The 53,873-nt window shown below is 68.0% G+C and carries 60 protein-coding genes, 1 tRNA gene and 3 pseudogenes (1 of these 64 running past the window's edge); 27 read left to right on the plus strand and 37 right to left on the minus strand.

Translation table 11 applies throughout. The annotated features are described in order from the left end of the window. The 9 genes from N5K27_RS15120 to flgB all read right to left on the minus strand — a co-directional run. The coding region (locus N5K27_RS15120) for a rod-binding protein (RefSeq protein WP_279817367.1) at window positions 1-527 on the minus strand (527 nt) is incomplete at its 3' end. Further along, complete coding sequence (locus tag N5K27_RS15125; protein WP_087841471.1) at window positions 527-1,648, minus strand: flagellar basal body P-ring protein FlgI; 1,122 nt, start codon at window positions 1,646-1,648, stop codon at window positions 527-529. The genes N5K27_RS15120 and N5K27_RS15125, both read right to left, overlap by 1 nt. An 11-nt stretch (window positions 1,649-1,659) precedes the next feature. Then, window positions 1,660-2,367 (minus strand): flagellar basal body L-ring protein FlgH, encoded by a 708-nt coding sequence (locus N5K27_RS15130; RefSeq protein ID WP_087841472.1) that lies wholly within the window; start codon window positions 2,365-2,367, stop codon window positions 1,660-1,662. Between the two features lie 10 nt (window positions 2,368-2,377). Continuing rightward, window positions 2,378-3,160 (minus strand): flagellar basal-body rod protein FlgG, encoded by a 783-nt coding sequence (flgG, locus tag N5K27_RS15135; protein WP_087841473.1) that lies wholly within the window; start codon window positions 3,158-3,160, stop codon window positions 2,378-2,380. Between the two features lie 71 nt (window positions 3,161-3,231). Continuing rightward, window positions 3,232-3,975, minus strand: coding sequence for a flagellar basal-body rod protein FlgF (gene flgF / locus N5K27_RS15140; RefSeq protein WP_087841474.1), 744 nt, complete (start codon window positions 3,973-3,975; stop codon window positions 3,232-3,234). Continuing rightward, window positions 3,975-5,234, minus strand: coding sequence for a flagellar hook protein FlgE (gene flgE / locus N5K27_RS15145; RefSeq protein ID WP_279817372.1), 1,260 nt, complete (start codon window positions 5,232-5,234; stop codon window positions 3,975-3,977). Before flgE ends, flgF begins: the two co-directional genes overlap by 1 nt. 57 nt (window positions 5,235-5,291) lie before the next feature. After that, entirely contained in the window at window positions 5,292-5,951 is a 660-nt protein-coding gene (locus tag N5K27_RS15150; protein ID WP_087841476.1) for a flagellar hook assembly protein FlgD, read from the minus strand. A gap of 52 nt (window positions 5,952-6,003) precedes the next feature. Further along, window positions 6,004-6,414 (minus strand): flagellar basal body rod protein FlgC, encoded by a 411-nt coding sequence (gene flgC, locus N5K27_RS15155; protein ID WP_087841477.1) that lies wholly within the window; start codon window positions 6,412-6,414, stop codon window positions 6,004-6,006. 16 nt (window positions 6,415-6,430) lie between these two features. Beyond that, window positions 6,431-6,850: a flagellar basal body rod protein FlgB gene (flgB, locus tag N5K27_RS15160; protein ID WP_087841478.1), complete on the minus strand. Its 420-nt coding sequence runs from the start codon at window positions 6,848-6,850 to the stop codon at window positions 6,431-6,433. Window positions 6,851-7,026: 176 nt separating this feature from the next. Here flgB and flgA point away from each other — a divergent pair, with 176 nt between their 5' ends. The 3 genes from flgA (at window position 7,027) to N5K27_RS15175 (ending at window position 8,568) form a co-directional block, all read left to right on the plus strand. Beyond that, window positions 7,027-7,746 carry a flagellar basal body P-ring formation chaperone FlgA gene (gene flgA / locus N5K27_RS15165; protein WP_087841479.1) on the plus strand — a complete coding sequence of 240 codons (720 nt, stop codon included), beginning with the start codon at window positions 7,027-7,029 and terminating at the stop codon, window positions 7,744-7,746. A gap of 178 nt (window positions 7,747-7,924) precedes the next feature. Continuing rightward, window positions 7,925-8,215: a flagellar biosynthesis anti-sigma factor FlgM gene (gene flgM, locus N5K27_RS15170; RefSeq protein ID WP_279817374.1), complete on the plus strand. Its 291-nt coding sequence runs from the start codon at window positions 7,925-7,927 to the stop codon at window positions 8,213-8,215. Then, a complete protein-coding gene (locus N5K27_RS15175; protein ID WP_087841481.1) occupies window positions 8,212-8,568 on the plus strand; it encodes a hypothetical protein in 357 nt (118 codons plus the stop codon). Before flgM ends, N5K27_RS15175 begins: the two co-directional genes overlap by 4 nt. Window positions 8,569-8,577: 9 nt before the next feature. Here the strand turns inward: N5K27_RS15175 and N5K27_RS15180 are convergent, their stop codons facing one another. The 12 genes from N5K27_RS15180 to flhD all read right to left on the minus strand — a co-directional run bounded on the left by N5K27_RS15180 (window position 8,578) and on the right by flhD (window position 21,394). Further along, window positions 8,578-9,300, minus strand: coding sequence for an RNA polymerase sigma factor FliA (locus N5K27_RS15180; RefSeq protein ID WP_087841482.1), 723 nt, complete (start codon window positions 9,298-9,300; stop codon window positions 8,578-8,580). 42 nt (window positions 9,301-9,342) lie between these two features. Beyond that, window positions 9,343-10,977, minus strand: a complete 1,635-nt coding sequence (gene flhF, locus N5K27_RS15185; RefSeq protein WP_279817376.1) for a flagellar biosynthesis protein FlhF — start codon at window positions 10,975-10,977, stop codon at window positions 9,343-9,345. A gap of 37 nt (window positions 10,978-11,014) precedes the next feature. After that, a complete protein-coding gene (gene flhA / locus N5K27_RS15190) occupies window positions 11,015-13,102 on the minus strand; it encodes a flagellar biosynthesis protein FlhA (RefSeq protein ID WP_279817378.1) in 2,088 nt (695 codons plus the stop codon). After that, on the minus strand, window positions 13,099-14,268 hold the full coding sequence (gene flhB / locus N5K27_RS15195) for a flagellar biosynthesis protein FlhB (RefSeq protein WP_279817380.1): 1,170 nt from the start codon (window positions 14,266-14,268) through the stop codon (window positions 13,099-13,101). Before flhB ends, flhA begins: the two co-directional genes overlap by 4 nt. A 194-nt stretch (window positions 14,269-14,462) precedes the next feature. Next, window positions 14,463-16,289 (minus strand): chemotaxis protein CheA, encoded by a 1,827-nt coding sequence (locus tag N5K27_RS15200; RefSeq protein WP_087841486.1) that lies wholly within the window; start codon window positions 16,287-16,289, stop codon window positions 14,463-14,465. Window positions 16,290-16,301: 12 nt separating this feature from the next. Further along, complete coding sequence (locus N5K27_RS15205; RefSeq protein ID WP_087841487.1) at window positions 16,302-17,054, minus strand: protein phosphatase CheZ; 753 nt, start codon at window positions 17,052-17,054, stop codon at window positions 16,302-16,304. Next, complete coding sequence (cheY, locus tag N5K27_RS15210; protein WP_087841488.1) at window positions 17,054-17,449, minus strand: chemotaxis response regulator CheY; 396 nt, start codon at window positions 17,447-17,449, stop codon at window positions 17,054-17,056. The genes N5K27_RS15205 and cheY overlap by 1 nt, the downstream gene beginning before the upstream one ends. Continuing rightward, window positions 17,439-18,401, minus strand: a complete 963-nt coding sequence (locus N5K27_RS15215) for a chemotaxis protein (RefSeq protein WP_087841489.1) — start codon at window positions 18,399-18,401, stop codon at window positions 17,439-17,441. Before N5K27_RS15215 ends, cheY begins: the two co-directional genes overlap by 11 nt. Before the next feature lie 39 nt (window positions 18,402-18,440). Beyond that, entirely contained in the window at window positions 18,441-19,349 is a 909-nt protein-coding gene (motB, locus tag N5K27_RS15220) for a flagellar motor protein MotB (RefSeq protein ID WP_087841490.1), read from the minus strand. 23 nt (window positions 19,350-19,372) lie between these two features. Further along, on the minus strand, window positions 19,373-20,233 hold the full coding sequence (gene motA, locus N5K27_RS15225; protein ID WP_087841491.1) for a flagellar motor stator protein MotA: 861 nt from the start codon (window positions 20,231-20,233) through the stop codon (window positions 19,373-19,375). A gap of 252 nt (window positions 20,234-20,485) precedes the next feature. After that, window positions 20,486-21,043 (minus strand): flagellar transcriptional regulator FlhC, encoded by a 558-nt coding sequence (gene flhC, locus N5K27_RS15230; RefSeq protein WP_087841492.1) that lies wholly within the window; start codon window positions 21,041-21,043, stop codon window positions 20,486-20,488. 36 nt (window positions 21,044-21,079) lie between these two features. After that, on the minus strand, window positions 21,080-21,394 hold the full coding sequence (gene flhD, locus N5K27_RS15235) for a flagellar transcriptional regulator FlhD (RefSeq protein WP_087841533.1): 315 nt from the start codon (window positions 21,392-21,394) through the stop codon (window positions 21,080-21,082). A 323-nt stretch (window positions 21,395-21,717) separates the two neighbouring features. Here flhD and N5K27_RS15240 point away from each other — a divergent pair, with 323 nt between their 5' ends. The 8 genes from N5K27_RS15240 (at window position 21,718) to N5K27_RS15275 (ending at window position 29,234) form a co-directional block, all read left to right on the plus strand. Beyond that, window positions 21,718-22,839, plus strand: a complete 1,122-nt coding sequence (locus tag N5K27_RS15240) for an ATP-binding protein (RefSeq protein ID WP_165963216.1) — start codon at window positions 21,718-21,720, stop codon at window positions 22,837-22,839. Window positions 22,840-23,097: 258 nt separating this feature from the next. Continuing rightward, complete coding sequence (locus tag N5K27_RS15245; RefSeq protein WP_279817387.1) at window positions 23,098-24,525, plus strand: flagellin; 1,428 nt, start codon at window positions 23,098-23,100, stop codon at window positions 24,523-24,525. Between the two features lie 273 nt (window positions 24,526-24,798). Beyond that, the gene (locus tag N5K27_RS15250; RefSeq protein ID WP_279817388.1) at window positions 24,799-25,161 is read left to right on the plus strand and encodes a flagellar protein FlaG; all 363 of its coding nucleotides are present in this window, start codon (window positions 24,799-24,801) and stop codon (window positions 25,159-25,161) included. A gap of 32 nt (window positions 25,162-25,193) precedes the next feature. After that, on the plus strand, window positions 25,194-26,654 hold the full coding sequence (gene fliD / locus N5K27_RS15255) for a flagellar filament capping protein FliD (RefSeq protein ID WP_279817390.1): 1,461 nt from the start codon (window positions 25,194-25,196) through the stop codon (window positions 26,652-26,654). 136 nt (window positions 26,655-26,790) lie between these two features. Then, window positions 26,791-27,198: a flagellar export chaperone FliS gene (gene fliS, locus N5K27_RS15260; protein ID WP_243724574.1), complete on the plus strand. Its 408-nt coding sequence runs from the start codon at window positions 26,791-26,793 to the stop codon at window positions 27,196-27,198. Continuing rightward, window positions 27,198-27,542 carry a flagellar protein FliT gene (locus N5K27_RS15265; protein ID WP_279817392.1) on the plus strand — a complete coding sequence of 115 codons (345 nt, stop codon included), beginning with the start codon at window positions 27,198-27,200 and terminating at the stop codon, window positions 27,540-27,542. Before fliS ends, N5K27_RS15265 begins: the two co-directional genes overlap by 1 nt. A 97-nt stretch (window positions 27,543-27,639) precedes the next feature. Beyond that, window positions 27,640-28,917 (plus strand): flagellar hook-length control protein FliK, encoded by a 1,278-nt coding sequence (locus N5K27_RS15270; protein WP_279817395.1) that lies wholly within the window; start codon window positions 27,640-27,642, stop codon window positions 28,915-28,917. Next, window positions 28,914-29,234: an EscU/YscU/HrcU family type III secretion system export apparatus switch protein gene (locus tag N5K27_RS15275; protein WP_279817397.1), complete on the plus strand. Its 321-nt coding sequence runs from the start codon at window positions 28,914-28,916 to the stop codon at window positions 29,232-29,234. The genes N5K27_RS15270 and N5K27_RS15275 overlap by 4 nt, the downstream gene beginning before the upstream one ends. Before the next feature lie 29 nt (window positions 29,235-29,263). On the opposite strand, the gene fliE is transcribed toward N5K27_RS15275, so the two are convergent. Continuing rightward, window positions 29,264-29,617 (minus strand): flagellar hook-basal body complex protein FliE, encoded by a 354-nt coding sequence (gene fliE / locus N5K27_RS15280; RefSeq protein WP_087841501.1) that lies wholly within the window; start codon window positions 29,615-29,617, stop codon window positions 29,264-29,266. 202 nt (window positions 29,618-29,819) lie between these two features. On the opposite strand from fliE, the gene fliF reads away from it, so the two are divergent. The 13 genes from fliF to fliR all read left to right on the plus strand — a co-directional run bounded on the left by fliF (window position 29,820) and on the right by fliR (window position 40,797). Then, on the plus strand, window positions 29,820-31,475 hold the full coding sequence (fliF, locus tag N5K27_RS15285) for a flagellar basal-body MS-ring/collar protein FliF (RefSeq protein WP_279817399.1): 1,656 nt from the start codon (window positions 29,820-29,822) through the stop codon (window positions 31,473-31,475). Between the two features lie 156 nt (window positions 31,476-31,631). Next, a complete protein-coding gene (fliG, locus tag N5K27_RS15290; protein WP_279817466.1) occupies window positions 31,632-32,645 on the plus strand; it encodes a flagellar motor switch protein FliG in 1,014 nt (337 codons plus the stop codon). Then, entirely contained in the window at window positions 32,638-33,444 is an 807-nt protein-coding gene (locus tag N5K27_RS15295; RefSeq protein WP_132980048.1) for a flagellar assembly protein FliH, read from the plus strand. The genes fliG and N5K27_RS15295 overlap by 8 nt, the downstream gene beginning before the upstream one ends. Before the next feature lie 46 nt (window positions 33,445-33,490). Further along, a complete protein-coding gene (gene fliI / locus N5K27_RS15300) occupies window positions 33,491-34,858 on the plus strand; it encodes a flagellar protein export ATPase FliI (protein ID WP_279817468.1) in 1,368 nt (455 codons plus the stop codon). A gap of 20 nt (window positions 34,859-34,878) precedes the next feature. Continuing rightward, window positions 34,879-35,334, plus strand: coding sequence for a flagellar export protein FliJ (gene fliJ, locus N5K27_RS15305; RefSeq protein ID WP_087841505.1), 456 nt, complete (start codon window positions 34,879-34,881; stop codon window positions 35,332-35,334). After that, window positions 35,331-36,470, plus strand: a complete 1,140-nt coding sequence (locus N5K27_RS15310; protein ID WP_279817401.1) for a flagellar hook-length control protein FliK — start codon at window positions 35,331-35,333, stop codon at window positions 36,468-36,470. Before fliJ ends, N5K27_RS15310 begins: the two co-directional genes overlap by 4 nt. 135 nt (window positions 36,471-36,605) lie before the next feature. Further along, window positions 36,606-37,139, plus strand: coding sequence for a flagellar basal body-associated FliL family protein (locus tag N5K27_RS15315; RefSeq protein WP_165963072.1), 534 nt, complete (start codon window positions 36,606-36,608; stop codon window positions 37,137-37,139). Window positions 37,140-37,198: 59 nt separating this feature from the next. Continuing rightward, on the plus strand, window positions 37,199-38,212 hold the full coding sequence (gene fliM / locus N5K27_RS15320; RefSeq protein WP_087839557.1) for a flagellar motor switch protein FliM: 1,014 nt from the start codon (window positions 37,199-37,201) through the stop codon (window positions 38,210-38,212). Beyond that, window positions 38,196-38,618, plus strand: coding sequence for a flagellar motor switch protein FliN (gene fliN / locus N5K27_RS15325; RefSeq protein WP_207958601.1), 423 nt, complete (start codon window positions 38,196-38,198; stop codon window positions 38,616-38,618). Before fliM ends, fliN begins: the two co-directional genes overlap by 17 nt. A 6-nt stretch (window positions 38,619-38,624) precedes the next feature. Further along, entirely contained in the window at window positions 38,625-38,960 is a 336-nt protein-coding gene (gene fliO, locus N5K27_RS15330) for a flagellar biosynthetic protein FliO (protein ID WP_087839559.1), read from the plus strand. Beyond that, window positions 38,960-39,703 (plus strand): flagellar type III secretion system pore protein FliP, encoded by a 744-nt coding sequence (gene fliP / locus N5K27_RS15335; RefSeq protein ID WP_087839560.1) that lies wholly within the window; start codon window positions 38,960-38,962, stop codon window positions 39,701-39,703. The genes fliO and fliP overlap by 1 nt, the downstream gene beginning before the upstream one ends. Window positions 39,704-39,746: 43 nt before the next feature. Continuing rightward, entirely contained in the window at window positions 39,747-40,019 is a 273-nt protein-coding gene (gene fliQ / locus N5K27_RS15340; RefSeq protein ID WP_087839561.1) for a flagellar biosynthesis protein FliQ, read from the plus strand. A gap of 4 nt (window positions 40,020-40,023) precedes the next feature. Continuing rightward, window positions 40,024-40,797, plus strand: coding sequence for a flagellar biosynthetic protein FliR (gene fliR, locus N5K27_RS15345; protein WP_165963073.1), 774 nt, complete (start codon window positions 40,024-40,026; stop codon window positions 40,795-40,797). A 20-nt stretch (window positions 40,798-40,817) separates the two neighbouring features. Here the strand turns inward: fliR and N5K27_RS15350 are convergent. The 7 genes and pseudogenes from N5K27_RS15350 to N5K27_RS15380 form a co-directional block, all read right to left on the minus strand. Continuing rightward, window positions 40,818-41,774: pseudogene (locus N5K27_RS15350) on the minus strand (HAMP domain-containing sensor histidine kinase); the annotation flags it as partial. After that, a pseudogene (locus N5K27_RS15355) lies at window positions 41,775-42,332 on the minus strand (sensor histidine kinase N-terminal domain-containing protein); the annotation flags it as partial. Continuing rightward, window positions 42,316-42,993 (minus strand): response regulator transcription factor, encoded by a 678-nt coding sequence (locus N5K27_RS15360; protein ID WP_087839563.1) that lies wholly within the window; start codon window positions 42,991-42,993, stop codon window positions 42,316-42,318. The gene N5K27_RS15360 and the pseudogene N5K27_RS15355, both read right to left, overlap by 17 nt. 97 nt (window positions 42,994-43,090) lie before the next feature. After that, the gene (locus tag N5K27_RS15365; RefSeq protein WP_087839564.1) at window positions 43,091-43,525 is read right to left on the minus strand and encodes a biopolymer transporter ExbD; all 435 of its coding nucleotides are present in this window, start codon (window positions 43,523-43,525) and stop codon (window positions 43,091-43,093) included. A gap of 15 nt (window positions 43,526-43,540) precedes the next feature. Beyond that, window positions 43,541-44,263 (minus strand): annotated as a pseudogene (locus tag N5K27_RS15370) (MotA/TolQ/ExbB proton channel family protein); the annotation flags it as partial. 10 nt (window positions 44,264-44,273) lie between these two features. Then, entirely contained in the window at window positions 44,274-45,023 is a 750-nt protein-coding gene (locus N5K27_RS15375) for an energy transducer TonB (protein ID WP_087839566.1), read from the minus strand. 130 nt (window positions 45,024-45,153) lie between these two features. Then, window positions 45,154-46,002 carry a universal stress protein gene (locus N5K27_RS15380; RefSeq protein ID WP_132979309.1) on the minus strand — a complete coding sequence of 283 codons (849 nt, stop codon included), beginning with the start codon at window positions 46,000-46,002 and terminating at the stop codon, window positions 45,154-45,156. A 190-nt stretch (window positions 46,003-46,192) separates the two neighbouring features. Between N5K27_RS15380 and N5K27_RS15385 the strand changes: the two genes are divergently transcribed. Next, entirely contained in the window at window positions 46,193-46,438 is a 246-nt protein-coding gene (locus N5K27_RS15385; RefSeq protein ID WP_279817403.1) for a hypothetical protein, read from the plus strand. Continuing rightward, the gene (locus N5K27_RS15390) at window positions 46,435-46,692 is read left to right on the plus strand and encodes a hypothetical protein (RefSeq protein WP_279817405.1); all 258 of its coding nucleotides are present in this window, start codon (window positions 46,435-46,437) and stop codon (window positions 46,690-46,692) included. Before N5K27_RS15385 ends, N5K27_RS15390 begins: the two co-directional genes overlap by 4 nt. 57 nt (window positions 46,693-46,749) lie before the next feature. Here N5K27_RS15390 and N5K27_RS15395 read toward each other — a convergent pair. The 4 genes from N5K27_RS15395 to N5K27_RS15410 form a co-directional block, all read right to left on the minus strand. Then, window positions 46,750-46,825, minus strand: a tRNA-Thr gene (locus tag N5K27_RS15395). A 139-nt stretch (window positions 46,826-46,964) separates the two neighbouring features. Then, on the minus strand, window positions 46,965-47,609 hold the full coding sequence (gene maiA / locus N5K27_RS15400) for a maleylacetoacetate isomerase (RefSeq protein WP_087839569.1): 645 nt from the start codon (window positions 47,607-47,609) through the stop codon (window positions 46,965-46,967). A 15-nt stretch (window positions 47,610-47,624) separates the two neighbouring features. Further along, the gene (gene ispH / locus N5K27_RS15405; RefSeq protein WP_087839570.1) at window positions 47,625-48,575 is read right to left on the minus strand and encodes a 4-hydroxy-3-methylbut-2-enyl diphosphate reductase; all 951 of its coding nucleotides are present in this window, start codon (window positions 48,573-48,575) and stop codon (window positions 47,625-47,627) included. Beyond that, window positions 48,575-49,048 (minus strand): FKBP-type peptidyl-prolyl cis-trans isomerase, encoded by a 474-nt coding sequence (locus N5K27_RS15410; protein ID WP_279817408.1) that lies wholly within the window; start codon window positions 49,046-49,048, stop codon window positions 48,575-48,577. The genes ispH and N5K27_RS15410 overlap by 1 nt, the downstream gene beginning before the upstream one ends. 58 nt (window positions 49,049-49,106) lie before the next feature. On the opposite strand from N5K27_RS15410, the gene radC reads away from it, so the two are divergent. After that, window positions 49,107-49,799 carry a DNA repair protein RadC gene (gene radC, locus N5K27_RS15415; protein ID WP_279817409.1) on the plus strand — a complete coding sequence of 231 codons (693 nt, stop codon included), beginning with the start codon at window positions 49,107-49,109 and terminating at the stop codon, window positions 49,797-49,799. 3 nt (window positions 49,800-49,802) lie between these two features. On the opposite strand, the gene N5K27_RS15420 is transcribed toward radC, so the two are convergent. The 4 genes in view from N5K27_RS15420 to N5K27_RS15435 are tightly spaced (at most 15 nt apart) and all read right to left on the minus strand, a layout consistent with a single transcriptional unit that may run on beyond the window. Then, the gene (locus tag N5K27_RS15420; protein ID WP_279817410.1) at window positions 49,803-50,822 is read right to left on the minus strand and encodes an SMP-30/gluconolactonase/LRE family protein; all 1,020 of its coding nucleotides are present in this window, start codon (window positions 50,820-50,822) and stop codon (window positions 49,803-49,805) included. Between the two features lie 8 nt (window positions 50,823-50,830). Further along, window positions 50,831-51,793: a 3-keto-5-aminohexanoate cleavage protein gene (locus N5K27_RS15425; RefSeq protein ID WP_279817411.1), complete on the minus strand. Its 963-nt coding sequence runs from the start codon at window positions 51,791-51,793 to the stop codon at window positions 50,831-50,833. A gap of 13 nt (window positions 51,794-51,806) precedes the next feature. Beyond that, window positions 51,807-52,583 (minus strand): cyclase family protein, encoded by a 777-nt coding sequence (locus N5K27_RS15430; protein WP_087839575.1) that lies wholly within the window; start codon window positions 52,581-52,583, stop codon window positions 51,807-51,809. Window positions 52,584-52,598: 15 nt separating this feature from the next. Next, on the minus strand, window positions 52,599-53,873 hold the 3' portion of the coding sequence (locus tag N5K27_RS15435; protein ID WP_243724428.1) for a TRAP transporter large permease. The gene runs 39 nt beyond the window's last position; the window shows 1,275 of its 1,314 coding nt (coding positions 40-1,314); the start codon falls outside the window, past its right edge; the stop codon is at window positions 52,599-52,601.

A 53,873-nucleotide genomic window follows, 5' to 3' on the forward strand; every position in this document is an offset into this window, starting at 1 on the left:
TCTATGCGCCGCGGGGAGGCCGATCCCCCCGCCAGCGCCGCGGCTTCCATCCCGCCTATCATGCCGCTGGTCGCCGTGGCAGGGGTGCCCGTGGCGCGGCCCCGCGCCAGCTCCAGGGTGGACATCGACAGCGGCAGTCCGGTGCGGCGCAGGGACTCCGGCGACACGACAGGACGCGTCAGTTGTTTCTCCAGCATGTCGGCCAGCCCCAGGCCGCTGCGCGCCGGCGCGGGACCGCTGCCCGCCTCGGCCACGCCGGCCAGCTTCTGCGCCAGCTGCTGGTCCAGCATTCCCCGCCAGGTCTGCGAGGCGGGACTGTTCAGCGCCTGGGCCAGCGGACCATCGCCCGCCATCGACGACTGGCGCATCTGCGACAGCAGCATCTGGGCGAACTGGGCCTCGAACTGGCGGGCGGCCTGCCTGACGGTACCCGCCTGGTCGCGCCGCGCCTGCAGCTTCAGGTTTTCCAGCGAGCGGGCGTCGATCGCCATGCCGCCCCGCTGCATCGCGCTGTCCATCTTGGTCATCAGATGATCTCCAGTTCAGCGGTCAGCGCACCCGCGGTCTTGAGCGCCTGGAGGATGGAGATCAGGTCCTGCGGCGTGGCGCCCAGCAGGTTCAACGCCTTGACCACCTCCGCCAGCTGGGCGCCGCCATCCAGGTGCACGATGGCGCCGCCGCTCTGCTTGATCTCGATGTCGGCACGCTCGGTCACCACCGTCTGTCCGCCCGAGAAAGGCGCTGGCTGGCTGACCACCGGCGCCGCGCTGACCGTGACGCTCAGGTTGCCGTGCGCGACGGCCACCGGCGCCAGGCGCACGCTCTGGTTCATCACCACCGAACCGGTACGCGCATTGATGACGACGCGCGCCGGCGCGCGGCTGCCCGCCACTTCCAGGTCCTCGACCTGCGCCATGAAGGCGACCCGGGCGTCGGGAGACGAAGGCGCGCGCAACTCGATGACCCGGCCGTCGAGCGCGGTCGCGGTGCCCGGACCGATGCGGCGGTTGATGGTCTCCACCATCGCGCGTGCCGTCGAGAAATCGGCCGTGGTCAATTCCAGCCGCAGGGCGCCGTCGTCGGAGAACGGCGTCGGCACGTCGCGCTCCACCGTGGCGCCGGCCGGAATGCGGCCCGCGCTCAAATGATTGATCTGGGCGCGGCTGCCCGCCGCCGACGCGCCCGCTCCGCCCACCGACACGCTGCCCTGGGCCATGGCATAGACCTGTCCGTCCAGTCCCTTGAGCGGCGTCAGCAGCAGCGTGCCGCCGCGCAGGGACTTGGCGTTGCCCATGGAGCTGACCGTCACGTCGACCTGCTGGCCGGGCTGGGAAAACGGCGGCAGCATGGCGGTCACCATCACCGCCGCCACGTTCTTGAGCTGGAGCCGCGTGCCGGGAGGAACGTTGATGCCCAGGTTGGACAACATGGACATCAGGGACTGGGTGGTGAACGGCGTCTGCGTGGTCTGGTCGCCCGTGCCATCCAGGCCCACGACCAGGCCGTATCCCACCAGCTGGTTGTTGCGTACTCCCTGGACATTGGCCAGGTCCTTGACCCGCGCCGCCTGGGCCGCCGGCACGAGGAACGCGCACAGCAGCGCCACGGCCAGACGCAGGCAGGCGGCGGTGAACGGATGACGATTCATGATGCGCGCGCTCAGAACGGCAGGAACGAGTAGAAGAAACGCGACAGCCAGCCCACCGTCTGGGCCTCGTCGATCGCGCCCTGCCCTCGGTATTCGATGCGTGCGTCGGCGACCTGGGTCGAACTGACCGAATTGCCGCCCACGATGTGGGCCGGATTCACCACGCCGGAGAAGCGCACGCGTTCGGTCTCGCGATTGGTGCCGATCTGCTTTTCGCCCGAGACGCGCATGTTGCCGTTGGACAGCACCTCGACCACGGTCACGGTGATCGTGCCCGACAGGATGTTGGACGCGCCGGTCTCGCCCCGGGCGTTGAAGCGGTTCTCGCTCTCGCCTTCCACGCCCAGGCCGCGCAGGATGCCGGACCCTGGCAGTTTGTTGATGGAAGGGATTCCGGCCGATGCCGAAGCCGAGCGCTGCGCCGAGGTATTGTTGCGCTGGGACGAATTGATGTGCTCTTCCAGCCGCACGACCAGCGTATCGCCGATGTTGCGCGCCCGCACATCCTCGAACAGCGGGCGATAGCCGGGTGCGGAACCGAATATGCCGCCGGTGGGCCGGCGATTCGCGTTGTAGGCCACCGGGTCCAGCGGCCGGGCGGTGGTCGGCCCGTCGATGTCTACCTTGGGCGTGGCGCACGCGGCCAGCCCCGCCAGGATCGTCATCCCGGCAAGGGCCCTGGCGCCACGGACACGACGGGGCCTGAACGCTTGCTTCATCCCGCCTTCCTCAGAGCTGCGAGATGCGCTGGAGCATCTGGTCGGCGGTGGTGATGGCCCGCGAGTTGATCTCGTACGCGCGCTGGGTCTGGATCATGCCGACCAGTTCCTCGACCACGTTGACGTTGGACGCCTCGACATATCCCTGGTTGATCAGGCCCGCCCCGTTCAACCCCGGCACGTTGACCACCGGCACGCCCGAGGCCGCGGTCTCGCCGAAAAGATTCTGGCCCAGCGGCTGCAGGCCCGGCGGATTGATGAAGGTGGCCAGTTGCAGCTGGCCCAGCTGGACCGGCTGGGTCTGGCCCGCCACCGTCGCGGTCACCACCCCGTCCTGGCCGATGGCGACTTCCTTGACGCCCTCCGGCACCACGATGCCCGGATCGATGACCAGGCCGTTGTTGGTCACGAGCTGGCCCTGGCTGTCGATCTGGAAGCTGCCGTCGCGCGTGTAGGCCAGCGTGCCGTCGGGCAGTTGCACCTGGAAGAAGCCGGCGCCGTTGACCGACAGGTCGAAGCTGCTGCTGGTCTGCTGCAGGGCACCCTGCGCATAGTTGCGCACCGTGGCCACGGGCCGCGATCCGGTTCCCAGCGTCAGCCCCGCGGGCACCTGGTTCTGCTGCGTGGTCTGCGTGCCGGCCGGCCGCATGGTCTGGTAGAGCAGGTCCTCGAACACGGCGCGCGAACGCTTGTAGCCATTGGTGCTGACGTTGGCGAGGTTGTTCGAGATGACGTCCAGCTGGGTCTGCTGCGCATCCAGGCCGGTCTTGGCGATCCAGAGGGAACGCATCATGATGTTCGATCCTTATCGCGGCATGCGCCGCACTACGCAAAATTCCTTCACCGCCCGGGGAGGCCCCGCGGTCAGGTCATGCTCAATATCTGTGTGGCCGAGCGCTGGTTCTGGTCGGTGTTCTGCATGAGCTGTATCTGCACGTCGTAGTGACGCGCCGCCGCGATCATGCCCACCATGGTCTCCACCGCGTTGACGTTGCTGCCCTCGAGCATGCCGCCCGCCACGCGCACCCCGTCGGCCGCCGGCGCGATGCCGCCCTGGCGCAGGCGGAAAAGGCCGTCCGCGCCGCGCGCCAGCGTATTCCCCGGCGGGTTCACCAGCTTGAGGTTGGCGATCTGGGCGGCCTGCACCCGGTCGACCTCGGGGACGGAGGAGATCGAGCCGTCGGTATTGACCTGCACCTTGGTATCGGGCGGAATCAGGATGGGCTCGCCGTTCGGATCCAGCACCGGGCGCCCGGCCGCGTCGACCAGCATGCCGTCCGCGGTGGTCTGGAAGCCGCCCGCGCGGGTATAGGCCTCGCCGCCATCCGCCGTGCGCACGGCGAACCAGCCGTCGCCCTGGATCGCGACGTCCAGTTCGCGCCCGGTCGCCATCATCGCGCCGGCCGACAGGTCTGCGCCGGGTGTCGATTCCACCGCATAGGCCCGCGTCCGCAGGCCCGGGCCGCCGACCACCGGCGCCGTCCGCTGGGCCGCGATCTCGGCGCGGAACCCCGGCGTCAGCGCGTTCGACAGGTTGTTGGTCTGCACGTCCTGGCGCCGCATCAGTTCGCGGGCGCCGGTCGCGGCAATGTAGAGGGCCCTGTCCATCAGCGCATGTTGACCAGGGTCTGCATCAGCGAATCCTGGGTCTTGATCGTTTGCGCGTTGGCCTGGTAGACCCGCTGGGCGGTGATCATGTTCACCAGCTCGCCGGTCAGGTCGACGTTGGCATCCTCCAGCGCGCCGGAAGTCACGGTGCCGAAGTTGCTCGAACCCGGGACGCCGATGCGCGGGCCGCCGGACAGGATCGTTTCCAGGAAATTATTGCTGCCGGCCGAGACCAGGCCCTGGGGATTGACGAAGGACACCAGCGTGATCTGGCCCTGCGCCCGCGATTGCTGGTTGGAGTAGTTGGCCTTCAGGATGCCGTTTTCGTCGATCGTGAAGCTGGTCAGGCGGCCCGAGGTGTAGCCGTCCTGGCGCTGCAGCTCGTTGCTGAAGGCCTGGCCGGTCTGCGAAGTGGACGCCATGTTGTAGTTGATGCTCAGCCCGGTCGCGCCGGTGCCCAGCGTGGCGGCGTCGACGTTGACCTGGAACACGCCGTTGTTCGAGGCAGCCAGGTCGATCTTGCCCGATGCGTCGAACACCAGCGGCGCGCCGTTCGGCAATCCGTCGCCGTCCGTGTCGGTGTTGGTCACCTTGCCGTTCAACGCGGTATAGACCTCCCACTGGCCCGGTTCACGCTTCACGTAGAACGTGGACAGCGTGTGCGTATTGCCCAGCGAGTCATAGACCGCGATGGACGTGGCATGGGTGTAGGTGGTCGAGTCCTCGGGATTGAACGGCTTGACGGTGCGGTCGATCGCGTCGGCGCGGGAATCGAGCACCGAGCCTTGCGTGACCTCGGAGGTGCCGCGGGCCTCGATGGAGCTGACCGTCAGCCGCAACGGCTGGGGCTGGGCGGCATTGATGTTGCCGTTGGCATCGGCGACATAGCCCGTCAGGCGCAGGCCGTTGGCGTTGACGACATAGCCGTTGGCATCCAGGTGGAACTGGCCGTTGCGCGAATACACGATGGACCCGGCGTTGTCCATGCGGAAGAAGCCTTCGCCCGAGATGGCGACGTCGAACGGATTGGACGTGACCGAGATCGCCCCCTGGGTGAACATCTGGGTGACGGAGTTGAGCTTCGTACCGATACCGATGTTGTTCGAGTAGGTGCCGAGCACCGTCGACGCGTAGACGTCGGCGAACTCGGCGCGCGCGGCTTTGAAGCCCACGGTGTTGGCGTTGGCGACGTTGTTGCCGATCACGTCGAGGTTCTTGCCGGCGGCGTTCAGGCCGCTCAATGCCTGTTGGAAGCTCATCGCTGGATTCCTTGCACTATCTGATTTGTATCCGGAAGCGGGGCAGGACGCGCCGTACTACCAGACCTGGTAGACGTCGGACAGGTTGACGAGATTGCCCTTGGCATCGACCACCGTGGTCGAGCCCGAGGACGGACGCACCGAGGTGATCTGGGTCACGCTCAGCGGCGGCGCCGCCCCCACCTTGGTGCCTTCTCCGACCTGCACTTCGAACTTGTAGTCGCCGTCGGGCAGCGTGTCGCCCTTCGCATTCTTGCCGTCCCAGGTGAAGGCATGCACGCCGGCATCGACGTCGGCCAGCTTCTTGCGCGCGACCTCGATGCCGTCGGCGTTCTTCACGACCAGCTCGGCGCTCTCGACCGGGATGCTGAGCACATAGCCGCCTTCGGCCTTGCCGTCGGCCAGGGTCAGGCCGTCGCCGGCCAGCATGACCTTGCGGCCGATCAACGATGCCGCCTGGGTGGCCTGCAGGCTTCCCATGCTGTAGCCCAGCCACTGCATGGTCGTGTTGAGCTGGCTGATGCCGGTGACCGTGCTGATCTGGGCCAGCTGCGACGTCAGCTCGGCGTTGTCGAGCGGGTTGAGCGGGTCCTGGTTGCGCATCTGCGCGGTCAGCATGGTCAGGAAGCGGTTGGACAGCTCCTCCGCGGACGACGCGGCCAGGGAGTTGCCCGAGGCTCCGGCCCCGGTGTTGCTGTTGACGTTGGAAACGGCCATGCGGATTCCTTGCTAAAGGGCGCCCGTTCCGCGGGCGGCCCGGCGTCTGGGGCTAGGTGCCCAGCGTCAGTGTTTTCTGCATCAAGGTCTTGGCGGTGTTCATGACCTCGACGTTGGTCTGGTAGGCGCGCGAGGCGGCGATCATGTCGACCATTTCATCGACGACCTCGACGTTGGGCATGCTGATGTAGCCCTCGGCGTCGGCCATGGGATGCTTCGGATCGTAGATGCGCTTGGGCGGCGAGGGATCGGTCAGCACTTCTCTTACGCGCACGCCGTTGCCGCCGGCCACGGCGCCCGGGACGAGATAGGACTCGAACACCACCTTGCGGCCACGGTAGACCTGGCCGTCCGGCCCGCTCACGCTTTCGGCGTTGGCGAGATTGCTGGCCACCGCGTTCAGGCGCTGGCTGTTGGCGGTCAGTGCCGAACCGGCGATCTCGAATGCCTTGCTCATGGACATGGGGATAGTGCCTCGTTCAGTTGTTCTGGATCGCACGCTGGAGCGTCTGGACCTGCCCGTTCAACATGCGCAGCGCGGCGTCGTAGCGCAGCGCGTTGTCGGCGAAGCGCGTGCGCTCCAGGTCCGGATCGACGGTATTGCCGTCGATCGAGGCCTGCGTGGGCGTGCGGTACTTCAATGCCACCGGCAGGCCGTCCCCGGCGTCGCCCCGCAGGTGCCGGGCATCGGTGGCGGCCATCCGCAGCGGCGCCTGCGCGGCATCGGGCTCCGGCGTGCCCGTGGCGGCCCGCAGCGCGGCGCCGAAATCGAAGTCCCGCGACTTGTAGTTGGGCGTCTCGGCATTGGCCAGGTTGGCCGCCAGGACCTCCTGGCGGCGGGCACGCAGCTCCAGGGCTTGCGCGTTGAACATCAGTTCGTCGCCTATGCGGCTGATCACATGACCTCCTGTCCTTGCGTGCGGTACCGGGCCCTTTCGCAGGTATCGCCATTATTCGGATTCCCTGCCATGAACAAAGGCGGAGTAAGGCATCTTTTTCATCCTTGTTTTCACCTTCCGGCCGTCCGGGGCGCGATAGAGTGTCGCGTCCCTCGAAAATCCCGGAGAGCCGCTCCATGAAACGGTCCGGCCGCGCGACCGTCGCGGCGCTCCTGCTGGCCTGCCTGGCGCAGCTTCCCGCCTGGGCGGATACGCCCGGCACCTCGCCGTCCGCCGCCGACCTGCTCGAGCGCGGCCGCCAGTTGCTCGAAGCGCGCGCCGCCGCCGCGGCCGCCACGCTGGGCGGCCGCCTGGACATCCACATCCAGGAGCAGGCCGCTGAACGCATCGCCCAGGCCCCCTGCGCGCCCCAGGTGTTCCTGCCTGCCGGCGGCAGGCCCACCGGCAAGACCTCGATCGGCCTGCGCTGCGCGCACCAGCCCTGGCAGATCCGCATCCCGGCCGAGGTCGCGCTGCTCGTGCCCGTGCCCGTTCCCAGCCGCCCCCTGCCCGCCGGGACCGTGCTGCGCGAAAGCGACTGGTCGCTGGCCGAGGTGAACGTGGCGGCCTGGCCCCGCGGCGTCGCCACCGATCCACGCCAGCTCGAGGGCTCGACCGTCACGCGTCCGCTGAAGGCGGGCGAACCCATTCCGCCATCGGCCGTGCAGTCGCGTGCCCACCTCGGACCGGGAGACCCCGTGCAGGTGGTGCTGACTGGAGCGGGCTTCGTCATCAAGGCCACCGGCCGGATGCTGCACCCGGCCAGCCCGGGCCAGACGGCGCGCGTCCAGCTCGATTCGGGCCGCACCGTGGCGGGCATCCTGCGCGAGGACCGGGAAATCGAAGTCAATCTCTAGGGCATGTTCCCCGGGCGGCGCCGGCTCTTGAAGCCGCCCACGCAGTGCTTACATCCTGTAGCGCAATACGCCCGCGCCCGGCGCGCCGATGCTAAAGTTCGGGACGCAGGCGCCGATAATTGCCTCATCTGCCGGGGTTGGCGCGACCACTCCACAGCGGCAGCAAGATGGAGTCAACGTGAAGATCACCCCAAAGGGTCCCGATTCAATCAAGGTTTCCCGGTCCGCCCCAGGCACGGAAGCCCGTCCCGCGACGCCCGCCCCGGCGCCCGCCGGCGGATCGGGGCTCGACCAGGTCCAGCTGTCGGCGCTGGCCACCAACCAGGTGCCGGCGGGCGAAGCTCCCTTCAACGCCGAGAACGTCGAGCGCATCAAGCAGGCCATTCGCAACGGCGAATTCACCGTGAACGCCGAGGTCGTCGCCGACCGCCTGCTGGAAATCGAAAGCGGCCTGGCGCGCCAATCATGACCCCCGACGAATTCTCCCAGATCGTCGAACGCTGCTGCGCCGCCGGCAAGTCGCTGGCCCAGGCCGTCGCCGGCGCGGACACCCAGCGCATCGACGCCGCCACCCAGGACCTCAGCCTGCGCGTGCTGGAAGTGCAGCGCGCCATCCCGCGTGCCCTGCCCGGCCTGCAGGCCGCCGAGCCGCAAGTGCGGCAGGCCTGGCGCGAACGCCTGGCCGAAGCAGCGCTCCCGTTGAAAATAGGCGCCGAACTGTCCACGCTCAATACCGTGTCGGCCTCGGCCCGCTACGCTGCACTGGCGCGCATCAGCGGGGCCGAGCTGTCCTACTCCGCCTCCGGCCAGTTGTCGCGCTGAACACGAGCCTCAGCGCCCCCACTCCTTCAGGCGCGTGCGCAAACGCGAAACCGCCTGCGAATGCAACTGGCAGATCCGCGACTCGGTCACGCCCAGCACCGCGGCGATCTCCTTGAAGTTCATTTCCTGCTCGTAGTACATACCCATCACCAGCTTTTCGCGCTCGGGCAGGCGCTCAATGCCGTTCACCACCGCCTCGCGGAAACGGCGGTCCGACAGCCTCGATTGAGGATCGCCCGAACCGTCGGCGGACATATGCCGATCCAGGTAGTCGTCGGCATCCTCGCCGCTCTCCAGATCCTCGTAGTGGAACAACTGCACGCCGCGGGCATCGACCAGCATCTGCTGGTACTCGGCCAGCCCCACCTCCAGCTCGGCCGCCATCTCGGTGTCGGTGGGCGAGCGGCCGAGCTTCTGCTCGCTGCGATGCATGGCCGCCTCGATCTTGCGCTGGACCTGCCGGACGCTGCGCGGCAGCCAGTCGCCCCGGCGCAGCTCATCGAGCATGGCGCCGCGTATGCGCTGGGTCGCGTAGGTTTCGAACTGCGCGCCCAGCCCTTCCTCGAAGCGGCCCAGCGCATCCAGCAGGCCCAGCATGCCGGCCTGTATCAGGTCCTCGATCTGCACGCTGGCGGGCAACCGTGCCACCATGTGATGGGCCATCCGGCGCACCATGGGCACGTACTGTTCGACGTTGGTCTCGCGCGCCAGGGTTCCTTCACGCGTATACATTCATCTCTCGCGGGGAAAATTCGGAACGGGGGTGTCCCATGGTCAGGCCTGCGCCGGCTGCGACGATGCGGACTCCACCGGCGGCACCGCGGCCGCGCACGCCCAGTCGAGCTCCTCGGCCTCCAGCGCGAACACCGGCGCGTTGCGCACGCGCAGCGCCCGGTGCACCAACAGCCGCGCGTTGGCAACATGGATGTCCTCGGGCACGCGCTGGCCGTTGGTCATGTAGTGCAACGGCACGCGATGGCGGATGGCCGCGTCCAGCACGCCGCCCAGGCGCACGGCTTCGTCCAGCTTGGACACCACCATGCCCGCCAGCCCGCCGGCCGAATAGCCGTTCACGATGTCCTCCGCCTGCTCGGCATGCGAGCCACCGGGCATCACCAGCAGCCGCTTGACTCCTTCGCCGGAGATGGCCTGCAGGTGGCGCGCGATCTGCGTATCGCGCTGGCTCATGCCTGCCGTGTCGATCAGGACCAGCTTGCGGTCCGCCATGCTGGCCAGGAGGACGTCGAGATCGCTGGCGCCCTTGGCCGCATAGACCTCGACGCCGAGAATACGGCCGAAGGTGTGGAGCTGGTCCACCGCGCCGATCCGGTTCTGGTCGGTCGAGATCAATCCCAGCGCGCCAGCGCCGTACCTGACCACGCAGTGGGCCGCGATCTTGGCGGTGGTGGTGGTCTTGCCCACCCCCGTGGGGCCGACGATGGCGTAGCGCCCGCCCTGGGCGACGATGCTGGCTTCGGCGTCGACGCAGGCAAGATTGCGGACCAGCACTTCGGCCAGCCAGCGCTCGACGTCGTCCACGCCCTGGGAGGCCGGCAGGCGCGACGCGACGCTGCGTGCCAGCTCCGGCGTGAAACCGCAGTCGACCATGCGCCGCCACAGCTCGCGGCGCAGCGGGTGGCGCTGGGTGCTGTCGCGCCAGGCCATCGCGTCCATCTGGTGCGCCAGCCAGCCGCGCATCGAGCGCATCTCGCTGACGATGGGATCGGCTACCCGGCTCGCCAGTTCGGCGCGATCCTGTTCATCCAGCCTGGCGGTCACCGTCGCGGGAGCCGCCGGCTTGGCGGGCGCAGCCTGCCCCGTGGGCCGCGCCGGACGATCGGCAGTCCCGTTGGCGCGGGGCGCCGCGCGCCGGTCCGCGGCCGGACGGCTCACGCCCAGGCGCAGCACGGGCTTGTCCGCGCCGCCGTCGGCGGCGGCCACCGCCATGGCGTGCGCCGGATCGGCATAGTCGCCGCCCGCGCGTACCAGGTGCGGAATCTGGCCTTCCTGCAGGCGCGGCCATTCGACGCGCGGCGGCTCGGCCGCGGCGGCGTCCGGCTGCGCCTGGGTGGCCGGTGTCGCGCGCCCGGGCGTCTCGTCATGCTGCGCCAGCACCCGGGCCGCCGGCGACAGGCGCACCGATTCGTCCTCCATGTCGTCCCACAGGGCCGGCCGGGCAGCCTGTTCCTCTCGAGAAGGATCGACTGCCGACGCCGAGGCGACGGCCACGTGGGCCACCTCGCCCGCGACCTCGTCTGCCGTGGGCATGTCCTGCGCGCGGATGCCGACCACCTCGACCCCTGCCGTGGTACGCCGGGTCGACACGATCATGGCATCGGCGCCCAGGGCTTCGCGCATCATGCGCAGGCAATCCCGCGTGGAGGCAGCAATGAATTTGCGGAACTTCATGGAGCGGATACCTGGAAGCTAGAGAGGATGGACATGCTCAGCGCCCTCCCAGCGTCAATGCGACGCGGATCAGGCGGGATTCGGGAATCTCGGAATGCGCCAGCACCTTCAGGCGCGGCACGGAACGGCGGAAGAAACGAGCCAGGGCCAGGCGCAGGCGGTCGGGCACGAGCAGCGCGGCGGGTTTGCCCACGGCATCCATCTTCTCGACCGCGGCGGCGGCTTCGCTCAACAGGCGTTCGGCCAGGCCGGGCTCGATGGCGCCGATCTCGCCGGCCTTGGAACTGATGGTCTGGAGTATGCGCTCCAGCTCGGGGTCCAGCGCCAGCACGTCGACTTCGCCGTTGGCGCCGAAAATCCCCTGGGTGATGGCCCGCCCCAGCGCGACTCGCACCGCCCCGACCAGTTCGACCGGATCCTGGGTATGGACCGCGTGCTCGGACAGCGTCTCGACGATGGTGCCGAAGTCGCGGATGTGGACCCCCTCGTCCAGCAGCGATTGCAGGACCCGTTGCAGCGTAGCCATCGAGATCAGCTTGGGTACCAGGTCTTCCAGCAGCTTGGGCGTGCCGCGCGTGAAGTGGTCGCACAACGCCTGCAGTTCGGCGCGGCCCAGCAGGTCGGCGGCGTGGTTGTGCAGCAGATGGGACAGGTGGGTCGCGATGACGGTGCCGATGTCGACCACGGTATAGCCGGCGGCCTGCGCCGCCTCCCGCGCGGTGGCCTCGATCCACAGCGCCGGCAGCCCGAACGCCGGATCCCGCGTGGGAGAACCCGGGATCTCGCGGGTCACACGGCCCGGGTTGATGGCCAGGAAGCCGCCGGTCTGCACCTCGCCCTCGCCGATCGCCACGCCCTTGAGCGTGATGCGATAGCCGCCAGGGCGCAATTCGAGATTGTCGCGGATGTGCACGGCCGCTGGCAGGAAGCCGACGTCCTGGGCGAATTTCTTGCGCAGGGCCTTGATGCGTTTCAACAGGTCGCCGTCGCCGGTCTTGTCCACCAGCGGGATCAACCGGTAGCCGACCTCCAGCCCCACCGTATCGACCTGGGTGACGTCGTCCCAGCTGGCCTCCTGCGCCTCCGCCGGCTCGTCGACCACGGGCGGCGCGGCCGCCGTCTCGGCCTGGCGCCTGCGCAGCCGCGCCATGCGCCAGGACAGCCCGCCCAGGCCCGCCGCCAGCGTCAGGAATGCCAGGTTGGGCATGCCCGGCACCAGGCCCAGCATGCCGATGATCGCGGCCGACAGGGCGATCGCCTGCGGCGTGCCCAGCAACTGCTTGCCCACCTCGGTGCCGATGTCCTCGCCCTCGCCCACGCGGGACACGATCAGGCCGGCGGCAATGGACACCAGCAGCGCCGGCACCTGCGCGACCAGGCCGTCGCCGATGGACAGCAGCACGTAGGCACGTCCGGCCTCCGCGAAGCTCAGGCCGTGCTGGCCCACGCCGATCAGGAGGCCGCCGATGATGTTCACGAACAGGATCAGGATGCCGGCGATGGCGTCCCCGCGCACGAACTTGGACGCGCCGTCCATCGCGCCGTAGAAGTCGGCTTCCTGGGCCACGTCGCTACGGCGCTTGCGGGCGGTGGCTTCGTCGATCAGCCCGGCATTCAGGTCGGCGTCGATCGCCATCTGCTTGCCCGGCATGGCGTCCAGCGTGAACCGCGCCGACACCTCGGCGATCCGGCCCGCGCCCTTGGTGATCACGACGAAGTTGATGATGACCAGCACCAGGAACACGACCACGCCCACGGCGAAGTTGCCGCCTACCAGGAACTGTCCGAAGGCCTCGATCACCTTGCCCGCGGCATCGGGGCCGCTGTGGCCGTGCAGCAGCACCACGCGCGTGGACGCCACGTTCAGCGACAGGCGCAGCAGCGTGGTGACCAGGATCACGCTGGGGAATACCGCGAAATCCAGCGGCCGCTTCGTATAGGTGGCCACCATCAGCACCAGCAGCGAGATCGCGATGTTGAAGGTGAACAGCAGGTCCAGCATCAGCGGCGGCAGGGGCAGCAGCATCATCCCCAGCACCAGCAGGATGAAGGCCGGCATGCCCAGTTCGCGCAGCTGCGCCGAATTGAACTCCAACCCGCCCAGCTTGAGGCTGCGGCCGCTCATGCCCGCCCTCCGCGACGCAGCGGCGCGTCATCCAGCGGATCCCAACCCGCGGGGATCTCGACCGGCTGCAGCTCGGGCGGCGGTCCGGACACGTAGTCCCGCAATTGGTAGACGTGCGCCAGCACCTGCGCGACCGCTCGGTACAGCGCCACCGGGACTTCCTGGTCGATGTCGGCGTGGCGATACAGGGCGCGGGCCAGCCTGGGGCTCTCCAGCACCGCCACCTTGTGCTGCCCGGCCAGCTCGCGGATGCGCGCGGCGACGCCGTCCGTCCCCTTGGCCACCAAGCGCGGCGCCCCCATTCGCTTGTCGTCGTACTTGAGCGCGACCGCATAGTGGGTCGGATTGGTCACCACCACGTCGGCCGTGGGCACCGCTTGCATCATGCGCGAGCGCGCCCGATCGCGCTGCAACTGGCGGATGCGCCCCTTCACGTGAGGGTCGCCCTCGGTTTCCTTGTTCTCCTGCCTGGCTTCCTCGAAGGTCATGCGCAGGTTCTTGTGGTGGTTCCACCATTGCAGCGGCACGTCGGCCGCCGCGATGACGAACAGCGCGCCAGCCAGCACCAGCGCATGATTCGACAGCATCCCGCCCAGCTCGGCCAGGGCCCGCGGAGGCGACGGCAGGACCAGTGCCAGCCAGCCCTGGGAGCCATGCCAGACCAGCAGCCCGGCCACGCCGCCCAGCACCAGGACCTTCAGGATGGACTTGCCCAGTTCGCCCAGCCCGGCCAGGGAAAAGATACGGCCGAAGCCCTTGAGCGGCGACAGCCGGCTGAAATCGGGGCCCAGCGCCTTGCCGGACAGCACCAGCCCGCCCAACCCGATCGAACCCAGGATACCCGCCGCCATGCCGGCCGCCAGGATGGGGGCGATCGCCAGCAGTGCATCGGCCAGCACTTCGTTCAACGACTTCAGCAGCATCGCATCGTCGCGCGTGACGGCGGCCGTTCCCGCCGCCGTGGCGAAAGCAGTCTTCATCCAGGTCATGGCGCGATCGGCGATGCCCGCCCCCGCCAAGGCCAGCGCCGCCACGCAGGCGAAGGTCGCGACCGCGCCCGACAGGTCGCGCGAACGCGCGACGCGCCCTTCCTCGCGGGCCTGGTCCAGCCGCCGCTGGGACGGTGCCAGGGTTTTTTCCTGGCCGCTTTCCTGGTTATCTGCCACGGTATTCCGGATATCGACGAACGCCGGCGCGCTATCCGCGCCCCCGGCGGCCTCACGCCAGCCAGGCGAACGCGCGCCGCCCCAGCCATGTAGGCGTATGGATTATTCGCGATGGCCTGCGCGGACAAAGCCCGAAACAGACCCCGGAAAGCGCCGCTACTCGCGCCCGCGGCAGGCCTGCCGGCGCCCGGGGGTCAAAACACCCCTTCCAGCAGTTGCTTCATCTCCAGGACCAGCACCAGCGTGCCGTCGCCCGACAGGGTCGCGCCGGCCACGCCCTTGGGGTGGATGCCTTCCAGCGGCTTGATCATGACCTCGTCCTGGCCGATGAAGCCGTCCACGCCCAGGACCAGCTGGCGTTCGCCGTAGGCCAGCACGACCGCCAGCGACGGCGGCTCTTCGCGCTGGCGCCCGAGCAGGACGGCCAGGTCGATGACCGGCAGGATCTCGCCGCGTATGGTCAAGGCCTGGTTGCTGCCCACCGTGTGCATTTCCTCCTGGCGCAGCGGAATGATCTCGCGCACGACGGACAGCGGAATGGCGTAGGGCTGGTCCACCAGCTTGAGCATCAGCACGGGCAGGATGGCCAGCGTCAGCGGCAGCGAGATCACGATGTGCGACCCCATGCCCGGCGCGGACTGGATGTCGATCTGCCCCTTGAGCTTCTCGATGTTGGTCTTGACCACGTCCATGCCGACGCCGCGCCCCGACAGGTCGCTGACCTCGCTGCGGGTGGAGAACCCCGGCAGGAAGATCAGTTGCAGGCAATGGGCGTTGTCCAGCACGGCGGCGTCTTCCGCGCTGATGACGCCTTTCTCGATGGCCTTGCGGCGGATGACGTCGGGATCCATGCCGCGGCCGTCGTCCGATACCTCGATCACGATGGAATCGCCCGTCTGGCGGGCCGACAGGTGGACCGTGCCGCGCGCGGGCTTGCCGACCGAACGGCGCTCGACCATGGTCTCGATGCCATGATCGACGGCGTTGCGGATCAGGTGCACCAGCGGGTCGTTCAGCTCGTCCAGGATGGTCTTGTCGACCTCGGTCTCGCCGCCGGTGATGTTCAGCTCCACGTCCTTGCCCAGCTGGCGGGCCAGGTCGCGCGCCAGGCGCGAATACTTCTGGAACACCCGGCCGACCGGCTGCATGCGCGCCATCATGACGGCCGACTGCAGGTCGGAAACCAGCGTATCCAGCTGGCTGAAGACCGCATCCAGCGTCTCGGCCGCCGCGTCGTCCCGGCGGCTGGTGCCCAGGAGCGCGTCGCGCAGACACGACAGCCGGTTCTTGGTCAGGCCGATCTCGCCCGACAGGTTCAGGATCTGGTCGAAGCGCGCCGTATCCACGCGTATCGTCGCGTCCTTGGCCACGGCCTGCGCGCCGCCCGCGGGGGCCAGCATCTCGGGGCGATAGGGCCGCGACGATGCCGGCGCGCCTGCCTCGGCCGCCGCCGGGGCCTCGACCTGCATCCCCGGGGGGTCGCCGAATGCGGCGCGGTAGTAGCCCAGCCAGTCCGGCTCGCTGTCCGCCCGCGGGGCCGGCGCGGCGGCGTGGGCCAGCACGCGCGAGGCCTCGGCCGCGGCCGCGGCCGGCAGGGAATCCGTCCGCAGCGTGCTGGTGTCGACCGTCTCGCCCATGGCGGCGGCCTCGAGCGCGAGCAGCAACCCGGCGGGCGCCGGCTCGGGCATCGCCCCGCGCTCCATTTCCGAGAACATGCGCCGCACTTCTCCCGTCGCGGCCAGGATCACGTCCATGATTTCCGGCGTGATGCGCAGCGAGCCGCCGCGCAGCAGGTCCAGCAGGTTCTCGCCCCGGTGGCACAACTCCACCAGCGGCGTCGCCTCGAGGAACCCGGCCCCGCCCTTGACCGTGTGGAAACCCCGGAACACCTGGTTGAGCAGGCCGGCGTCGTCGGGACGCTGCTCCAGCTCGACCAGGCCGATGTCGACGTCGTCGAGCAGGTCCGAAGCCTCGGTCAGAAAATCGGCAAGCAGGTCCTGCATGTCGGAGAAGGCTGACACTCGTTTACTCGCTCAAAATCCCAGGCTTTCCAGCAGGTCGTCGACCTGCGCCTGGTTGGTCACCACGTCGTCGCGGCTGGAGGCGTCGATGACGGGGCCGTTCATCCATTCGCTGTGCGCGGCATTGCGCTTCTCGGGAGGCGTGCTCTCGATCAGCAGCTTGACCAGCTCGTCCTCGAAGTCCTGGGCGAGCTTGAGCACCTTCTGGATGACCTGGCCCGTCAGGTCATGGAAATCCTGCGCCATCATGATGTCGGTCAGCAGCGCCTGGGTGGCTCGGGCATCCTCCTGGGTACGGTCCAGGAAGGCACTGGTGTCGGCCGCCACCTGCTTGAAGTCGTCGACGCCCAGCCGGCGCTCGTACAGCTCGCGCCACCGCCCGCTCAGGCGAGCGCCTTCCCGCTCCACGCCCTCCTGGATCTCCTGGCCTTTCTCGACGTTGGACAGGGCGCGTTCGGCGGCCTGTCCCGTCAGCCGCGCGATGTAGTCCAGGCGCTGGCGCGTGTCGGGCAGCGAGTGGACGGCCTGCTCCACCTTCTGGTGGTAGCCCAGCTCGCGCAACGCGTCGTGCAACTGCCGGGTCAGCATGCCGACCCGCTGGTAGAACTCCGGCGACTGCTCGGCCGCCGCCTCGCCCGCGCTCGCGGCGGGATCCGCGGCCGGGGCCGCGTCGGCCGCCGGTTCGGCGTCGAGCCGAGCCAGGGTCTCGGACGAAATCTGGTCGAACAACGCTTCGAGGTCTTCGGTATCGCCGGTATGGGCCATTACGTGCTCCCGCTCATTTTCTGCACGATCTTGGTCAGCTTCTCTTCCAGCGTCGCCTTGGTGAAGGGCTTGACGATGTAGCCGTTCGCCCCGATCTGGGCGGCCAGCACGATGTCTTCCTTCTTGGCCTCGGCGGTCACCAGCAGCACGGGCAGCTTCTTGAGCTGGTCGTCGGCGCGGATCTCGCGCAGCAGCTCGAAGCCGTTCATGTTCGGCATGTTGATGTCGCTGACCACGAAATTGAACAGGCCGCTGCGCAGCTTGCTCAATGCGATCTGGCCGTCCTCGGCCTCGTCGGCGTTGTTGTAGCCGAGTTCCTTCAAGAGATTGCGGACGATGCGCCGCATCGTCGAAAAATCGTCGACGATAAGGAACTTCAAATCGTCAGGCTTCATTTGCTCCCTTTCTGGCCTTGATGTGTGTGAGTTGAGCGGCGATCATACTAGCCAGTTCCGAGGGGTGGAATTTCGCGACATAGGCATCGACGCCCACCTGCTGCCCGAGCTTCTTGTTGGCGACCGACGACAGCGACGAATGCATCACGACGGGAATCTTCGCGAAGCGGGGATCGGACTTGATGTGGCGGGTCAGCACGTAGCCGTCCATCTCGGGCATCTCGGCATCGACCAGGATCAGCCCCAGCATCAGGTCGAGCGGCAGCTTCTCGGCCTCGGCCCGGGCCGCGATGCCCTTGAGCTTGTCCCAGGCGTCCGCGCCGTTGGTGGCATGCTGGTGCGGCAACCCCATCCGGTCCAGCACTTCCGTGATCTTCTTGCGCGCCAGCGAGGAATCGTCGGCGAAGAACACGTTCGCCTTGATGTCGGCATCGACCTGCTGGATCTCGGACGGGATCTTGTCCTCGCCGATGACCGAGGCCAGGATCTGCTCGACGTCCAGGATGGACACCAGCTTGCCATCGGCCAGCTCGGTCAGCGCCGTCATGAACGACGTGTTGTTCGATGGCATGGACTGCGGCGACTTGACCTTGTCCCAGTCGATGCGCACGATGCGGTCCACGTCCGCCACGAGAAAGGCCTGCGTATGGCTGGAGAACTCGGTGATCAGCAGCTTGGTGCGCGGCGCGTCGACCTTCATGTTGATCGTGGTGGCCAGGTCGATGACCGGCAGGATCGCGCCGCGCAGCGAAATGATGCCCTCCACCCCGCGCGGCACGTTCGGCGTGCGGGTGATCGGAATCGTCTCGCACACTTCGCGCACCTTGAACACGTTGATGCCGAAGACCTCGCTGCCCCCCAGCGAGAACAGCAGCAGCTCCATCTTGTTGGAACCGGCCAGCCGGGCCTTCTCGTCCACCATTTCCATCAACCGATTGTCACCGGCACCCATAGCATCCTCCATACCGGCCGGCCCAAGCCGGCCCAGTGATCATTGCGATTCCAGAGCGGACACCCGCAACGGCGTCCCGTCGTTCAACCTGCCGGGAATGGCGGGTACATCGACATAAACGCCGCCTTTCTTGAGAAATTCCTCGCTGCGCTTGTTCAGCACCACGATGCTGATGCGCCGGTTCTCGGCCGCCTTCATGTCGGCACGGTTGAAGGGCACGGAGTCGGACAGCCCGACCACGCGCAACGCCTTGTCCTCCTGCATCCCGGCGGTCAGCATTTCGCGCCGTGCCGCATTGGCGCGGTCGGCCGAGAGTTCCCAATTGCTGTAGCCGCCATTGCCGCCGGCATAGGGCGTCGAGTCGGTATGGCCCGAAATCGAGATCTTGTTCTCGACGCCGTTCAGCACGCGGGCCAGCTCGTCCAGGATGACGCGGCTGTAGTCCTTCAGCACGGTCTTGCCGGTATCGAACATGGGCCGGTTCTTCTCGTCCACGATCTGGATCCGCAGCCCCTCGTCGGTGAAATCCAGCAGGATCTGGTCCTTGAACTGGGTCAGCGTGGGCTGCGTGAAGATCAGGCTCTCGAGTTCGGATTTCAGGCCCTCCAGCTTGCGGCGCTCGCGGGCCTCCTGCTCTTCGTCGCTGGCCCGGCGCTGGGGCGTGATGCGGGGACTCACATGCTGGCCGCCCGTCAGCACGCTGACCGGATCGCCCGCCACGCTCCCGGACGTGACCGCCACGCGCAGGGGCGTACGGAAATATTCGGAGATGCCCTCCAGGTCGGCCTGGGCCGACGTCGTCAGCAGCCACATCAGCAGGAAGAAGGCCATCATGGCGGTGACGAAGTCCGCATAGGCGATCTTCCACATGCCCGCGCCATGGGCCTTGCCGGCCCGCTTGCGGGACCGCCTGATGATGATCGGCGCTGCGCCGTCCTTGCCTGCCATGATCGCGACTCCCTACCGTGCCGTCATGCCGCGGACTTGCCCCGCACCGTGTCCTCCAGCTCGCCGAACGTGGGACGCTCGGTCGAGAACAGCACCTTGCGGCCGAACTCCACGGCCAGCGCGGGCGCATAGCCGTTCAGGCTCGCCAGCAGGGCGACCTTGATGCATTCGAGCTGCTTGCTGCTTTCGCTCACCTTCTGCTCCAGCACCGAGGCCAGCGGACCGACGATGCCGTAGGCCAGCAGGATGCCGACGAAGGTGCCGACCAGCGCCGCCCCGATCTTGGCGCCCAGCACGGCCGGCGGCTCGCCCACCGATCCCATCACGTTGACCACGCCCATGACCGCGGCGACGATGCCGAAGGCCGGCAGCCCGTCGGCGATACGCTGGATGGCATGCGCCGGCACGCTGGCCTCCTGGTGGTGGGTGTCGATTTCCTGGTCCATCAGGGCTTCCAGCTCCAGCGGATTCAGGTTGCCGCTTACCATCAGCCGCAGGTAGTCGGTCACGAACTCGACCAGGTGCTCGTCGGCCACCAGCGCGGGGTATTTCTGGAACAACGGACTGTTGTGGGGCTCCTCGACGTCGGCCTCGATGGACATCAGGCCTTCGCGCCGCACCCGGTTCAGGATCTCGTACAGCAGCGCCAGCAGGTCGAGGTAGCGCTGCTTGGTGAAGCGCGAGCCGTGCAGCGTGGTCGGCAGCGCCTTCAGCGTCGCCCGCACTACCTTGCTGGAGTTGCCGCACACGAACGCGCCCAGGGCCGCGCCGGCGATGATGACGAGTTCGAACGGCTGGAACAGCGCGCCCAGCGAGCCGCCATGCATGGCATATCCGCCCAGCACAGACGCCCCAACGATGATGTAGCCGATGATGACGAGCATGTGGATGTCCCGCCCTACGCGCTTCGCGCGCCCCCCAGGGGGCGATGCGGGTGGACCGGCGGAGCCGGATCCACCGCATCCTGGGTCTGGGCAAAGGGCCTCGATGCGGAGCATCGGGGCCTTGCCGGGCCAGGAGTCTGGGGAACGACGTGCGTGGGGCAATCAGGCTTCGGTGGCACATTGCGCGAAGCCATGAACGGGTTTTCGGCCGGCAAAAACAAAACTTGAGAGCGGAAGCTCCCGTGGCCGGCATCAGCGGGGGGCCGCCTTAGCGGCCTGCGCGGCGTTGGCCGTGCGCCGGGTCTTGCCGGCACGGGACGGCATATGGCAAAGCCCGCAGACGTACTGGTGGGCCAGCTCGAAGGTATGGGTGACGAATTCGCCGCCGCAGCAGGTGCAGGCCGTCATGCCCAGCATGCCGGCGTCGAAGAACCGGGTCAGGCGCCAGGCCCGCGTGATCGACAGGACCTCGGGCAGGCCCAGTTGCCCGATCTGCTCCCGGTACAGGCGATAGGCACGGATCAGCGCCTCGACCGCCGTCGCGTCGTCCAGGCCCACCTGGTGGCGGTGGATGTTCATGAACAGCGAAGCGTGGATGTTGGGCTGCCAGGTCATGAACCAGTCCGTGGAGAACGGCAGCATGCCCTTGGGGGGAGATTTTCCGCGGATCTCGCGGTACAGGCGCAGCAGGCGCTCGCGCGACAGCTGCACCTCCGCCTCGAGCACCTGCAACCGGGCATCGAGGCGGATGAGTTCGGACGCGATCTCGATCTGGCGCGCCTCGGACAGCACGCTCTTAGCGCGAGCCATGCTGCCTCCGGATACTGCTGCAAGACATGGCGTGGCTCAGGATGCGGCCATCGCGGCGGTACGTCCGGCCATCAGAATGGCGGCATGGATACGGGGGGAAACATCGTCGCGCTTGGGCGAGGACAGCAGGTTCCAGACCAGCGAGTCGTCGAAGCGGAATCGGGCGAGCAGCATGCTGGAGCCGGCGATCTTGAGCAACTGGGCCGTGGTCAGCGAAGAAAGGATATCGGCCACCTCGCTCGTGATGCCCAGGCGATAGAGCGCCTCGCTGCGATCGACCCGCAGCATCTGCTGCGCCAGCATGAGATAGGTCAGATTGGCATCGCGGATCTCTTCGCTCAGCCGGGACATGGGGGAAGTCGCGGCCTGGGGAGCCGATACGTCCACATCGACCACGTCGCAAACTTGAGTCATCGCGATTCCTTCAGGGTAATCCCGCAAACGGGAAAGAAAAAACAAGTATCCTGGCCGGCTATTTCCGCCGGCGCAGGGACCAATTCAATATGTAAATTATTGGACACTTGTTACCAAATTGGCATTGGAACCTCGCTGGAATTCGCGTCTGCTTAGGTAAACTCCGCATGTAAGAATTTTTCTTACAGATTCTGTATCACTTGTTTCATTTGAACACGTAAATGCGAAATGCGGTTCCACCCATCCAGCAGGTAGCGAGCTTGGCCGGGAACGACCATGCCCTGCTGGAAGCCGCGCTGGAATCGCTCCCGGTCGCCACCTGGGTCGTGGACCGGGAAGGCCGCTACCGGTACGTCTCCCAGGCCTACGCCGACATGCTCGGCATCGCCCGGGCGGCAGACTGCCTGGGCAAGGCCATGGAAGAGCTCATGCCTGCCTCGATCGCCCGCGTCCACGCGCTACGCCATCGGCAACTGCTGGAATCCCGCACGCGCAAGCGCTTCGAGCAGATCTGGACGGTAAAGGGCGAGCCGCGCTGGTTCGAGATCCAGATGAGCTGCCTGTGCAACGACGAGGGCGAGTCGATCGCCGTGTCCGGCTACGCGCAGGACATCACGCAGCACATGGAACAGCAGGAAGCCGCCCGCCGCATCCAGAACGAACTCGAAAAGCGGGTGGCCCAGCGCACCCACCTGCTGAGCGTGATCAACGAGGAACTGGAAGCCTTCTCGTACTCCGTCTCCCATGACCTGCGCGCGCCGCTGCGCCAGATCGCCGGCTTCGCCGGGCTGCTCGAGCGCGGGCTGGCCGGCCAGGCCAACGAAACCGACGCCAAGCACCTGCGGCACATCGTGGACAACGCACAGCGCATGGAGGACCTGATCGGCGACCTGCTTCAGCTCGCCCGCATCAACCAGAGCAGCCTGCTCAAGGCCCGGGTCGACCTGGCGGCCATCGCTCGCGAGGTCCTGGCCAGCTTGCGCCGCAGCCAGCCCGACCGCCAGGTCGAGTACGAACTGCCCGCCTCGGCGCTGGCCGAGTGCGATGCCGGGCTCATGCGCATCGTGCTGGACAACCTGCTGGGCAATGCCTGGAAATTCACCGGCAAGCGGGCCGAGGCCCACATCCAGTTCGGCAGCCTCCTGCGTGGCAACAGCACCATCTATTTCGTACGCGACAACGGCGCCGGCTTCGATGCGCAGAACGCCGAACGCATGTTCGGCGCCTTCCAGCGCTTCCACCGCACCTGCGACTTTCCCGGCACCGGCATCGGCCTGGCCACCGTCCGCCGCATCATCAACCGCCACGGCGGGCAGATCTGGGCCGAAAGCGCGCCCGGACAAGGCGCGACCTTCTACTTCACGCTGGAAACGCCGGCCTGAAGCCCGCTCCGGCGCCGCCCGCAATCGGACCGCGGCGGCGAAACTTTAGCGGTATTTTTTTCCATTCCGCCCCCTTCCCCGCCTAAAGTTTTCAAATCGCCGCCCCGTTAATTGCCTCAACGCGGCCACGCCGGCATTGCATGCCGCCAGCGATGGCCCTGGCGCAATTGCGGAAGGACCTCCAGCCGCGGATGCATCGTCGGGCCCCCAGGGCCCCTCCCTGAAACACCATATGACTCACCCTCACGGAGATAGGTCATGGCACAAGTCATCAACACCAACATCGCTTCGCTGAACGCGCAGCGCAACCTGAATAGCTCGCAGAGCGCCGTCAACACCGCCCTGCAGCGCCTGTCGACCGGCCTGCGCATCAACAGTGCCAAGGACGACGCCGCCGGCCTGGCCATTTCCGAGCGCATGAGCACGCAGATCAACGGCCTGAACCAAGCCGTGCGCAACGCCAACGACGGCATCTCGCTGGCACAGACCGCCGAAGGCGCGCTGAGCCAGATCGGCACCAACCTGCAACGCATCCGCACGCTGGCCGTGCAATCGGCCAACTCGACCAACTCGGCCGATGACCGCGCCTCGCTGCAGAAGGAAGTGGCCCAACTGGCAGCGGAAATCGATCGTGTGGCGAAGGACACCGATTTCAACGGGACCAAGCTGCTGGACGGCTCGTTCGCCGCCCAGAAGTTCCAGGTTGGCGCCAATGCAGGCCAGACCATTACCATCGACAAGATCGCCGACGCAAAAGCCTCGTCCCTGGGCCAATACTCTGGGTATTCTGGAACCAACCTCACCATTGGCACCGCTAGCGATACCGCTGCCGCCCGCGGAACCGTTCAGTTTGGAACCGGAGGTAGTGTTAACCTCGGAACAATTGCCAATGACGCAAAAGCGATCGCCGCTGCCTTCAACAGCGCCGGAATCACCGGCCTGACCGTCACTGCCAATGCCACCAAGGTCGCGGCCATTGCCACCCAAACGACTGGAACCGCCGCCAGTACGTCTACATTCACGCTCAACGGTGCGTCACTCACCCTGACCTCGACCGGCAACCAAGCCACTGATCGCGCCAACACCGTAACCGCTATTAATGCCTTGTCAGCAACCACTGGTGTGCGCGCAACGGATACTGGCGGTGGTGTAGCACTCGAAGCCGCCGATGGCCGCAACATCACCTTCGGAACGGCAACGGGCACTGCGGCGCTCTCCGATTTCGGACTGGACGCTAGCACGTCAACTACCGGCGCTTCGCTGAACATTTCTTATAAGGCCCCTACCGGAGTCACCGGCGGAATCAGCATTAGCGGTGAAACTGCTGGGGGCTTCACTGTCGCTACAACCGCCTTTACCAGCATGGGAACGGCGCTCAACGCCATTGATATTTCCACCGTCGCCGGTGCAACCTCGGCTCTGGACTCTCTTGACGCAGCACTCACTACCGTAAGCAACGCTCGCGCCGATTTGGGCGCAATCCAGAACCGTTTTACCTCGGTTGTCTCCAGCCTGGAAACCACATCGGAAAACCTGGCCGCTTCGCGTAGCCGCATTCAGGACGCCGACTTCGCAGCCGAAACTGCCTCGCTCACCCGCGGCCAGATCCTGCAGCAGGCCGGCACCGCGATGCTGGCACAGGCCAACTCGCTGCCCAACAACGTGCTGACGCTGCTCCGCGGCTAAGCATTGCGGCACCTCCGCCGGTTTCCTTCCGGCGGCCGTCCCCGCCCCGCCTTGCGCCGGGCGGGGATTTTTTTGCCGCCGGGCCGCCCCAAGGCAAAAAAGCGCCCCCTCGGGGGGCAGCGCCGCCGCGTAGCGGCAAGCGTGGGGGCTTTTTTTTGCCTGCGGCCATCCTCCCAGGCAAGCTCCCTTCCCTCAAGTTTTCCTTCTCCTTCCCGTTAATCAACGTATCGCGTCGCCCCCGGCGGCATCGCCCCTCAACGCCACGGAACCCACATGAGCATCAACGCCATCGATACCGCCGCCGACCTGCGCAGCCTGGCAACGGCCGCCGCGTCGGCCGCCAGGCCCATCGCGCCCGCGGGCTCGACCAACCTGCTCGACCCGTCGCTGCCGGCCACGGCTCAAGTGCCGGACGTGGGGGAACTGCGGACCGCGGTCGACGCCTTCAACCGCTTCGTTCCGCTGGCGGCGCACAACCTGACTTTCAGCATCGACGACGACAGCGGCAAGGTCGTGGTCAAGGTGATCGACAGCGACACCCAGGACGTGATCCGGCAGATCCCGTCCGAGGAAGCGCTGGCGCTCAGCCGTTCGCTGGACCAGATCAAGGGCGCCCTGTTCAGCCGCAAGGCCTGAACCGCCCGCCAACCCGATACCAGGAATACTCCATGGCTAGCGTAGGATCCGCCCTTGGCGTGGGCTCCGGCCTCGAACTGTCCACCCTCCTGACCAACCTGATGGCGGCCGAAAAGGTGCCGCTGACCAAGCTGCAGGCCCAGGCCACCTCGGCCCAGACCAAGATCTCTGCGCTGGGCCAGCTCAAGAGCTCGCTGTCTTCGTTGCTGACGGCGGCCTCCGGCCTGACGCCGGAAAAATTCACGGGCCTGGTCGGCAGCTCGTCGGACTCGTCGGTCGCCTTCATCACGGCCGACAACAAGGCCGGCAAGATCAGCCACAAGCTCGACGTCACGTCGCTGGCCCAGGCCGAGAAGGCCGTCAGCGGCGCGCTGGCCAACGATGCGCAATTGAACGCGGGCACCCTTACCTTCAAGCTCGGCAAGGTCGAGAACGGCAGCTTCGTCGCCGGCGAGGCCGAGGCCAAGTCCATCGTCATCGATGCCACCAACAACACCCTGTCCGGCCTGCGCGATGCCATCAACAAGGCGGAAATGGGCGTCACGGCCTCGCTGGTCACCGACGGCTCCGGATCGCGGCTGGTATTGACGTCCACCACCACCGGCGCGGCCAATGCCTTCCAGGTGACCAGTTCGGACTCGGGTGCGGGCGGTACCCGTTCGCTGGACTTCTTCGATTACGACCCGGCCACCGCCCCGTCCTATTCCAGCGGCGGCTCGCCAGCCGGCATGAGCCGGCTTCAAGCCGGCGCCGACGCCCAATTCAAGCTGGACGGCATGGAAGTGACAAGCGCCACCAACACCGTCACATCGGTGCTCGACGGCGTCACCATCACCCTGCAGAAGTCCGGCACCACCACGATCGCCACCAATCCGTCACCCAGCGGCGGCGCGGCGGCGCTGCAATCGCTGGTCACCGCCTACAACTCCTTCCTGAACGTGGCGGCGGCGCTATCGGCCAACGCGCCCAGCGAGACCCGGGGCCAGGCCGGCACCACCGGGCCGCTGGCCGGCGACGGACTGGTGCGCGACCTGACCGCCCGCATGCGCAATGAAGTCTTCTCGCCGATGCAGGGCGCCACCGGCCCCTACACGACGCTGGCCTCGCTGGGCGTGGGTTTCGACCAGGACGGGGCGCTGACGCTGGACACCGACAAGTTCAACAAGGCCATGGCGGCGGATCCCAGCGCCGTGTCCAGGCTGTTCACCCCCAAGCCTTTTGGCGAAGGCTCGCAAAGCCTGGTCGAGCGCTTCACCGCCCAGCTGTCGCCTTACACCGACAGCAAGGGCGTGATCGACAGCCGCACCGACGGCCTGAAAAGCACGATCAAGACCCTGGAGACCCAGCAGAACCAGATGAGCAATCGCCTGGAACAGATCGAGGCGCGCTACCGCCAGCAGTTCACGGCGCTCGATTCGCTGCTGACCCAGCTCAACAACACCGGCAGCTTCCTGACCCAGCAGATCGAGGCGTTGAAGAACCTCAACAAGTAACGTGGCGGGCGCGCCAATGGGAACTCGGCGGTTTTGCCACGCCAATTCCCGCTTTAAGCCCGGCGCGCCAGGCCGTTAAATCCGTTAGGGCTGCCGCGCACGCGGCATGCCCCTATGCGTTCAGCAGGAGTCGCACGTGTCGGGATTCGGAAATTTCGGGGCAAGAGCCTATGCCAGCGTCGGGGTGGAGACCGGGGTATCCAGCTCCAGTCCCCATGCGCTGATCCTGATGCTCTACGATGGCGCGCTGGAATCGCTGCGCAAGGCCATCGGCTGCATCGAGGCCAACGACCCGCTCGGCAAGACCCGGGCGCTCAGCCGCGCCACGCGCATCCTGGACGAAGGCCTGCGCGCGAGCCTGGACCACAAGGCCGGCGGCGACCTGGCCGGACAGTTGAACGCCCTCTACGACTACATGCTTCGGCGCACGATGCAGGCCGGCATCGACAACGACCCCGCCCCCATCCTGGAAAGCGTGCGCCTGCTGGACGGCCTGCGCGAGGCCTGGGCCTCGATCCAGCCCGACAGCCAGGCGGCCGCCTGATGACGATGCACAAGGACAACGGCATGGCGCCCGATCCCGCCCAGCTGGCGGTGCTCTACGGTCAGCTGGCCGAGATCAGCCGCGCGATGCTGGCCGCGGCGCAACGGGGCGACTGGGATGCCGTCACGGCCAGCGAATCGGCCTGTGCCGGGCTCGTGGGACAATTGCGCCGATGCCCCATCGAGACCTGCCCGCCCGCCGAACGCGAAACCTGCATGCACTTGATACGCGAGATCCTTGCCAACGACGCCGCCACCCGGAACATCGCCGAGCCGTGGATGCGGGAACTGGAGCAGATACTCCGGCCCCGGCGTCATGCCTTCGGCGTGCAGATGTACCGCTGAACGGGCCGACGCCGCGCCTGGCGGGCCGCAGCCCGCCAGGCCGGGTGTCCATGGGACGGAACGACATGCATAGCCCCGACATATCTGGAGACGGCGCTTGGTAGCGGACACTCGCCAGACGCAGCCGATCAGCGGCGTCTCCCCCGCGCAGAGCTGGGAGCGTTATCGCGAAGACGCCCGCGAGGCGGTGCTTGCGCGGCTGCTGAACGTGTCCGGCGGCGGCGCGGCAGGCGGCACGCGCCCTCCCGGCTCGCCGGGACTGCCGCACGGGCTGGTCCGGGCCACGGTGCTGCAGGCCAACAGCGATACCGAAGCGCTGGTCAACATCGCGGGCAAGCCCTACCTGATCAATACACGCCAGGCACTGAGTCCGGGCATGACCGTGGTGCTGCGGCTGCTGGACGACCGCACCTTCCTGCACGGCGAGGACGGCGGCCGTATCGGCGGCCCGCGATCGCCGGGCGATGGCGGCGGCCGGGGACAAAGCCCCCTGCCTGCCGCCACGGCCGACACCGAGGCGGCTTCACCGGAGATGGCCGCGCGCGCGGTGCGCGGGGTCTCGCCGGTGCCCATGCCGTCGCTGGCAGAACTCAAGCTCGAGACCGGCGACACCAAGGTGATGCTGAGCGGCTCGGCCCGCCTGCTGCTCGCGCTGGTCGACGAGACCGGCGGGACGCAGCGCAGCGTGCCCCTGGACGCCCTGCGCATCCCGGCGGGCACGCTGCCGGACGAAGCCGCGCGCCAGATCCGGCAGGCCGTGCAGCAGTCCGGACTGTTCTACGAAGCCCACCTGCAGGAGTGGCGCGAAGGGCGCCTGCCCATCGAAGCGCTGCGCGCCGAACCGCAGGCGGCGCTCTCGCCCGCGCCGCAGGCCCGCGACCCGGCTCCCCAGGCCGGCACTCCCACGCCCGCGGCCGAGCCCGCCACGCCCGAGCAAAGCGCGGCCAAGGGCTTGCAAGCGGCCCTGGCCGCCATCCCGCCCGACGTGCGCCAGGTCGTGCACGACCAGATCGCGGCGCTGGCCAGCGGCCGCCTGTTCCTGCAAGGCGCCTGGGCGGAACAACCCTTCACGCTGGAAATCGAGCCCGACGAAGGCAGGGGCGCCGACCCCGACCTGCCGCTGGCCTGGCGCGTCCGCATCTCGGTCCAGACACGCAACCTGGGCACGATGCAGGTAGACATCGCGCTCGACGGCACCGATACCCGCATCGCCATCCAGCCCGACACCCGTACACTGCGCGGCCAGCGCCTGCGCGACCTGCAGGCCCGCCTTGCCGCCAGCGGCCTGGACCTGCAGCAGGCGCTGGATGGCCGGGGCCTGCGCATGTCCGACCTCAAGATCGCCACGGCGTCCCGCTCGCCGGCCCGCACATGACCCACCCCGCCGCCGAATCGCCCGCCGACGACCCGCTCGACCCCAAGCGCATCCAGGCGGTGGCGCTGCGCTATGAAAAGGAGCGCAAGACGCCCATCGTGGTGGCCAAGGGCAGCGGCGCGATCGCCGAGGAAATCCTGCGCCGCGCCAAGGAAGCGGGCGTGTTCGTGCACAGCTCGCGCGAGCTGATCGATCTGCTGATGAAGGTGGACCTGGATGCCCGCATCCCGCCCTCGCTGTACGTGGCGGTGGCGGAGGTGCTGGCCTGGGTGTACAGGCAGGACGAGGAAGCGGGCGCCGGTCCGGACGGACGCTAGGTCCCGGAGGCCGGGCGCCCGGGCCGGGCTCAGACCTGCATGTTCATGACTTCGTTGTAGGCCGCGATCACGCGGTTGCGCGCCTGTGCCAGCATCTGGAACGACAGGCTGGCCTTGTTCATCGCGATCATCGTGGTTTCCAGGCCGACCTCGGGATCGCCTTGCTGGTAGGCCTTCTGGACGGCGCTGGCCTCGGACTGGGCGCGCTGCACGCCCTGGATCGCGTCGACCAGGACGTTGGCGAAGGATGCCGGCGCCGCGCCGGCGGCCGCGCCACCGCCCATCAGGGCATCGGGCCGCGCCAGCATCTGCGCCGCGCGCGCCATGCCGGTGGAGCCGGCTTGCCCGGTGGAGGATGCGAGCACGTCCTGGATGCGGTCCATATGCGGTTTCCCATGGGGCAATTCTTTGGAGACTGCGATGGTAGCCGCGGCGGGAAGGATCCAGACCGGGAAGTACCGGGGCAAAACCCGTCTATTCCTTCCTTGGCTGTGACATTCTGCATCAAATAATACAAGTCCTGGGAAATGGGACGCTCCGGCGCCCCTTCTTTCTTATCTGGCATTCAACGCCCCGCTTCATTACATGGCCGACGACACGCAGAACCAACCCGCCGCCGGGGCATCACGGGGTAACAAGCTCCTGGAGTCGTTCGGCAGGCTGCCCACGCGCCACCGGCTCGCCTTGCTGATCGGCATCCCCCTGCTCGTGGCCATCGTGGTGGCCGCGTTGCTGTGGAGCCGCGACCCGGAGTACCGCGTCCTGTTCAGCGGCCTGTCCGACCAGGACGGCGGGACCATCGTCGCCGCGCTGCAACAGCAGAAAGTGCCCTACCGGGTCGCCGACGGTGGCAGCGTCATCCTGGTGGCGCCCGACCAGGTCCACGAAGTCCGGCTGCGCCTGGCCTCGCAGGGCCTGCCGCGCGCCGGCAACGTCGGCTTCGAGCTGATGGACAACAGCCGCCTGGGCCTCACCCAGTTCCAGGAGCAGGTCAACTACCAGCGCGCGCTGGAGGGCGAACTGGCCCGTTCGATCCAGAGCCTGGGCACCGTCAAGAGCGCCCGGGTCCACCTGGCCATTCCCAAGCCCAGCATCTTCATGCGGGAGCAAAACCGGCCCACGGCGTCGGTGCTGGTGCAGATGCTACCCGGCCGCGTGCTGGAACGCGGCCAGGTCGCCGGGATCGTCCACCTGGTCTCGTCCTCCGTTCCCGAACTCGCGCCCGGCGCGGTCAGCGTGGTGGACCAGACCGGCACCCTGCTGTCGGCCAACGATACCGATCCGAACGGCCTGGACGCCACGCAGCTGGAATACCTGCGCACGCTGGAGCGCCAGTACACCCGCCGCATCTCCGAACTGATCTCGCCCATCGTCGGCGCCCAGAACCTGCGCGCGCAGGTCGCGATCGACCTGGACTTCAGCCGGCACGAGCAGACCGACGAGATCTACCGTCCCAATGGCGCCTCGCCCGACCAGGCCGCGATCCGCAGCCGGCAGAGCTCGGAGTCGCGCGAACCGGCGCAGGGCATGGACGGAGGCGTACCGGGCACGTTGAGCAACACGCCGCCGGGCGTCGCCGTCGCCCCGACGACCGGAGGCGCGGCCACCAACCCGCCCGCTCCCGGCACGCAGGCCCAGCCACCCGCGCAGAACGTGAAGCGGGCCGACACCACCAACTACGAGCTGGACAAGACCGTGCGCTACGTGCGCGAGCCCGTGGGCCGCATCAAGCGCCTGTCGGCCGCCGTGGTGGTCAACCACCGCACCAGCGTGGTCAAGGGCGAGACGGTCAGCACGCCGCTGAGCGATGCCGAACTGGCCCAGATCAAGGCCCTGGTCAACGAGGCCGTCGGCTTCGACGCGCAGCGCCGCGATTCGGTATCGGTCATCAGCATCCCGTTCAACGAAGCCACCGCCGAAGCCGCTTCCGAGCCGGCGTTCTGGCAGCAGCCGGAGTTCGTCAACCTGGCACGCGACATAGGCGTGGCGCTGGTCCTTGCGCTGGCGGTGCTGTACCTGATCATCGGGGTGATCCGTCCGGCCATCAAGCAGATGACCGCTCCTCCGCCGCCGCCCGAGCCCGTCTTCGCGGCCGACGGCCCCACGATGATGGCCGAGGCCCAGGCCGCCGATGCCGCCGGGGAACAACCGGAAGATCCGCTGGAGAAGGTCCGCCGCTTCGCACGCGAGAACCCGCAGGTCGTGGCCACGGTGATCCGGCAGTGGGTGAACGATGTTTAGCCCCCCCCTACGCGCTTCGCGCGCCCCCCAGGGGGCGATGCGGGTGGACCGGCGGAGCCGGATCCACCGCATCCTGGGTCTAGTACCCGTTTCTTGGATTGTTGCGTCGGTGCTGTCGCTGGCTGCCGGCGGGTGCAACGAAGTGGTAAGCCGATGATGAACGTAGTCAATGCCGAACCCGATCAGGGGGTGGCCGATGGGGCGATCCTGTTGTTGTCGCTGGGGGAGGAAGAAGCGGCCGAGGTGCTGAAGTATCTGTCGCCGCGCGAGGTGCAGAAGCTGGGCACGGCAATGGCCGGGATGCAAGGCATCCCGCGCGAGGCGATGGACCAGGTGATCCAGCGCTTCGAGACAGACATCGGCGCGCACACCGGCCTGGGCGCCGATGCCGACGCCTATCTGCGCAGCGTGCTGACCAAGGCGCTGGGCGCGGACAAGGCGGGGTTCCTGCTGGACCGCATCCTGCACACTGGCGACACCTCGGGCATCGAGAGCCTGAAGTGGATGGATCCGGCCAGCGTGGCCGAACTGATCCGCCACGAGCATCCACAGATCATCGCCTCCATCCTGGTACACCTGGAGGCCGACCAGTCGGCCGGGGTGATCAATCACCTGGCGGAACGCGTGCGCGGCGACGTCCTGCTGCGCATCGCGACGCTGGACGGCATCCAGCCGGCCGCGCTGCGCGAGCTGAACGACGTGCTGCTGAAGATGCTGTCGGGCAACGAGCAGATCAAGCGCCGCAAGCTGGGCGGCGTCAAGACCGCCGCCGACATCCTCAATTACGTGGGTTCGTCGTCCGAGCACCAGATCCTGTCCATCGTCAAGCAGGTCGACACGGAGCTGGCGCAACGCATCATCGACGAGATGTTCACCTTCGAGAATCTCATCGACGCCGACGACCGCGGCATGCAGCTCCTGCTGCGCGAGGTCACGCCCGACTCGCTCATCCTCGCGCTCAAGGGCGCCAGCGCCGAGATGCGCGCCAAGGTGTTCCGCTGCATGCCGGCCCGCGCCGCGCAGCAACTGCGCGAGGACCTGGACGTGCGGGGCCCGGTCAAGATATCCGAGGTCGAGGCGCAGCAGAAGGAAATCCTGAAGATCGCGCGCCGTTTGACCGAGTCCGGCGACCTGGCCATCAACGGCATGGGCGAGGAACAGTATGTCTGAGCCGCTGCTGGGCGCCCGCCGCATCCTGCGCGCCGACGAGGGCCGCAACCTGCCCGTCTGGCGCCTGGATACCTTCGGCGATGCGTCCATGCAGGGCGAGACCCGGCGCCGGCCGCAGACCCCCGACGAAAAACGCGCCATCGAGGCGGCGCTGGCCGCCGCCCGGCAAGAAGCCGACCGCCGCGCGCGCGAACAGGCCGCGCGGCAGGAAACCACGGCGCCGGAACCTGCCGTGGCCGAGGCGGCCCAGCCGCCCGTAGCCCCGGCGCCGGCACCGGCCGTCGATCCGGCCGAGGTCGAACGCATCAAGACGGCGGCCTTCGACGAAGGCTATGCCGCGGGCTACGACCATGGCAGCGCCGCGGCCCGGCGCGAGGCCGAGCAACTGCAGGCGATGGCGCACGCCGCCTCGGGTGTGTTCGACCGCTTCGAGACCGACCTGGCTCCCCGGCTGCTGGAACTTGCCGCCGAGATCGCGCGCCAGGTCATCCAGCGCGAACTGGCGCTGGACAACAATGTGATCCTGGCGGTCGTGCGCGACGCCTTCAACCAGCTCATGGGCGGCGAAACCGGCAAGCAGTTGCTGCTGCACCCGTCCGACGTGCAACTGGTGCGCGCCCACCTGGGCGAGGAACTGGAACTGGGCCAATGGAAGATCGTCGAGGACGCCGGCGTCGAGGCCGGCGGCTGCCGGATCTCCACCCAGCAGTCCGACATCGATGCCACCCTGGGCACGCGCTGGAAACGGACCCTGGCCACGCTGGGACAGGACAGCGCCTGGAGCGACGAACGTGCATGACGCCCCCGCCAGCCTGGCCCGTTTCCTCGAAGGCTGCACCGCCCGCGTGCGGACCGCGTCGCCCGTGGCCGCATCGGGCCGCCTGACGCGCGTGGCCGGACTGGTCATGGAAGCCGTGGGGCTGAAGCTGCCGGTGGGCAGCACCTGCCGGATCGTGCAGGCCCAGGATCGCGCCGCCGAGGCCGAAGTAGTGGGCTTCAACGGCGAGCGCCTGTTCCTGATGCCCTCCAGCGAAGTCCATGGACTGACGGCGGGGTCGCTGGTGATGCCGCTGGAGCCGCAGCGGTCGCCCCCTTCCTACCCGCCGGCCGACCAGGCAGTCGACGCGGAACTCCCGGCCGAGGAAATCACCAAGCACCTGCCCGTGGGCGATGCATTGCTGGGGCGCGTGGTGGATGGCGCCGGGCGCCCCCTGGACCGGCTGGGCCCCATCACCTCCGCCCAGCGCGCGCCGCTGGCCGCGCGGCCCATCAATCCCATCGAACGCCAGCCCATCGAGCGCCCGCTGGACGTCGGCGTGCGCGCCATCAACGCCATGCTGACGGTGGGACGCGGACAGCGCATGGGCCTGTTCGCCGGCTCCGGCGTCGGCAAGAGCGTGCTGCTGGGCATGATGGCGCGCTACACCGAGGCCGACGTGACCGTGGTGGGCCTGATCGGCGAACGCGGCCGCGAAGTCAAGGAATTCATCGACCACATCCTGGGCCCGGAAGGACTGGCGCGGTCGGTCGTGGTCGCTGCGCCCGCCGATGCCGCGCCGCTGATGCGCCTGCAAGGCGCGGCCTACGCCACCGTGCTGGCCGAGCATTTCCGCGACCAGGGCAAGAACGTGCTGCTGATCATGGATTCGCTTACCCGCTACGCGATGGCCCAGCGGGAGATCGCGCTGGCCATCGGCGAACCGCCCGCCACCAAGGGCTATCCGCCATCGGTATTCGCCAAGCTTCCCGCGCTGGTGGAACGCGCCGGCAACGGCACCCACGGCGCCGGCTCGATCACCGCCTTCTATACGGTGCTGACCGAAGGCGACGACCAGCAGGAACCCATCGCCGACTCGGCCCGGGCCATCCTGGACGGCCATATCGTGCTCAACCGGGCACTGGCCGACACCGGCCACTATCCCGCGATCGACATCGAACAATCGATCTCGCGGGCCATGCACAACATCGTGGGCGCCGAGCAGCAGCGCCATGCGCGAACCCTGAAAAAGCTGTTCTCGCGCTACCAGCGCTCGCGCGACCTGATCCAGGTGGGCGCCTACGTGCCGGGAACCGATCCCGAACTCGACCAGGCCATCGCCGCGCACGCCACCATCGGCAATTTCCTGCAGCAGGACATGCAGGCGCGCGCGCCCTATGCCGACAGCCTGACCCTGATGACCGCCATCGCCGAACACTTCGGCGCCGGCACTTGACCCGCCTCCAGAGGCCCGCCATGACGTCCACCACCACGCTCGCCACGCTGATCGAACTTGCGGAAGCACGCAAGAACAAGGCCGCCCAGGAATTCGCCCAGGCCGCCGCGGCACATTCGCGCGCCCGGGAACGCCTGGTGCTGATCGAGAACTACCGCTCGGACTACGAATCGCGCATGCGCAACCAGACAGGCATAGGCCTGGACGGCACGCTGGTCGGCAATTACGCCCGCTTCATCCAGCAACTGACCGACGCCGTCGAACAACAGGCGCAGGAAGTCGAGCGCTGCGCCGGCCATATGAACGCCACCCGGGCGGCGTTCTTCGACGAAGAGCGCAAGCTCAAGTCCCTGGAGATCCTGGCCCAGCGGGAAACCCAGCGCCAGGAGTCGACCGAGGCCCGGCGCGTACAGAAGCAGATCGACGAATTCGCCCATCGCCGGCATTTCGGCGCCGCGACGGGATACGCGCTGTGAGCACGCTGCCCGTCTCCTTCGTCCAGCCCGCCGCGGCGCCCGCCCCCGCCTCGGCGGGGTCCGGTGACGGCACGCCCGCCGGCCTTCCCTTCGAGGACGTGCTGGCGACGGCGTCCGAGGCCCCGGCCCCCGCCCGGACGGAACCCCCGACCCAGCCCGAGGCGGCGGACGCCGATGCCGCCAGCGGCCAGGACGATGCCGATCCGGCGATCGCGCCGGACCTGCCCTGGCTGTCGCAGTGGGCGAGCTACCTCGCTCCCGCGGCCGCGCCGCCCGTGGACCCGGCCATGACGCCGGCCGCCGCCACCGACGCCGGCGATGCCCTGGCTGCCGTGCCGCCCTCCGCGACGCAGGCGGATCCCGCCGCTCCGCGTCCCGCCGCGGCCGAACAGGAAACCGTCTCCCTGGCGGCGGCCCCGGCTTCCGGCGTGACCGCACGCCCCGCGGCCGCGACGGCCGCCTCCGGCGCCGCTCCGGACCCCGCCGGCCGGCGCGTGGACAGGACGGCGTCCGCACCCCGCACCCCGCCGCCAGCGGCCTCGCGACCAGCCGTGGCGGACACCGCGCCCCCCGAGACCTCCACGGCCCCGGCCGGAGTGCTGCAGGCATCCGCCACGGTCCCGGTCAACACCCCGGCACCCCACCACGCGCCCGCGTCCGCGGCCCGCAACGAGGTCCCGTCCGTGCCCGGCGCCCCGGTACCGTTGCACGCCGGCGCCTTGCAGGATCGCATCGACACGGCCTTGCGCTGGATGGCCGGCGGCCACCTGCAAACCGCGCAGTTGCGCGTCGACCCCGAGGCCCTGGGTCCCATCACCATCCATCTGCGCCTGGACGGCGATGCCGCCAGCGTGGTGTTCGGCAGCAATCACGAATCGACGCGCCAGGCGCTGGAAAGCTCGCTGGCCGGCCTCAAGGACGTGCTGGCGGCCAACGGCCTGAGCCTGGGCCAGGCCTCGGTCGGCAGCGAACAGCAGAGCGGCTTCCTTGCCGCGCGACAGTTCGCGGAACGCGAGGCGCAGCCTGGCCGCGCGCCGGCCGCCGGCGCCGCTGCCTCGGGCCCCGCCGACGGTCCGGCCGCCCCCGTCGCGCGCGGCCGGGCGGCGGGCAACGGCATGGTCGATCTGTACGCGTGAGGCGCGGCCGGGCGGCCCGCCGGCCAACTGCAGGATTTCCCCTGCTGTTCCACGGATCGTCCCCCATCCGCTTCTGGATAATGCAACCTGGGGGCAGTTCGCTGCCCTTTCCCATCGACTCCGGAGATGTTGTTCATGGCCGAGGCCATTGTTCCCGTGAAACGCGCCCGCACCTGGATCTTCGTGCTGGGCGGACTCGTGCTGCTGGTCGTGATCGCGGCCATGGCCGCCCTGCTGCTCATCCACAACAAGCAACTGGCCAGCTTCGAGACTTACAGCTACGCCGGATCGCAGCAGTCGGACGACGCTGCCCAGCCGGGACCCTCGGGCACGCCGGCCGCGCCGGCGAATTCCGGCAAGCACGTCTTCACGGCCCTGGACCTGTTCACCGCCAACCTGGCCGAGCGCGACAATGACCGCTTCGCGCAGGTGGGTGTCGTGATCGAAGTGGCCGACGCCAAGGCGGGGGCCGCCCTGACCGCGGTCGTGCCGCCCATCCGCAGCGAGATCCTGCTGCTGCTGAGCTCCAAGACCGCCGACGAGCTGCTCAGCCTGAAGGGCAAGCAGACGCTGGCCGCGCAGGTCGTCGACATCGCCCGGAAGTACATCGCGCCGGAGTTCCGCACCAGCGTCTATGCCGCGCACTTCTCCAGTTTCGTGATCCAGTAGGTCCCGTTGCGCCGTGACGCCGATGACGCATCCCCACGACGCCGCCCGGAGCGCCCACGATGGCCGGTGAATTCCTGTCGCAAGACGAAGTCGATGCCCTGCTGCGGGGCGTCACGGGCGAGCACGACGACCAGCCCAAGGACGAAGTGCCCGTCGGCGGCATACGCCCCTACAACCTGGCCAAGCAGGAACGCATCGTGCGCGGCCGCATGCCGTCGCTCGAGATCATCCACGACCGCTTCGGCCGCCTGCTGCGCGTGGGACTGTTCAACTTCCTGCGGCGCAACCCCGAGGTCTCGGTCGGCCCGGTGCGGCTGGTCAAGTACAGCGAGTTCCTGCGCAACATCGTCGTCCCGACCAACCTGAACATCGTCTCGCTCAAACCCTTGCGCGGCAATGCCCTGTTCATCTTCGAACCGCGGCTGGTGTTCTCGGTCATCGACAACCTGTTCGGCGGCGACGGCCGCTACCACACCCGCGTCGAGGGGCGCGACTTCACCGCCACCGAGCAGCGCATCATCCAGCGCATGCTGGCGGTCGTACTGGACGAGTACGCCAAGGCGTGGGCCGCGGTCCACCCCATGCACTTCGAATACCAGCGTGCCGAAATGCATACGCAGTTCGCCAACATCGCCACGCCGTCCGAGATCGTCGTCTGCTCGACGTTCTCCATAGAATTCGGCTCGTCCGGCGGCGACTTGCACATCTGCTTTCCGTACGCATCGGTCGAGCCCATCCGCGATGCGCTGTACAGCCCCGTCCAGGGCGACCAGATGGAACCCGACAAGCGCTGGCTGCGCATGCTGTCCAAGCAGATCCAGCTGGCCGACGTCGAGATGGTGGTCAACCTGGCCCAGAGCGAACTGGTGTTGCGCGACTTGCTGAACATGCAGAAGGGCGACGTCATCCCGATCGACATCGCCCCCACGCTGCCCGCCTACGTGGACGGCGTGCCCATATTCGACTGCAAGATCGGCGTCAGCAACGGGCAGTACGCGATCCGTATCGGCAAGGTGCTGGCCACCCTGCAATCGGAAAACCAGTTAGGAGATGAGAATGGAAGCGGATCCTGAACACCTGCCCGAGCCGCCCGGCGCCACGGCCGACGACGACTGGGCCGCGGCGCTGGCCGAGCAGTCTCAGGCCAGCGCCGCGGCGCGCCCCGCCGACGAGCTGTTCGAGCAGTTCACCCCCGGCGGCGAGACGTCCAGGACGGTCAACGACATCGAGATCATCATGGACATCCCGGTCACGCTGACCGTGGAGCTGGGCCGCACCCGCATCCCCATCAAGCAGATCCTGCAACTGGCGCAGGGGTCGGTGGTGGAGCTCGACGGCCTGGCCGGCGAGCCCATGGACGTGATGGTCAACGGCTGCCTGATCGCCCAGGGCGAGGTGGTCGTGGTCAACGACAAATTCGGCATCCGGCTGACGGACATCGTCACGCCGTCCGAGCGGCTGCGCCGCCTCAACCGCTAGGTTCCCATGATTTCCCCCGGCTCGACCCTGCAGACCGTGCTGGCGCTGATCGCCGTCCTGGCGTTGATCATGGCTTGCGCATGGCTGCTGCGGCGCGTCCAGCGGCCCCAGGGCGGCGGCGACCATCCGCTGCGGCTGCGCGGCCAGCTGACGGTCGGTCCGCGCGAACGCGTGATCCTGGTCGAGGTCGCGGACCAGTGGATCGTTGCCGGCGTCTCGGCAGGCAACGTCCGGCCGCTGGCCGTGCTGCCGCGCCCCGGCGACGCGCCCCCTGCCGACTCCGCCCCGGCCGCCCCGCTGCCCGACTTCCGTGCGCTCCTGGCCCGCTTCGGCAAGCAATGATGCGTACGCTCGTGTTTCCCCTCGCCCTGCTCCTGCTGCTGGCCGCCGGCGGCGTCCACGCGCAGGAAGCCGGCATCCCGGCCCTGACCAGCAGCCCGGCCCCGGGTGGCGGCACCACCTGGTCGCTGTCCCTGCAGACGCTGCTGGTGCTGTCGGCGCTGAGCTTCCTGCCCGCCGTGCTGCTGATGATGACCAGCTTCACGCGCATCATCATCGTGCTCTCGCTGCTGCGCAGCGCGCTGGGCCTGCAGGGGTCGCCGCCCAACATGGTGCTGGTCGGGCTGGCGCTGTTCATGACGCTGTTCATCATGACGCCCACGTTCGACAAGGTCTATACCGAGGCCTACCAGCCCTTCGACAGCAAGCAGATCGACTTCCGGGAGGCCGTGGACAAGGCCCAGGTGCCGATGAAGGACTTCATGCTCAGGCAGACCCGCGAATCCGACCTGGCGCTGTTCATGCGCCTGGCCAGCACGCCGCCGGTGTCCGAGGCGGCCCAGTTGCCGCTGCGCGTGGTGGTTCCGGCCTTCGTGACCAGCGAACTGAAGACGGCGTTCCAGATCGGTTTCATGGTCTTCCTGCCCTTCCTGGTCATCGACCTGGTCGTCTCCAGCGTGCTGATGTCCATGGGCATGATGATGCTGTCGCCGGTGCTGATATCCCTGCCTTTCAAGCTCATGCTGTTCGTCCTGGCCGACGGCTGGAACCTGCTGATCGGCAGCCTGGTCGCCAGCTTCCGATGAACCTCCCCTCGCCGCATCCCGCGCGCCTCTTCAAGGGACTCCCATGAACAGTACCGCCGGCATCCTGACCCTGGCGCAAGAGGCGGTGCAGATCGCCATCTATCTTGCCGCTCCGCTGCTGTTGTCGGCGCTGGTCGTGGGCCTGATCATCAGCGTGCTGCAAGCCGCGACCCAGATCAACGAAATGACCCTGTCATTCGTGCCCAAGCTGGTCGCCATCTTCGCCGCCGCGCTGATCGCGGGCCCCTGGATGCTGTCGATGATGACCGATTACATCCGGCGGCTGTTCGAGAACATTCCGTTCATGCTGGGCTAGGCGCGTGCTGAGCTTTACCGACGCGGACATCCATGCCGCGATCGCGGCGCTGCTGTGGCCCTTCGTGCGCACCCTGGCGCTGGTGCAGACCGCACCGGTGTTCGGCCACCGGGCCGTGCCCCAGCGGGTCAAGATCGGCCTGGCGCTCCTGATCTCCTTCCTGGTCGCTCCCGCCATACCGGCCGCGCCCGTGGACGCCTTCTCCGGCACCGGCCTGCTGCTGCTCCTGCAGCAGATCATCGTCGGCGCGGCCATGGGTTTCGGCCTGCGCGCGGTCTTCGCCGCCTTCGAACTGGCGGGCGACCTGGTCGGATTGCAGATGGGCCTGGGCTTCGCGTCCTTCCTGGACCCGCAGCGCGGCGCGCCTTCGCCGCTGCTGGCCAACTTCCTGATGCTGTCGGCCCTGCTGGCCTTCCTGGCCACCGACGGCCACCTGACGCTGCTGCTGACCCTGGGCGACAGCTTCCGCATCATTCCCGTTTCGCCGCATCCGCTGGACAACCTGGACTGGCTGCGGCTGGCCAACCTGGGTTCCATCGTCTTCGCAGGCGGCCTGCAGATCGCGCTGCCGGTGCTGGCGGCGGTCCTGTCCATCAACATCGCGCTGGGTTTCGTCTCGCGCAGCGCGCCGCAGCTCAACATCTTCAACCTCGGCTTCGCGGTCACGCTGCTGGCGGGCCTGCTGCTGCTGTGGCTGACCTTCGGCGTGCTGGCCGGCCCCATGGAACGCATCGTGGGCATCGCCGTGCCCTATTTCAAGACCGCCGTCATACGCTGAGGCGCTCGACCCGCCGCGGCCTACCAGTCCGGCTGCCGCGGCTCGATCCGTACCCGGCTCAGATGGGCGCCGATGCGCGGCCCGGGAAACACCAGGCTGATGCGGGTACCGGCGAACTCGGGACGGCTGCGCAGGTCCCAGTGCGCACCATGCGCCTCGGCGATTTCCTTGACGATGGCCAGTCCCAGCCCGGATCCTCCGGCCTGCGAGTTCTTCGCCCGGTAGAAGGCATCGAAGACCCGCGCCCTGTCCTCGGGCGCGATGCCCGGCCCGTCGTCCTCCACCACCAGGCTGGGCGGCGAGTCGTTCACGCGCAGCACGATCTGCCCCGGCCCCCCGTGGTAGCGGATGGCATTGTCCACCAGGTTGCCCAGCAACTGGTCCAGCAGCACCTCGTCGCCGTCGACCCAGACCGGTTCGTCCGGCGCGACCAGCACGATCTCGACATGGGCCTGGCGCGCCGCCGGCACCCAGCGTGCCCCGCATTCGCGCGTCAGCTCCGTCAGGTCGATGCGCGTGAACGTGTCGCGCGGACGCACGTTGGCATCGATGCGTGCCAGCACCAGCAATTGCTCGCCGACCCGGATCATGCGGTCGGCGGCGGCCTTGATCCGCTCGGCCCGCTGGCGCACGTCGTCCGGCACCGGACGCGCCAGCATCAGCTCGGATTCCAGCTTGAGCCCGCTGAGCGGCGTACGCAATTGATGCGCCGCGTGGCCGATGAAGCGGCGCTGCGCGGCCACCGCCTCGTCCAGCCGGCCCAGCAGGGAATTGGTCTTGGCGATCAACGGCGTCAGTTCGCTCGGCACGTCGTCGCCGCCTATGGGCTGCAGATCGTCGATGCTGCGGCTCTCGATCTCGTCCGACAGCTTGCTGACCGACTCCAGCCCCGAGCGCACGGCGGTGACGATGACGAAGCCCAGCAGCGCGATCAACAGCAACTGGCCCGCCACGAGTACCGACAGGATCTCTTCGATGAAGCGGCTGCGGGTGTTGAGGGTCTCGGCCATCGCCACTTCGACCAGATAGTCGTCGAAGCTGAAATCCAGCGCCACCGCGCGCACCGGCAAGCCTTCCACCAGCGAGTCGTAGATCGTCGGCACGGCCTTGTTGATGCGGTCGAGCAGCGTGGGCGGCTCGGCGCCGTCCTCGTCGGCACCGTCCGGGTCGTCCACCACCGGCGGCGAAGGCAGGACGGCCGTGCCGGCGATGATCTCGCCGTCGACGCTGATGCGGAAATAGGTCCGCTCGTCGGGGTCCGTGGTCAGGAAACGCGTGGTGTTCCAGGCCGGATCGAGCTGCGGCCCCTGGGGAGTCATGACGACCTGGCGCGCCAGCGCGCGGGTGGTGTCGACCAGCGCTCGGTCGTGGGACTGGGTATTGAGCTTGCGCGTCAGGACATAGGTGATGACGCTGTCCATCGTGGCCAGCAGCAGCACGGCGGGCAGCAGCCGCACCAGCAGATGCCAGGCCAGCGAGCGCCGGTGCAGGACCCGGTTCTCGGGAGCGGGCCGGACGTCACTGCGCGACGGCATCGGACTCCAGCAGATAGCCGAACCCGCGTACCGTCTGGATGCTGACCCCCGCTTTCTCGAGCCGCTTGCGCAGGCGATAGACGTAGACCTCGACGGCGTTTTCGCTGAAATCGGCATCCCAGGCCGACAGCGAATTGACGATCTGACGCTTGGTGACGACGCGGCCGGCGCGCGCCATCAGCATCTCGAGCACCGACAATTCGCGCACCGACAGCGCGACGCGCTCGCCGCCGACCCGCAGTTCGCGCCCGATCGTATCGAAGCTCAGGGCGCCGACCTCCATGATCGGATTGACCTGGCCGGCGCGGCGCCGTATCTGGGCCCGCACGCGCGCCGCCAGCTCGGGCAGCTCGAAAGGCTTGGTGACGTAGTCATCGGCGCCGGCATCCAGGCCGGCGACCCGGTCTTCCAGCGCATCCCGCGCGGTCAGGATCACGACCGGCACCGGATTTTCGTTGGCCCGCAGTCGCCGCAGCACGGTCAGGCCGTCTTCACCCGGCAGGTTCAGGTCCAGCAGCACCAGGTCGTAGCCCTGGCTGGCAAGCGCGGCCGAGGCGCGCTCGCCGCTGGAGACGAGATCGACGGCGTAGCCCTGGTCGCCCAGGAACTCCGCCAGGGCGCCCCCCAGGGTGGCGTCGTCTTCGATGACCAATACACGCATATGACAAAGCGCCGGCGAACCGGCGCAGCGAGAAAGGGGAAAGCCGCTAGGGTAAACCCAGGCGCCGCCGAAAGCTAGGGCCTGTTCGCGGCGCCCCCTATTTGGCCGCCGGCGGCGGCTCGGGCGTACTGACGAAGCCGATGCGCTTCATCCCCGAGCGGGAGGCATCGGCCATGACCTGCGCCAGGACCTCGTAGCGGGTGTTCTTGTCGGCGCGCAGGTGCAGCTCGGGCTGCGGCGTGTCCTTGGACACGCTGGCGAAACGGGCGGGAAGGTCCTCCAGCGACACTTCGGCGTCGTTCCAGAACACCTTGCCGCTGGCGTCGATCGCCAGGTCTATCTTGGCCGGGTCGGAATCGACCGGCGCCGAAGTCGCCTGCGGCACGTCGATGCGCACCGCGTGGGACAGCAGCGGCGCCGTGATGATGAAGATGACCAGCAGCACCAGCATCACGTCGATGAGCGGCACCATGTTGATCTCGGATTGCGGCGCGCCCGATCCCGCACCGCCATTGAAACTGCCGAAAGCCATCGAAGACTCCTAGTCTTATTCGCCCGCCTTGGCCTTCAGGGCGCGCACGTTGTTGTCCGTGACGATCTGCTGGCCGGTGGTCAGGAACGCGAACAGGTCGTGGGCGAAGGCGTCCAGGCGCGCCAGCAGCACGCGATTGCTGCGCGTGAAGAAGTTGTAGGCCAGCACCGCCGGAATGGCGACCGCCAGGCCCAGGCCCGTCATGATCAGCGCCTCGCCCACCGGGCCGGCGATGCGGTCGATGGTGGCCGCGCCGCCCTGGCCGATGGACACCAGCGCATGGTAGACGCCCCACACCGTGCCGAACAGCCCGACGAAGGGAGCCGTCGACCCCACCGAGGCCAGCAGCGTCAGGCCGTTCTCGAGCTTGGCGGTTTCCTCGTCGATGACCTTGCGCATGGTGCGCGTGACGAAATCGGACTGCGAGCCCGCCTCTTCCAGCTTGGCCGCGCCGAACTTCGCGTGGTGCAGGCGGGCGTACAAGGCGTGGCTGGTCAGGTGCGAGAACGGATCGTTGGCGCCGTGCGTGGTGATTTCGCGGTCCACGGCCTCGAGCGAGGTCGCATTCCAGAAATGCTGCAGGAAGGTCTCGCCCTGCCGCCGCGAACGCATGTTCGCGATGGCCTTGACGACGATCAGGTACCAGGTCGCGAGCGACATCAGTACCAGGATGAAGAACAGCGCCTTGCCCAGACCGTCGGTCTGAGAGACGAAGTGCGCAAAGCCCAGGCTCGGGGTCTCGGTCATGTCAGTTCCTGAGAGTGAAATCGAACGGCACGATGGCGATCGCGGCGATCGCCATGCCGTTTTCGGTATACGGTTTGAAGCGGCCGCGCCGGGCGGCGTCCAGCGCCGCCTCGTCCAGCCGGTTGAATCCCGAGGATTTCTCCAGCGTGGCCTTGTCCACCAGTCCGCGGGTATTGATCAGCAGGCGCACCAGTACCTTGCCTTCCTCGCCCAGTCGTTTGGACGTGCGCGGATACTCGGGCATGGGCGGCGCCCCGAGGTATTCGATGCGGCCGACCAGCTTGGGCTCGGTGGACACAGGCGCCTGCGGCGCGGCCGTCCGGTCGGCAGGCTCGGGCTTGCCGCTGGGAGGCTGCGACACGGCGGGCGCCGGCGCGGGTGCGGGCGCCGGTTCCGGGGCGGGCTGCGACAAGGCGGTTTCGGAAGGAGGAGCCGGTTCGGGCGGCGGTGGCGCCGGCTTGGGGGGCGGCGGTTTGGGAACGGGCTTGGGAGTGGGCTTGGGAGGAACGGGCTTGGGCTCGGGCTTCGGAGCGGGAGGCGTGGGGGCCGGCGGCGCGGCCGCCACCTGGACCTGGGGCGCGATCTCGACGAACCGCACCTCGACCGTCTCGACCGGCTTGGCCACCTGCGGCTCGGCCTTGGCCACCAGCATCGCGCCGACCACTGCCACATGCAGAAGCACCACCGCGATGCCAGCGCCGACGCGCAGCCCGACGGGGGCTGGCGTATTCCAATGCAAGGTGGCACTCATTCGAATGAATCGCGTAGCAGACCGTGAAGGTCGCTACGATATCACAAATGCGACTTATTCGCAGTTAGGTAACAACAACGAGTAACAACAGCGGTGCGCCGGCTCGCCAGCCGCACGCACCGCCCCGGCTTCAATGCTCCATCGTCCGCACGATCAGGGCGTCGCAAGGCGTCAGATAGATCAGCCTTTCCGCCACGCTGCCTATCGCGGTCCGCAGCAGTCCCGTCAGGCCATGCGTCCCCACCACCAGCAGGTCGGCCGGATGATGGCGCACATAATCCGGCACCGCACCCTCGGGCATCCCGTGCTGCAGCACCAGCCGCGTGCCGGGCTGCCCCGCCTGCGGCAGATTGTTCGCGATGAAGCCGTCGGCCAGGCGCTCGGCCGCCCGCTTCGCCGCCTCGATCTCGTCCTGGTCCGGGTCGGCCTTCAGCGTGGGATAGGCGTGGAACAAGGTCATCTGGGCGTCGGGAAAGAATGCCCGCGCCGCGTTCATCGCCTGCCGGGCACCCTCGGAGAAATCCGTGGCCGCGACGACCTGCCGGTAGGGGCGATGGGGACGCTTCTTCACGATCAGGATGGGCAAGGTCGACTCGCGCGCCAGCTTCTCGACCGTGGAGCCCAGCAGCAGCCGGCCCAGCGTCTCGTCGCGCGCCACCCCGGTCACGATCAGATCGCATTGCCGGCTGCGGGCGGTACGCTGGATCACCTCGACCGGATTGCCGGTCTCCAGCACCAATTCCATCGGCACGTCCACTTCGCCCACGATGTCGCGCAGGGCGCGCTCGGCCGCTTCCATGTCCGCTTCGCGGTTGCCGCGCGCCATCAGCCGCTCGACCAGCGGCGACTCTTCGATGACGTGGAGCACGACCAGCTTGCAGCGCCGCTGGCGGGCGATGTCGATCGCGCGGTCCAGTGCGCGGTCACCGCGCGCGCTCAAGTCGGTGGCAAGCAAGATGCTGCAAGTATCGGTACCCATGCTGGCATTCCAATGTTGGGGAAACCCATCGTGCCATGAAGCCGGCCCGCACGAACCACCCGAGTTTGGCCGGGCTTGACCTGGATCAACCTCGCGTCACGGGCACGGCTCGAAACAAGGGTATTCCCCTATCAAGAAGTGGATCCGACCCCGAAATGAAACCCACCGTAACAAAATGTGGATATCATCCATGATCACGGGAAATTCGGAATTTGAGGGGCAAATGGATATGCTTTTTGTGGCTTTGATCGTCCTGATATGTGCTATTTGCGTCACTTTCGTCATCAGGAATCGCCGCCGGGCGCGGCGCCGCCTGGCGGAAATCGCGCGGCGCGGCGGCTCGCTTTGCCCGCGTTGCGGGCGCTACGTATCTCCCGGCGCCCAGGCCTGCCGGCACTGCCTGACCCCGGTACAAATGGCCACGGCGCGACAATGAAAAAAAGACCCCACCCGGCGCGGATGGTGCCCGCCTCCGGCGATCCGACCAAGGACGACAGGCCCCAGGATGTCTGGCCAGGCTGGACGGACGAGACGATTCCCGCCCTGTTCGCGCACCTCTATCTGTTCCGACTGGCTGCCCACATGATCCTGTCGCCGGCGGAGCTGCGCGCCATCGCGGACAAGGTGGGGCAACTGGCCCGCGACCTGCGGACCATGAACGATCACGACGACGAGGAACCCGCCCCATGAACGCCACCCGGACGGCAAAGAAAAAGGGGCAGCCCGATGGGCTGCCCCTTTTTTTGATGGTGCCGGCAATAGGAGTCGAACCTACGACCTTCGCATTACGAATGCGCTGCTCTACCAACTGAGCTATGCCGGCGAAATCTTCCCGAAGCCTGTCTTTCCGACGCCCGCCTTCCCGACGCCCGCCTTCCCGACGCCACTTACGCCGCGTCTAAAAGGCATGTGCTTCAAGCTAGCCCGCTATTCTAGCAAAACTTTGCTGGCGTATTCAAATCCTATTCCGCATCCGGCTGCGCGTCGGGGTGGGCTGCCTGGAAGGCAGGCAGCGCGGCGCAATGATCGGCAATCCGCACTACCGTCGGCATGGCCGTCAGGTCCGACTTCAGGCGGCGGGCGTTGTAGACCTGCGGCACCAGGCACAGGTCGGCCAGCGTCGGCTGGTCGCCGTGGCAGCACAGCCCCGTCGCGGGCGAGTCGGCCAGCATGCGCTCGAGCGCGGCCAGGCCGCCCTCCACCCAATGTCGGTACCACTCGTCGCGCCCCTGCTGGTCGATGCCCAGGGGGCTCTTCAGATACTTCAGCACGCGCAGGTTGTTCAGCGGATGGATGTCGCAGGCGATGTCCAGCGCCAGCGCGCGGACGCGGGCACGCTCCGCCGGGGTGGCCGGCAGCAGCGCCGGCTGGGGATGCGTCTCTTCCAGGTATTCGATGATGGCCAGCGACTGGGTCAGGACATGGCCGCCATCCTCCAGCACCGGCACCAGGGCGGCCGGGCTCAGCCGGCGAAAATCCGGCTTCAGCTGCTGGCCGCCGTCCTTGAGCAGATGCACCGCGAGATAGTCGTACGGCAGCCCTTTCAGGGCCAGCGCGATGCGCACGCGATAGGCGGCGGAACTGCGGAAATAACTGTAGAGGCGCATGGAGGCTCCGTAGGACTACAGGCGGACGTTCTTGGACAAGCCCTTGGGCAGCGGGAAGGCGATACCTTCCTCGGCGCCGGCCAGCGTGCGCACCGAGGCCGCGCCCAGTTCCTTCAGGCGGGCGATGACCTGCTGCACCAGCACGTCGGGCGCCGAGGCGCCGGCCGTGACGCCCACCCGGCTACGCCCTTCCAGCCAGGCCGGATCGATGTCGCCGGCGCCGTCGATCAGGTAGGCGGCCACGCCCTTGCGCTCGGCCACCTCGCGCAAGCGGTTGGAATTGGAGCTGTTGACGCTGCCCACCACCAGCACCAGGTCGCATTCGGGCGCCATGACCTTGACGGCGTCCTGGCGGTTCTGCGTGGCGTAGCAGATGTCGCTTTTCTTGGGCTCGGCGATGTTCGGGAAGCGGGCCTTGAGCGCCGCCGCGACCTGCGCCGCGTCGTCCACCGACAGCGTGGTCTGGGTCACATAGGCCAGCCGGTCCGGATCGGCCACGGCCAGCGCCGCCACGTCCTCGACCGTCTCGACCAGGTACATGCCCGCTTCGGACTGCCCCAGCGTGCCTTCCACCTCGGGGTGCCCCTTGTGGCCGATCATGACGATCTCGTTGCCGGCGGCGCGCATCTTGGCCACCTCGACGTGGACCTTGGTCACCAGGGGACAGGTGGCGTCGTACACCTGCAGGCCGCGCTGCTCGGCCTCGCGGCGCACCGCCCTGGACACGCCGTGGGCCGAGAAGACCACCGTCGAACCGGCCGGCGCCTCGTCCAGTTCCTGGATGAAGATGGCGCCCTTGGCGCGCAGGTCCTCGACCACGTAGCGGTTGTGGACGATCTCGTGCCGCACGTAGATGGGCGCGCCGTAGATCTGCAAGGCGCGCTCGACGATCTCGATGGCCCGGTCGACGCCGGCGCAGAAGCCGCGCGGCTGGGCCAGGACCACTTCCATGGGCGCCTGCGCCATCACATCACCCCGAGTATGGACACATCCACCTTCAGCGCCGAGCCGGCCAGCGGATGGTTGAAATCGAACAGCGCATAGTCCTCGCCCTGTTCCTTGAATACGCCCGAATACCGGCCGCCATTGGGCGCGGCGAATTCGACCAAGTCGCCGGGCTGGAAGGTCTCGTCGCCCGCGTGCTCGCGCAGCATCGCCAGGGTCACGCGCTGGATCAGCTCCGGATTGCGATCGCCGTACGCCTGCGCCGGAGCGAGGGTGAAACTGAAGCGCTCGCCTTCGCCGCGGCCGACCAGCGCCGCCTCCATGCCCGGCGCCCACTGGCCGATGCCCAGTTGCAGCGTGGCGGGACGGCCGGTGAAGGTATCGACGAAAACGCCTCCCGCGCCTTCGCCCGAGGCCAGCGAAATGCGGTAGTGGAGGGTTACGTAGGAGTCCTCACGGACAACGAGGGGCGTGGAGGAAGAAGATGCAGCCAAAGTGTGTCACCGTGTCGATGCTGTGCGCCAAAGAACCGATTTTACCCGTCCCGCCGCCATGCCGACCGCCCTTCCGACCCTCCAGGCCTCCCTGCCCCCCGAAGAACGCCCCCGCGAGCGCCTGCTGCGCCACGGCCCCACGGTGCTGACCGACGCCGAACTGCTGGCCGTGCTGCTGCGCACCGGCACGCGCGGCTGCAACGCGCTCGAACTGGGCCGGCGCCTGCTGGCGCAATTCGGCGGCCTGCGCGGACTGTTCGGCGCCTCGCGCGACGAACTCCGGGGCATGCCTGGCATGGGGGAAGTCAAGGCGGCCCAACTGCAGGCCATCCTGGAGCTGGCCCGGCGCGAACTGGCCGAGGAAATCCACCGCGGCGACGCCCTGTCCCGCCCCGATCACGTACGCCGCTATTGCGCCGCCACCCTGGCCCACCGCCGCATCGAATGCTGCATGGCGCTGTACCTGGACGCGCGCAACTGCCTCATCACCAGCGAAATCCTGTCCCAGGGCACCCTGTCCCAGGCCACCATCTACCCGCGCGAGATCGTCCGCGCCGCGCTGCGCCACCATGCCGCCTCGGTCATCCTCGCCCACAACCACCCCTCGGGCAACGCCGAACCCAGCCAGGCCGACGAACACCTCACCCGCCACGTCCGCGCCGCGCTCGCGCTGGTGGACGTGCGCCTGCTCGACCACATCATCGTGGCAGGCGGGCGGACCACCTCGCTGGCGGAACGCGGGATGATGTAGGGCCTACCAGTGCGCCATGGGCAGCCCCGCCACGGGCGCACGGAAATACGGAATCCGCTCCCCCCTCAGACTGCCGATGTAAACCGTCCGCAGATCCGGCCCCCCGAACGTCACGCTGGCGAACCACGGCGCGATCTTCCCGCCGCAGGCCAGCATCATCTCCGGCGTCGTCTCGCTCCGCTCGAACGCCGCCATCAACGCCTTCCCCGCGGCACTGCCGCCATCGTCGTCCAGCACGATCCGCAGCTCCCCTTCCGGCGTGATCGCGAAGATCCGGTCCGTCATCACGTGCGTGCCCCACAGGTTGCCATGGGCATCGAACGCGATGCCGTCGATGAACGCGCCATGATCGGCGGGACCGAACACCTCCCGGCCCGACAGGCTGCCGTCCGGCCCCACCCTCAGGCGCGAGACGCGCCGCGCGCAGGTCTCGGCCACGTACAGCCACTCCTCGCGGGCATCGAGCCGGATCTCGTTGGTGAAATGGAAGCCGTCGGCCACGATGCGCAACCGGCCGTGCTCGTACAGCGCGATATAGCCATCGGCCACCGTGGGATCCATGGCCTGCATCCAGTTCCTGATGCGGGTGGAAATGGTCAGCCACAGCCGATCGCGGCTGTCGCGCAGCACGAAATTGACCTTGCCAATGGGCTGGCCGTCCACGGTGTCGGCCAGCACGCGGGTCTGCCCCTCGCGCGTCATCAGTTCCAGCCGGTCGGTGCCGAAGTTGGAGATGACGATGTCGCCGTTGCGCGCGAAGGCCAGGCCGTTAGGCAAGGTGCCCGCGACGAAGCGGGTGGCGTCGTCGGTGGCCTGGCTGAAATGCGTGTCGGCCTGCTGCGTGACCAGCCGCTGGCTGCCGTCGGGCCGGATGTGGACCACGCCGCCGCGCGCATCGGCGGCCCACAGGGAACCATCGCGTTCGGCCAGGATGCATTCGGGGCGTTGCAGCCCCTGCCCCACATAGGCCATGGCGGCCGGATCGACGACGAAGCCGTCCAGCGGATTGGGAGCGCCCGCCATGGCCGCGCTCAGAAGCCGACCCGGTCCGCGCCCTTGAGCGCCAGCATGGCGCGGGCCTCGTCCGGCGTCGCGATCTCGTGCCCCATTTCCTCCAGGATGCGGCGCACCTTGGCGACCTGCTCGGCATTGGAAGCCGCCAATTGGCCCTTGCCGATGTACAGGCTGTCCTCCAGCCCGACCCGCACGCTGCCTCCCAGCAAGGCCGCCTGCGTGGCGAAGTTCATCTGGTGGCGGCCGGCGGCCAGCACCGACCAGCGGTAGTCGTTGCCGAACAACCGGTCGGCCGTGCGCTTCATGAACAGCAGGTTGTCCAGCTCGGCGCCGATGCCGCCCAGGATGCCGAAGATCATCTGGATGAAAAATGGCGGCTTGAGCAGGCCGCGGTCCACGAAATGGGCAACGTTGTACAGGTGGCCGACGTCGTAGCACTCGTGCTCGAAGCGGGTGCCGTGCTCCTCGCCCAGCATCTTCAGGATGCGTTCGATGTCGCGGAAAGTGTTGCGGAAGATGAAATCGTCGGTATTGCGCAGGTAGCTCTCTTCCCAATCGAACTTCCACTGCTTGTAGCGATCGGCCATGGGGTAGATGCCGAAGTTCATCGACCCCATGTTGAGCGAACACATCTCGGGCCTGGCCAGCAGCGGCGCGGCCAGGCGCTGTTCCACCGTCATGTTCAGGCCGCCGCCGGTGGTGACGTTGATGACGGCGTCGGTGGCTTCCTTGATCTTCGGCAGGAACTGCATGAACACCGCCGGATCGGGCGTGGGCCGGCCGTCCTTGGGATCGCGCGCATGCAGGTGCAGGATGGCCGCGCCGGCCTTGGCGGCGGCGATGGACTGCTCGGCGATGTCCTCGGGGCGGTAGGGCAGCGCCTCGGACATGGTGGGCGTATGGATGCCGCCGGTGACGGCGCAGGTGATGATGATCTTGGGCGCGGCTTTCTTGGCGGGCTTGGCTTGGGTGTCGTTCATCGCGGGCTCCGGTTCAGTCTTCGAAGATGGCCACGGCGCGGGTGAAACCGGCCGAGGCGCCACGGATCTTGTAGGGAAAGCACGAGACGGTGAATCCGTGCGGCGGCAGGCTTTCCAGGTTGCCGAGCTTCTCTAGGTGGCAATAGGCGCGCGCCATGCCGGCGCGGTGCCCTTCCCAGATGATGGAAGGATCCGGGCTCTCGGCGAAGCGCTTGGCGGTGTGCACGAAAGGCGCGTCCCAGCTCCAGCCGTCGGTGCCGGTCACGCGCACGCCGCGCTCGGTCAGGTAGAGCGTCGCCTCCATGCCCATGCCGCAGCCCGCGGACACGTAGTCGGGCTGCCCGTAGCGCGCGCCGGCCGACGTGTTCACCAGCACGATGTCGTAGGGCTCGAGCACGTGGCCGATGCGGGCCAGTTCGGCCTCCACCTCCTCGGGCGTCACCACGTGGCCGTCGGGCAAGTGGCGGAAGTCCAGCTTCACGCCCCGGCTGAAGCACCACTCCAGCGGCACCTCGTCGATGGTGATGGCGCGCTCGCCGCCATCCATGGTCGAGTGGAAATGATAGGGCGCATCCAGGTGGGTGCCGTTGTGGGTCGAGACATTCAGCCGCTCGATGGCCCACCCCTCGCCCCCCGGCAGGTCCGCCACGTCCAGCCCGGGGAAGAAGGACGCCATGTCGGCGGCGGTCGAGCGGTGGTCGAGATAGGCGATCTGCGGCAGGTGGCCGGGGGGATCGGAGGCGATGCGGTCGTCCAGTGCGACGGAAAGATCGACGAAACGTCGAGGCATGAAGGGCTCCTTCGTTCAGCGTCCGAGCAGGCCGGTGGCCAGCCACGGAAATACCAGGATCAGGGCGAGCACCGCCAGCATGATGGCGGCGAACGGCAAGGCACCGCGGAAGATCTCGCCCAGTTTCAATGTGCGATCGGGCGAGGTTCCCTTGATCACGTAGACGGACAGGCCGAACGGCGGCGTCAGCAGGCCGACCTCGACGGCGATCACGGTGACGATGCCGAACCAGATGGGATCGATGCCGAAGGCCTTCATGATCGGATAGAACAACGGCACCACGATCAGCAGGATGGACGAGCTGTCCAGGATGGTTCCCATCGCGACGATCAGCAGCACGTAGGCGATGATGATGCCCCAGTAGCCGATGTCGCTGGCCGCGAGCGCCGCGGTCAGGAACTCCGGCAGGCCGCTCAGCGACAGCATGCGCGAGTACATGCTGGCCGCGATGATCAGGAAGCAGATGGCGGCGGTGACCTGGCCGGTGTCGGTCAATACCCGCCAGATGCGCCCGGGCGGCAGCGCGCGGCGGAACAGGCCGATCACGATCGCGCCCAGCGCGCCGACTGCGCCGGCCTCGGTGGGCGTGAAGAAGCCGCCATAGATGCCGCCCAGCACCAGGCCGATCAGCAGCACGATGGGCAGCGCCTTGCGTCCCATCGCGGCGGCCGACAGGGGCGCGACGTCCTCGGAAATGCTGGCGCCGGCGAAATCCGGACGGTTGCGGGCCAGCCAGTAGACGCCCAGGCCGAAGGCGATGGCCAGCACGATGCCCGGCACCACGCCGGCCAGGAACAGGTCGCCCACCGACTGCTCGGTCAGGATGCCGTACAGGATGAGCAGCAGGCTGGGCGGGATCAGCATGCCCAGCACCGAACTGCCCGCCACGATGCCGTAGGCGAAGCGCTTGGTGTAGCCGTGCCGCAGCATCTCGGGCACGGCCACCCGCGTGAACACGGCGGCCGAGGCGATCGAAATGCCGGTGATGGCGGCGAAGATCGCGTTGGCGCCCACGGTGGCGATGCCCAGTCCGCCCTTGATGCGGCCCAGCATGCGGTTGGCGACGTCGAACGCGTCGCGGCCGATGTCGGCCTGCGATACGACGAACCCCATCAGCACGAACAGCGGCACCACGCCGAAGATATAGGAGTCGATGGACTCGGTGGCGGCCAGCGCCAGCATGCGGCCGGTGATCAGGAAGCTGCCCTTGATCGCCAGCACGCCCAGGAAGGAACAGACGGCCAGCGCGATGGCGACGTGCATGCCGGCATAGATCAGCCCCACCATTCC

Origin of the sequence: Pigmentiphaga sp. GD03639, assembly GCF_029845405.1 — a bacterium.
Classification (GTDB): Bacteria; Pseudomonadota; Gammaproteobacteria; order Burkholderiales; family Burkholderiaceae_B; genus Pigmentiphaga; species Pigmentiphaga daeguensis.

What these genes read in the sequence shown, in the direction of transcription:
- fliM (WP_087839557.1), top strand. Translation starts at nt 37,199, where the DNA reads ATGGCCGGTGAATTCCTGTCGCAAGACGAAGTCGATGCCCTGCTGCGG.
- maiA (WP_087839569.1), bottom strand. Translation starts at nt 47,609, where the DNA reads ATGCGCCTCTACAGTTATTTCCGCAGTTCCGCCGCCTATCGCGTGCGC.
- flhD (WP_087841533.1), bottom strand. Translation starts at nt 21,394, where the DNA reads ATGTCCCGGCTGAGCGAAGAGATCCGCGATGCCAATCTGACCTATCTC.
- N5K27_RS15365 (WP_087839564.1), bottom strand. Translation starts at nt 43,525, where the DNA reads ATGGCTTTCGGCAGTTTCAATGGCGGTGCGGGATCGGGCGCGCCGCAA.
- flgC (WP_087841477.1), bottom strand. Translation starts at nt 6,414, where the DNA reads ATGTCCATGAGCAAGGCATTCGAGATCGCCGGTTCGGCACTGACCGCC.
- flgA (WP_087841479.1), top strand. Translation starts at nt 7,027, where the DNA reads ATGAAACGGTCCGGCCGCGCGACCGTCGCGGCGCTCCTGCTGGCCTGC.
- fliF (WP_279817399.1), top strand. Translation starts at nt 29,820, where the DNA reads ATGGCCGACGACACGCAGAACCAACCCGCCGCCGGGGCATCACGGGGT.
- fliE (WP_087841501.1), bottom strand. Translation starts at nt 29,617, where the DNA reads ATGGACCGCATCCAGGACGTGCTCGCATCCTCCACCGGGCAAGCCGGC.
- cheY (WP_087841488.1), bottom strand. Translation starts at nt 17,449, where the DNA reads ATGAAGCCTGACGATTTGAAGTTCCTTATCGTCGACGATTTTTCGACG.
- flgE (WP_279817372.1), bottom strand. Translation starts at nt 5,234, where the DNA reads ATGAGCTTCCAACAGGCATTGAGCGGCCTGAACGCCGCCGGCAAGAAC.
- N5K27_RS15425 (WP_279817411.1), bottom strand. Translation starts at nt 51,793, where the DNA reads ATGAACGACACCCAAGCCAAGCCCGCCAAGAAAGCCGCGCCCAAGATC.
- flgF (WP_087841474.1), bottom strand. Translation starts at nt 3,975, where the DNA reads ATGGACAGGGCCCTCTACATTGCCGCGACCGGCGCCCGCGAACTGATG.
- fliD (WP_279817390.1), top strand. Translation starts at nt 25,194, where the DNA reads ATGGCTAGCGTAGGATCCGCCCTTGGCGTGGGCTCCGGCCTCGAACTG.
- N5K27_RS15420 (WP_279817410.1), bottom strand. Translation starts at nt 50,822, where the DNA reads ATGGCGGGCGCTCCCAATCCGCTGGACGGCTTCGTCGTCGATCCGGCC.
- fliN (WP_207958601.1), top strand. Translation starts at nt 38,196, where the DNA reads ATGGAAGCGGATCCTGAACACCTGCCCGAGCCGCCCGGCGCCACGGCC.
- N5K27_RS15250 (WP_279817388.1), top strand. Translation starts at nt 24,799, where the DNA reads ATGAGCATCAACGCCATCGATACCGCCGCCGACCTGCGCAGCCTGGCA.
- N5K27_RS15430 (WP_087839575.1), bottom strand. Translation starts at nt 52,583, where the DNA reads ATGCCTCGACGTTTCGTCGATCTTTCCGTCGCACTGGACGACCGCATC.
- fliO (WP_087839559.1), top strand. Translation starts at nt 38,625, where the DNA reads ATGATTTCCCCCGGCTCGACCCTGCAGACCGTGCTGGCGCTGATCGCC.
- N5K27_RS15315 (WP_165963072.1), top strand. Translation starts at nt 36,606, where the DNA reads ATGGCCGAGGCCATTGTTCCCGTGAAACGCGCCCGCACCTGGATCTTC.
- motB (WP_087841490.1), bottom strand. Translation starts at nt 19,349, where the DNA reads ATGGCAGGCAAGGACGGCGCAGCGCCGATCATCATCAGGCGGTCCCGC.
- N5K27_RS15295 (WP_132980048.1), top strand. Translation starts at nt 32,638, where the DNA reads ATGTCTGAGCCGCTGCTGGGCGCCCGCCGCATCCTGCGCGCCGACGAG.
- N5K27_RS15125 (WP_087841471.1), bottom strand. Translation starts at nt 1,648, where the DNA reads ATGAATCGTCATCCGTTCACCGCCGCCTGCCTGCGTCTGGCCGTGGCG.
- flgG (WP_087841473.1), bottom strand. Translation starts at nt 3,160, where the DNA reads ATGATGCGTTCCCTCTGGATCGCCAAGACCGGCCTGGATGCGCAGCAG.
- fliG (WP_279817466.1), top strand. Translation starts at nt 31,632, where the DNA reads ATGAACGTAGTCAATGCCGAACCCGATCAGGGGGTGGCCGATGGGGCG.
- N5K27_RS15360 (WP_087839563.1), bottom strand. Translation starts at nt 42,993, where the DNA reads ATGCGTGTATTGGTCATCGAAGACGACGCCACCCTGGGGGGCGCCCTG.
- N5K27_RS15380 (WP_132979309.1), bottom strand. Translation starts at nt 46,002, where the DNA reads ATGGGTACCGATACTTGCAGCATCTTGCTTGCCACCGACTTGAGCGCG.
- fliJ (WP_087841505.1), top strand. Translation starts at nt 34,879, where the DNA reads ATGACGTCCACCACCACGCTCGCCACGCTGATCGAACTTGCGGAAGCA.
- flhF (WP_279817376.1), bottom strand. Translation starts at nt 10,977, where the DNA reads ATGAAGTTCCGCAAATTCATTGCTGCCTCCACGCGGGATTGCCTGCGC.
- N5K27_RS15375 (WP_087839566.1), bottom strand. Translation starts at nt 45,023, where the DNA reads ATGAGTGCCACCTTGCATTGGAATACGCCAGCCCCCGTCGGGCTGCGC.
- N5K27_RS15130 (WP_087841472.1), bottom strand. Translation starts at nt 2,367, where the DNA reads ATGAAGCAAGCGTTCAGGCCCCGTCGTGTCCGTGGCGCCAGGGCCCTT.
- N5K27_RS15205 (WP_087841487.1), bottom strand. Translation starts at nt 17,054, where the DNA reads ATGGCCCATACCGGCGATACCGAAGACCTCGAAGCGTTGTTCGACCAG.
- motA (WP_087841491.1), bottom strand. Translation starts at nt 20,233, where the DNA reads ATGCTCGTCATCATCGGCTACATCATCGTTGGGGCGTCTGTGCTGGGC.
- N5K27_RS15180 (WP_087841482.1), bottom strand. Translation starts at nt 9,300, where the DNA reads ATGTATACGCGTGAAGGAACCCTGGCGCGCGAGACCAACGTCGAACAG.
- fliP (WP_087839560.1), top strand. Translation starts at nt 38,960, where the DNA reads ATGCGTACGCTCGTGTTTCCCCTCGCCCTGCTCCTGCTGCTGGCCGCC.
- N5K27_RS15385 (WP_279817403.1), top strand. Translation starts at nt 46,193, where the DNA reads ATGATCACGGGAAATTCGGAATTTGAGGGGCAAATGGATATGCTTTTT.
- N5K27_RS15265 (WP_279817392.1), top strand. Translation starts at nt 27,198, where the DNA reads ATGACGATGCACAAGGACAACGGCATGGCGCCCGATCCCGCCCAGCTG.
- N5K27_RS15150 (WP_087841476.1), bottom strand. Translation starts at nt 5,951, where the DNA reads ATGGCCGTTTCCAACGTCAACAGCAACACCGGGGCCGGAGCCTCGGGC.
- N5K27_RS15175 (WP_087841481.1), top strand. Translation starts at nt 8,212, where the DNA reads ATGACCCCCGACGAATTCTCCCAGATCGTCGAACGCTGCTGCGCCGCC.
- N5K27_RS15275 (WP_279817397.1), top strand. Translation starts at nt 28,914, where the DNA reads ATGACCCACCCCGCCGCCGAATCGCCCGCCGACGACCCGCTCGACCCC.
- N5K27_RS15215 (WP_087841489.1), bottom strand. Translation starts at nt 18,401, where the DNA reads ATGGGTGCCGGTGACAATCGGTTGATGGAAATGGTGGACGAGAAGGCC.
- radC (WP_279817409.1), top strand. Translation starts at nt 49,107, where the DNA reads ATGCCGACCGCCCTTCCGACCCTCCAGGCCTCCCTGCCCCCCGAAGAA.
- N5K27_RS15390 (WP_279817405.1), top strand. Translation starts at nt 46,435, where the DNA reads ATGAAAAAAAGACCCCACCCGGCGCGGATGGTGCCCGCCTCCGGCGAT.
- flhA (WP_279817378.1), bottom strand. Translation starts at nt 13,102, where the DNA reads ATGAGCGGCCGCAGCCTCAAGCTGGGCGGGTTGGAGTTCAATTCGGCG.
- flhC (WP_087841492.1), bottom strand. Translation starts at nt 21,043, where the DNA reads ATGGCTCGCGCTAAGAGCGTGCTGTCCGAGGCGCGCCAGATCGAGATC.
- fliQ (WP_087839561.1), top strand. Translation starts at nt 39,747, where the DNA reads ATGAACAGTACCGCCGGCATCCTGACCCTGGCGCAAGAGGCGGTGCAG.
- ispH (WP_087839570.1), bottom strand. Translation starts at nt 48,575, where the DNA reads ATGGCGCAGGCGCCCATGGAAGTGGTCCTGGCCCAGCCGCGCGGCTTC.
- N5K27_RS15245 (WP_279817387.1), top strand. Translation starts at nt 23,098, where the DNA reads ATGGCACAAGTCATCAACACCAACATCGCTTCGCTGAACGCGCAGCGC.